At 70.9% G+C, this 55,444-nt stretch carries 56 protein-coding genes (2 of these 56 only partly in view); 24 read left to right on the top strand and 32 right to left on the bottom strand.

Annotation, left to right across the window (positions count from 1 at the left end; all coding sequences use genetic code 11):
- The 8 genes from rfbB to MWM08_RS04065 all read left to right on the top strand — a co-directional run.
- A protein-coding gene (gene rfbB / locus MWM08_RS04100) for a dTDP-glucose 4,6-dehydratase (RefSeq protein ID WP_244458203.1) crosses the window boundary here: on the top strand, window positions 1–134 show its end. The gene continues 928 nt to the left of window position 1, outside the view; the window shows 134 of its 1,062 coding nt (coding positions 929–1,062); its start codon lies beyond the left edge, outside the window; it ends in the stop codon at window positions 132–134.
- Entirely contained in the window at window positions 131–1,012 is an 882-nt protein-coding gene (gene rfbA / locus MWM08_RS04095) for a glucose-1-phosphate thymidylyltransferase RfbA (RefSeq protein ID WP_244458202.1), read from the top strand. Before rfbB ends, rfbA begins: the two co-directional genes overlap by 4 nt.
- A complete protein-coding gene (gene rfbC, locus MWM08_RS04090) occupies window positions 1,009–1,569 on the top strand; it encodes a dTDP-4-dehydrorhamnose 3,5-epimerase (protein WP_244458201.1) in 561 nt (186 codons plus the stop codon). The genes rfbA and rfbC overlap by 4 nt, the downstream gene beginning before the upstream one ends.
- Before the next feature lie 103 nt (window positions 1,570–1,672).
- Window positions 1,673–3,586 carry a hypothetical protein gene (locus tag MWM08_RS04085; protein WP_244458200.1) on the top strand — a complete coding sequence of 638 codons (1,914 nt, stop codon included), beginning with the start codon at window positions 1,673–1,675 and terminating at the stop codon, window positions 3,584–3,586.
- 33 nt (window positions 3,587–3,619) lie between these two features.
- Window positions 3,620–4,507: a dTDP-4-dehydrorhamnose reductase gene (gene rfbD, locus MWM08_RS04080; protein ID WP_244458199.1), complete on the top strand. Its 888-nt coding sequence runs from the start codon at window positions 3,620–3,622 to the stop codon at window positions 4,505–4,507.
- Window positions 4,504–5,256, top strand: coding sequence for an SGNH/GDSL hydrolase family protein (locus tag MWM08_RS04075; RefSeq protein WP_244458198.1), 753 nt, complete (start codon window positions 4,504–4,506; stop codon window positions 5,254–5,256). Before rfbD ends, MWM08_RS04075 begins: the two co-directional genes overlap by 4 nt.
- Before the next feature lie 284 nt (window positions 5,257–5,540).
- Window positions 5,541–6,926, top strand: a complete 1,386-nt coding sequence (locus MWM08_RS04070) for a leucyl aminopeptidase family protein (protein WP_244458197.1) — start codon at window positions 5,541–5,543, stop codon at window positions 6,924–6,926.
- Between the two features lie 83 nt (window positions 6,927–7,009).
- A complete protein-coding gene (locus MWM08_RS04065; protein WP_244458196.1) occupies window positions 7,010–7,405 on the top strand; it encodes a MarR family winged helix-turn-helix transcriptional regulator in 396 nt (131 codons plus the stop codon).
- Window positions 7,406–7,518: 113 nt separating this feature from the next.
- On the opposite strand, the gene MWM08_RS04060 is transcribed toward MWM08_RS04065, so the two are convergent.
- From MWM08_RS04060 to MWM08_RS04025, 8 genes are all read right to left on the bottom strand, one after another.
- Complete coding sequence (locus MWM08_RS04060; protein WP_244458195.1) at window positions 7,519–8,451, bottom strand: 2-hydroxyacid dehydrogenase; 933 nt, start codon at window positions 8,449–8,451, stop codon at window positions 7,519–7,521.
- Between the two features lie 2 nt (window positions 8,452–8,453).
- Window positions 8,454–8,924 carry a hypothetical protein gene (locus tag MWM08_RS04055; protein WP_244458194.1) on the bottom strand — a complete coding sequence of 157 codons (471 nt, stop codon included), beginning with the start codon at window positions 8,922–8,924 and terminating at the stop codon, window positions 8,454–8,456.
- Window positions 8,925–9,223: 299 nt separating this feature from the next.
- Entirely contained in the window at window positions 9,224–10,831 is a 1,608-nt protein-coding gene (locus tag MWM08_RS04050; protein ID WP_244458193.1) for an ABC transporter ATP-binding protein, read from the bottom strand.
- The gene (locus MWM08_RS04045; protein ID WP_244458192.1) at window positions 10,828–11,871 is read right to left on the bottom strand and encodes an ABC transporter permease; all 1,044 of its coding nucleotides are present in this window, start codon (window positions 11,869–11,871) and stop codon (window positions 10,828–10,830) included. The genes MWM08_RS04050 and MWM08_RS04045 overlap by 4 nt, the downstream gene beginning before the upstream one ends.
- 250 nt (window positions 11,872–12,121) lie before the next feature.
- Window positions 12,122–13,231 carry a microcin C ABC transporter permease YejB gene (locus tag MWM08_RS04040; protein ID WP_244458191.1) on the bottom strand — a complete coding sequence of 370 codons (1,110 nt, stop codon included), beginning with the start codon at window positions 13,229–13,231 and terminating at the stop codon, window positions 12,122–12,124.
- 7 nt (window positions 13,232–13,238) lie between these two features.
- Window positions 13,239–15,098 carry an extracellular solute-binding protein gene (locus MWM08_RS04035; RefSeq protein ID WP_244458190.1) on the bottom strand — a complete coding sequence of 620 codons (1,860 nt, stop codon included), beginning with the start codon at window positions 15,096–15,098 and terminating at the stop codon, window positions 13,239–13,241.
- Between the two features lie 46 nt (window positions 15,099–15,144).
- Window positions 15,145–15,927 (bottom strand): histidinol-phosphatase, encoded by a 783-nt coding sequence (hisN, locus tag MWM08_RS04030; protein ID WP_244458189.1) that lies wholly within the window; start codon window positions 15,925–15,927, stop codon window positions 15,145–15,147.
- A 347-nt stretch (window positions 15,928–16,274) separates the two neighbouring features.
- Window positions 16,275–16,811: a c-type cytochrome gene (locus tag MWM08_RS04025; protein ID WP_244458188.1), complete on the bottom strand. Its 537-nt coding sequence runs from the start codon at window positions 16,809–16,811 to the stop codon at window positions 16,275–16,277.
- A gap of 136 nt (window positions 16,812–16,947) precedes the next feature.
- Between MWM08_RS04025 and MWM08_RS04020 the strand changes: the two genes are divergently transcribed.
- The 3 genes from MWM08_RS04020 (at window position 16,948) to MWM08_RS04010 (ending at window position 19,423) form a co-directional block, all read left to right on the top strand.
- Window positions 16,948–17,691, top strand: coding sequence for a 3-deoxy-manno-octulosonate cytidylyltransferase (locus MWM08_RS04020; RefSeq protein WP_244458187.1), 744 nt, complete (start codon window positions 16,948–16,950; stop codon window positions 17,689–17,691).
- A 190-nt stretch (window positions 17,692–17,881) separates the two neighbouring features.
- Window positions 17,882–18,739 (top strand): prephenate dehydratase, encoded by an 858-nt coding sequence (locus MWM08_RS04015; protein ID WP_244458186.1) that lies wholly within the window; start codon window positions 17,882–17,884, stop codon window positions 18,737–18,739.
- A 36-nt stretch (window positions 18,740–18,775) separates the two neighbouring features.
- Window positions 18,776–19,423, top strand: a complete 648-nt coding sequence (locus tag MWM08_RS04010; RefSeq protein WP_244458185.1) for an imm11 family protein — start codon at window positions 18,776–18,778, stop codon at window positions 19,421–19,423.
- A gap of 67 nt (window positions 19,424–19,490) precedes the next feature.
- Here MWM08_RS04010 and MWM08_RS04005 read toward each other — a convergent pair whose 3' ends face one another.
- Together MWM08_RS04005 and MWM08_RS04000 are read right to left on the bottom strand one after the other, a co-directional pair.
- On the bottom strand, window positions 19,491–20,954 hold the full coding sequence (locus MWM08_RS04005) for an MFS transporter (protein WP_244458184.1): 1,464 nt from the start codon (window positions 20,952–20,954) through the stop codon (window positions 19,491–19,493).
- Window positions 20,955–21,228: 274 nt separating this feature from the next.
- A complete protein-coding gene (locus tag MWM08_RS04000; RefSeq protein ID WP_244458183.1) occupies window positions 21,229–22,185 on the bottom strand; it encodes an acetyl-CoA carboxylase carboxyltransferase subunit alpha in 957 nt (318 codons plus the stop codon).
- Window positions 22,186–22,314: 129 nt separating this feature from the next.
- On the opposite strand from MWM08_RS04000, the gene MWM08_RS03995 reads away from it, so the two are divergent.
- The gene (locus MWM08_RS03995) at window positions 22,315–22,923 is read left to right on the top strand and encodes a hypothetical protein (RefSeq protein WP_244458182.1); all 609 of its coding nucleotides are present in this window, start codon (window positions 22,315–22,317) and stop codon (window positions 22,921–22,923) included.
- Window positions 22,924–22,945: 22 nt separating this feature from the next.
- Here MWM08_RS03995 and MWM08_RS03990 read toward each other — a convergent pair whose 3' ends face one another.
- Complete coding sequence (locus MWM08_RS03990; protein ID WP_244460056.1) at window positions 22,946–23,809, bottom strand: tyrosine recombinase; 864 nt, start codon at window positions 23,807–23,809, stop codon at window positions 22,946–22,948.
- A gap of 29 nt (window positions 23,810–23,838) precedes the next feature.
- Entirely contained in the window at window positions 23,839–23,988 is a 150-nt protein-coding gene (locus MWM08_RS03985) for a hypothetical protein (protein WP_244458181.1), read from the bottom strand.
- Between the two features lie 54 nt (window positions 23,989–24,042).
- Between MWM08_RS03985 and aroB the strand changes: the two genes are divergently transcribed.
- Window positions 24,043–25,749, top strand: coding sequence for a 3-dehydroquinate synthase (aroB, locus tag MWM08_RS03980; RefSeq protein ID WP_244458180.1), 1,707 nt, complete (start codon window positions 24,043–24,045; stop codon window positions 25,747–25,749).
- 89 nt (window positions 25,750–25,838) lie between these two features.
- Complete coding sequence (locus tag MWM08_RS03975; RefSeq protein WP_244458179.1) at window positions 25,839–26,405, top strand: DUF2889 domain-containing protein; 567 nt, start codon at window positions 25,839–25,841, stop codon at window positions 26,403–26,405.
- A gap of 144 nt (window positions 26,406–26,549) precedes the next feature.
- Here the strand turns inward: MWM08_RS03975 and MWM08_RS03970 are convergent, their stop codons facing one another.
- The 3 genes from MWM08_RS03970 to MWM08_RS03960 all read right to left on the bottom strand — a co-directional run bounded on the left by MWM08_RS03970 (window position 26,550) and on the right by MWM08_RS03960 (window position 29,809).
- The gene (locus MWM08_RS03970) at window positions 26,550–27,548 is read right to left on the bottom strand and encodes a bifunctional GNAT family N-acetyltransferase/(deoxy)nucleoside triphosphate pyrophosphohydrolase (RefSeq protein WP_244458178.1); all 999 of its coding nucleotides are present in this window, start codon (window positions 27,546–27,548) and stop codon (window positions 26,550–26,552) included.
- 34 nt (window positions 27,549–27,582) lie between these two features.
- On the bottom strand, window positions 27,583–28,506 hold the full coding sequence (locus MWM08_RS03965; RefSeq protein WP_244458177.1) for a class I SAM-dependent methyltransferase: 924 nt from the start codon (window positions 28,504–28,506) through the stop codon (window positions 27,583–27,585).
- Between the two features lie 130 nt (window positions 28,507–28,636).
- On the bottom strand, window positions 28,637–29,809 hold the full coding sequence (locus MWM08_RS03960) for a glycosyltransferase family 2 protein (RefSeq protein WP_244458176.1): 1,173 nt from the start codon (window positions 29,807–29,809) through the stop codon (window positions 28,637–28,639).
- A 218-nt stretch (window positions 29,810–30,027) separates the two neighbouring features.
- Between MWM08_RS03960 and MWM08_RS03955 the strand changes: the two genes are divergently transcribed.
- Both MWM08_RS03955 and MWM08_RS03950 read left to right on the top strand, forming a co-directional pair.
- A complete protein-coding gene (locus MWM08_RS03955) occupies window positions 30,028–31,038 on the top strand; it encodes a Bug family tripartite tricarboxylate transporter substrate binding protein (protein WP_244458175.1) in 1,011 nt (336 codons plus the stop codon).
- Between the two features lie 57 nt (window positions 31,039–31,095).
- Entirely contained in the window at window positions 31,096–31,491 is a 396-nt protein-coding gene (locus MWM08_RS03950) for a RidA family protein (RefSeq protein WP_244458174.1), read from the top strand.
- 47 nt (window positions 31,492–31,538) lie between these two features.
- Here the strand turns inward: MWM08_RS03950 and argJ are convergent, their stop codons facing one another.
- Both argJ and MWM08_RS03940 read right to left on the bottom strand, forming a co-directional pair.
- Complete coding sequence (gene argJ, locus MWM08_RS03945) at window positions 31,539–32,777, bottom strand: bifunctional glutamate N-acetyltransferase/amino-acid acetyltransferase ArgJ (RefSeq protein WP_244458173.1); 1,239 nt, start codon at window positions 32,775–32,777, stop codon at window positions 31,539–31,541.
- Between the two features lie 114 nt (window positions 32,778–32,891).
- Window positions 32,892–33,833: a peptidylprolyl isomerase gene (locus MWM08_RS03940; RefSeq protein WP_244458172.1), complete on the bottom strand. Its 942-nt coding sequence runs from the start codon at window positions 33,831–33,833 to the stop codon at window positions 32,892–32,894.
- A gap of 234 nt (window positions 33,834–34,067) precedes the next feature.
- On the opposite strand from MWM08_RS03940, the gene secA reads away from it, so the two are divergent.
- The 3 genes from secA to MWM08_RS03925 are packed head-to-tail and all read left to right on the top strand — an operon-like array spanning window position 34,068 to window position 37,880.
- On the top strand, window positions 34,068–36,812 hold the full coding sequence (secA, locus tag MWM08_RS03935; protein WP_244458171.1) for a preprotein translocase subunit SecA: 2,745 nt from the start codon (window positions 34,068–34,070) through the stop codon (window positions 36,810–36,812).
- Between the two features lie 40 nt (window positions 36,813–36,852).
- Complete coding sequence (locus tag MWM08_RS03930) at window positions 36,853–37,365, top strand: mismatch-specific DNA-glycosylase (RefSeq protein WP_244458170.1); 513 nt, start codon at window positions 36,853–36,855, stop codon at window positions 37,363–37,365.
- Window positions 37,366–37,382: 17 nt separating this feature from the next.
- Window positions 37,383–37,880, top strand: coding sequence for a hypothetical protein (locus MWM08_RS03925; RefSeq protein ID WP_244458169.1), 498 nt, complete (start codon window positions 37,383–37,385; stop codon window positions 37,878–37,880).
- Between the two features lie 14 nt (window positions 37,881–37,894).
- Here MWM08_RS03925 and MWM08_RS03920 read toward each other — a convergent pair whose 3' ends face one another.
- The 7 genes from MWM08_RS03920 to MWM08_RS03890 form a co-directional block, all read right to left on the bottom strand.
- The gene (locus MWM08_RS03920) at window positions 37,895–38,350 is read right to left on the bottom strand and encodes a helix-turn-helix domain-containing protein (RefSeq protein ID WP_244458168.1); all 456 of its coding nucleotides are present in this window, start codon (window positions 38,348–38,350) and stop codon (window positions 37,895–37,897) included.
- 139 nt (window positions 38,351–38,489) lie between these two features.
- On the bottom strand, window positions 38,490–40,052 hold the full coding sequence (gene lnt / locus MWM08_RS03915; protein ID WP_244458167.1) for an apolipoprotein N-acyltransferase: 1,563 nt from the start codon (window positions 40,050–40,052) through the stop codon (window positions 38,490–38,492).
- Between the two features lie 290 nt (window positions 40,053–40,342).
- Entirely contained in the window at window positions 40,343–41,242 is a 900-nt protein-coding gene (locus tag MWM08_RS03910; protein ID WP_244458166.1) for a hemolysin family protein, read from the bottom strand.
- Window positions 41,243–41,420: 178 nt separating this feature from the next.
- On the bottom strand, window positions 41,421–41,870 hold the full coding sequence (gene ybeY, locus MWM08_RS03905; protein ID WP_244458165.1) for an rRNA maturation RNase YbeY: 450 nt from the start codon (window positions 41,868–41,870) through the stop codon (window positions 41,421–41,423).
- 55 nt (window positions 41,871–41,925) lie between these two features.
- Complete coding sequence (locus MWM08_RS03900; protein ID WP_244458164.1) at window positions 41,926–42,975, bottom strand: PhoH family protein; 1,050 nt, start codon at window positions 42,973–42,975, stop codon at window positions 41,926–41,928.
- Window positions 42,972–44,348, bottom strand: a complete 1,377-nt coding sequence (gene miaB, locus MWM08_RS03895; RefSeq protein WP_244458163.1) for a tRNA (N6-isopentenyl adenosine(37)-C2)-methylthiotransferase MiaB — start codon at window positions 44,346–44,348, stop codon at window positions 42,972–42,974. Before miaB ends, MWM08_RS03900 begins: the two co-directional genes overlap by 4 nt.
- Window positions 44,349–44,544: 196 nt before the next feature.
- Window positions 44,545–45,597 (bottom strand): lysophospholipid acyltransferase family protein, encoded by a 1,053-nt coding sequence (locus tag MWM08_RS03890; RefSeq protein WP_244458162.1) that lies wholly within the window; start codon window positions 45,595–45,597, stop codon window positions 44,545–44,547.
- A gap of 35 nt (window positions 45,598–45,632) precedes the next feature.
- On the opposite strand from MWM08_RS03890, the gene MWM08_RS03885 reads away from it, so the two are divergent.
- Complete coding sequence (locus MWM08_RS03885) at window positions 45,633–46,598, top strand: Bug family tripartite tricarboxylate transporter substrate binding protein (RefSeq protein ID WP_244458161.1); 966 nt, start codon at window positions 45,633–45,635, stop codon at window positions 46,596–46,598.
- Between the two features lie 260 nt (window positions 46,599–46,858).
- Here MWM08_RS03885 and MWM08_RS03880 read toward each other — a convergent pair whose 3' ends face one another.
- The gene (locus tag MWM08_RS03880) at window positions 46,859–47,893 is read right to left on the bottom strand and encodes an NAD/NADP-dependent octopine/nopaline dehydrogenase family protein (RefSeq protein ID WP_244458160.1); all 1,035 of its coding nucleotides are present in this window, start codon (window positions 47,891–47,893) and stop codon (window positions 46,859–46,861) included.
- 299 nt (window positions 47,894–48,192) lie between these two features.
- Between MWM08_RS03880 and MWM08_RS03875 the strand changes: the two genes are divergently transcribed.
- On the top strand, window positions 48,193–49,167 hold the full coding sequence (locus MWM08_RS03875) for a Bug family tripartite tricarboxylate transporter substrate binding protein (protein ID WP_244458159.1): 975 nt from the start codon (window positions 48,193–48,195) through the stop codon (window positions 49,165–49,167).
- Between the two features lie 36 nt (window positions 49,168–49,203).
- Entirely contained in the window at window positions 49,204–49,590 is a 387-nt protein-coding gene (locus MWM08_RS03870; RefSeq protein WP_244458158.1) for a hypothetical protein, read from the top strand.
- Here MWM08_RS03870 and MWM08_RS03865 read toward each other — a convergent pair.
- The 4 genes from MWM08_RS03865 to MWM08_RS03850 form a co-directional block, all read right to left on the bottom strand.
- A complete protein-coding gene (locus MWM08_RS03865; protein ID WP_244458157.1) occupies window positions 49,557–50,204 on the bottom strand; it encodes a glutathione S-transferase family protein in 648 nt (215 codons plus the stop codon). The two genes, MWM08_RS03870 and MWM08_RS03865, sit on opposite strands and share 34 nt — an antisense overlap.
- Before the next feature lie 5 nt (window positions 50,205–50,209).
- Window positions 50,210–51,016, bottom strand: coding sequence for a GNAT family N-acetyltransferase (locus MWM08_RS03860; protein WP_244458156.1), 807 nt, complete (start codon window positions 51,014–51,016; stop codon window positions 50,210–50,212).
- A complete protein-coding gene (locus MWM08_RS03855) occupies window positions 51,013–51,507 on the bottom strand; it encodes a Fur family transcriptional regulator (RefSeq protein WP_244458155.1) in 495 nt (164 codons plus the stop codon). The genes MWM08_RS03860 and MWM08_RS03855 overlap by 4 nt, the downstream gene beginning before the upstream one ends.
- A 115-nt stretch (window positions 51,508–51,622) precedes the next feature.
- On the bottom strand, window positions 51,623–52,051 hold the full coding sequence (locus MWM08_RS03850; protein ID WP_244458154.1) for a Ros/MucR family transcriptional regulator: 429 nt from the start codon (window positions 52,049–52,051) through the stop codon (window positions 51,623–51,625).
- Window positions 52,052–52,216: 165 nt separating this feature from the next.
- On the opposite strand from MWM08_RS03850, the gene MWM08_RS03845 reads away from it, so the two are divergent.
- Window positions 52,217–52,405 carry a sulfurtransferase TusA family protein gene (locus MWM08_RS03845; RefSeq protein ID WP_244460055.1) on the top strand — a complete coding sequence of 63 codons (189 nt, stop codon included), beginning with the start codon at window positions 52,217–52,219 and terminating at the stop codon, window positions 52,403–52,405.
- Here the strand turns inward: MWM08_RS03845 and rimI are convergent.
- Both rimI and tsaB read right to left on the bottom strand, forming a co-directional pair.
- Window positions 52,374–52,790: a ribosomal protein S18-alanine N-acetyltransferase gene (rimI, locus tag MWM08_RS03840; RefSeq protein WP_255751430.1), complete on the bottom strand. Its 417-nt coding sequence runs from the start codon at window positions 52,788–52,790 to the stop codon at window positions 52,374–52,376. The genes MWM08_RS03845 and rimI overlap by 32 nt on opposite strands.
- A 53-nt stretch (window positions 52,791–52,843) precedes the next feature.
- Window positions 52,844–53,515 carry a tRNA (adenosine(37)-N6)-threonylcarbamoyltransferase complex dimerization subunit type 1 TsaB gene (gene tsaB, locus MWM08_RS03835; RefSeq protein ID WP_244458153.1) on the bottom strand — a complete coding sequence of 224 codons (672 nt, stop codon included), beginning with the start codon at window positions 53,513–53,515 and terminating at the stop codon, window positions 52,844–52,846.
- 113 nt (window positions 53,516–53,628) lie between these two features.
- Between tsaB and MWM08_RS03830 the strand changes: the two genes are divergently transcribed.
- Window positions 53,629–54,597, top strand: coding sequence for a tripartite tricarboxylate transporter substrate binding protein (locus MWM08_RS03830; RefSeq protein ID WP_244458152.1), 969 nt, complete (start codon window positions 53,629–53,631; stop codon window positions 54,595–54,597).
- A gap of 132 nt (window positions 54,598–54,729) precedes the next feature.
- On the opposite strand, the gene MWM08_RS03825 is transcribed toward MWM08_RS03830, so the two are convergent.
- A protein-coding gene (locus tag MWM08_RS03825) for an amidase (protein ID WP_244458151.1) crosses the window boundary here: on the bottom strand, window positions 54,730–55,444 show its final stretch. The gene runs 740 nt beyond the window's last position; only the last 715 of its 1,455 coding nucleotides appear in the window; its start codon lies beyond the right edge, outside the window; the stop codon is at window positions 54,730–54,732.

Raw genomic sequence — 55,444 nt, 5'->3', positions numbered from 1 at the left:
GTTGGCGCGCGAAGCATGATTTCGAAAGCGGGCTCGAGCAGACCATCGCCTGGTACCTGGCGAACGAGGCCTGGTGGCGGCCGATCCGCGAGAAACGATACGCGGGGCAGCGGCTCGGGGGCGTGGCGGCATGAAGGGCATTCTTCTGGCGGGCGGCTCGGGCACGCGCCTGCATCCCATGACCCTGGCGGCCTCGAAGCAGCTGCTGCCGGTGTATGACAAGCCGATGGTGTACTACCCGCTGGGCACGCTGATGCTCGCAGGGGTGCGCGACATCCTGCTGATCTCGACGCCGACCGACCTGCCGAGCTTCCAGCGCCTGCTGGGCGACGGGTCACAGTTCGGCGTCTCGATCGCCTATGCCGAACAGCCGAAGCCCGAGGGCATCGCCCAGGCCTTCCAGATCGGTGCGGACTGGATCGGCGGGCAGCCCTGCGCGCTGGCACTGGGCGACAACATCATCTACGGCCACGGCCTGTCCGAGCAGCTGCAATCCGCCGCCGCGCGCGCGCAGGCCGGCGAATCGACAGTATTCGGCTACCGCGTGGCCGACCCCGAGCGTTACGGCGTGGCGGAATTCGACGCGACGGGCCGTGTGCTGAGCATCGAGGAAAAGCCTGCGAAGCCGAAATCCGACTGGGCGGTGATCGGGCTGTATTTCTACGATGCGCGCGTCACGCAGCTCGCCCGCGACCTGGCGCCCTCGGCGCGCGGGGAGCTCGAGATCACCGACCTCAACAAGGTTTATCTCGGCCTCGATGCGCTGCGCGCCGAACAGATGGGCCGCGGCTGCGCGTGGCTCGATGCCGGCACGCCGGGATCGCTGCTGCAGGCGGCGCTGTTCGTGCAGACCGTGCAGGACCGCCAGGGCCTGCAGGTGGGCTGCCCGGAGGAGATCGCCTTCCGCATGGGCTTCATCGACGCCGCCGGCCTGACCGCGCGCGCGGATGCGCTCGGCAAGACCGCCTATGGCGCCTATCTGCGCGACCTGGCGGCGGGGCGGCACGCATGAAGGTCGAACGCCTGGCGATTCCCGATGTACTGCTGATCGAACCCGTCCGGCACGGCGATGCGCGCGGCTTCTTCAGCGAGGTCTGGTCGCGCCGCGCCTTCGCCGCGCATGGCATCGACCCCGACTTCGTGCAGGACAACCACGCCTATTCGGCCGAACCCTTCGTGCTGCGCGGGCTGCATTTCCAGCGCCCGCCATCCGCGCAGGGCAAGCTGGTGCGCGTGGCGCGCGGCGCGATCCTCGATGTCGCGGTCGATATCCGGCAGGGCTCGCCGACCTACGGCCAGCACGTCGCGGCGGAACTGAGCGCGGCGAACTGGCGGCAGATGTGGGTGCCGCGCGGCTTCGCGCATGGCTACTGCACGCTCGAGCCCGATACCGAGGTGCTGTACAAGACCGACGCGCCCTATGACCGAGCGGCGGATGGCGGCATCGCGTGGGACGACCCCGCCCTCGGCATCGCCTGGCCGGCCGGGACGCCGGTACTGTCGGACAAGGACCGGACCGCGCCGCGCCTGGCGGAGATCGCGCCGCCCTTCCCCGCGGGGTCCTGGTGATGCGCCGGGTGCTGGTCACCGGCCGCGGCGGGAAGCCTGCCATGGAGATCCGAGCGGCGCCGCCGGCTGAACTCCCTGCATGCAGGAAGAAATGACGCCGGCCATGACCCAATCGGCCAAGGATGAAGTCAGTACAGATGTGGCGTCCAATTCGTTCGAGGCCCTGGCGGAGTTGATCCGCAGCGACCCCGCGAATTCAGCGAAATTTCAACGTGCGGTATCTCAAATCTCCAACACGTTCGGCAAAACGGTTGCCGTCGATTGGGCGTGCAAGACACAGCTCGACTCCACCATGCCGCTACCGACAATTCTGGATTTTGTTGCAGACGAAATGGGCGAAGACGCCCCTCGATCATTATTCAAAGACATTTTGAATAACGCATCCAACGGCTTGCTTCTGCCGATAGCACGATTCTGGAGGTTTTTGTGCGAAGGGAACCACGAATATCAGCAGTCTCGCGAAAGAATTTCCTCTGATATTCGTAATTTCGTGCCGATTTATTTCAGATTCGTAATTCCTCCCACGCAGGCGATTAATCTACTCAAGCCCGGCAAGATTGTCGGACAGGATGCCGAGCGAATTCAGATCTCCAGGATGCACGACTATCTGCAGTCCGAACTGAAGCCGGACCCCGAATGGGCACGCGTGATCGCGCAATCCCGGCTGCCGAGCACCGAAGCCAGGCGCCGCGTCGAACAGACCGAGGGTGAATGTGGATGGGTCGACCGCGCCCTGGAACTGGGCCGGCTGTCGATGATGGATCCGCTGAGCGGAGAGGTCCTCAACGCGAGCGACGGCATCATCGCATATGGCCGCTGCCTTTACCGGTTCGATGGCGTGGAGCCGTTCTTCATGGTGACCGGTGGTCCATGGAACGCGCCGCAAGGCCTCTATCTTTCGCGCAGTCGCATCGTTCTGACGTTCGGCGGTGAATGGACAGGACGCCTGCGGGGCAAGGAGCTTGCAAACGTTCTTGCGGCATATCTTCGCGCCCGTGCGGTGCGCGCCGCAGCGCCCATCGGGGAGAGAACAAAGTTTACGCTCTACATGCCCCCGACAAACAATTTCGCGCATCATCACTGGAATTTCCAGACGGGACTTGAACGTGCGATCCGACTCCGTAGGGTCGATGCGCTTGCCGCCGTGAGGTATTCCGGCACGGAGTTCTTTGGGTCCGTGCAGGACCTGTTTCCGGAACTTCACGACGTAAGGATCGAGCGCCCCCGGCGCGAGAATGTCGTGGATCCCGCCGAGACACCGTCTGGCGGGCTGCCACTACCGTCGGCAGGCTTCTACATTCCGCGCAGCCTGACCGATCGCATCGTCAGTTACATGCGCGGACGGCCAAGGCCGCGCATGGACGTGACTGAACCTCGCGACATTCCGCGCCCGGCAGGCGCTCCCCTCCTTTGGCTCGCGCTTCGCGTTCGCGGCCGCGCATGGGTCGAGCAGGAGGCCGGCTTCATCGAGATCATCAATCGCATCGGCGAGGCGCACTCCGACGCCATGTTCCTGCTCGACGGGTTCTCGTTTCCGGTCGGGGAGGATTCAAGCTCACAGGACTGGACGGAAGCCGTCGCGTTACTGCACGGGCTTGCCGAGAGAATCCGCACGGCCAGCCACTACCCTGATCGGGTCCTCAACCTGGTCGGAAACACGATGCGCGAAAGCGTGCTCTGGGCAGCCGAGGTCAGCCTCTATCTCGCGCCCTATGGCACCACGCAGCACAAGGTTGGCTGGTTCAGTTCGGCGCCCGGGCTCGTCTATGCACCTCCGGTGTTTACGGAACGCCAGTTGCTTCAGAGCCCGGGGTTCGCTGCAGCCGAGATCTCGACGCTCCCCCGAATCGTTTTCGGAACGCCCGCGGTCGCAACGGCTTCGGTGGGGCCCGCACGCGTAAGGAAGCCCAGCAATGCAGACGTGTCCCTTGACCCGCAGTTCGTCGCAGAGACCCTGGCTCAGATGCTGGAAGACAGCCTCGCATCCCGCGATCGGCTGCGCGTTGCGCATGTTTGAAATCCAGCCGCCCTTGCCTGCGGGGTCCCGGTGATGCGCCGGGTGCTGGTCACCGGCCGCGGCGGGCAGCTTGCCACCGGCCTGGCCGAAGCCCTGCCCGCCCAGGGCTTCGAGCCCTTCCTGTTCGGCCAGCCCGAATTCGAATTCGAGCAGCCCGCGACCATCGCGGCCGCCTTTGCCGCGGCGCAGCCCGACGCCGTGGTGAACTGCGCCGCCTGGACGGCCGTGGATGCGGCCGAGGACAACGAGGCAGGCGCCTTCGTGGCGAATGCCGTCGGCCCGGCGCTGGTGGCGCGCCACTGCGCCGCGCTCGGCATCCCGCTGGTGCAGGTCTCGACCGACTATGTCTTCGACGGGCGCAAGGGCGCGCCCTATGTCGAGACCGACGCACCGAACCCCCTCGGCGCCTATGGACGGACCAAGCTGGCAGGGGAATGGGCGGCGCTGGCGGAGAACCCGCAGACCATCGTGCTGCGCACCGCCTGGGTGTTCTCGGCGGTGGGGAACAACTTCCTGCGCACCATGCTGCGCGTTGGGGCGGAACGCCCGGTGCTGCGCGTGGTGGCCGACCAGCACGGCAGCCCGACGGCAGCGCCCGACCTGGCGGATGCCATCGCCGCCGTGCTGGCCCGGCTGCGGGGGACCGGCTGGCAGGCCGGCTACCGCGGCGTGTTCCATGCGGTGGCGGGCGGCACCACCACCTGGCATGCCTTCGCCGAGGCGATCTTCGCCGCCGCCGCGCCGCTGGGCGGCCCGCGGCCCGAGGTGCAGGCGATCGGCACCCAGGACTACCCGACCCGCGCGGTGCGGCCGGCGGATGGCCGGCTCGACACCACGCGGCTGGCGCAGACCTTTGGCGTGGCGCTGCCGCGCTGGGAACAGGGGCTCGACCGGGTGGCCAGGGCCGCCTTGGCATCGTGACCGGCTGGCGGGCCTGGCTGGCAGCGCTGCTGGTCGGCTTGCTGCCGGCCTGCGCACGCGCGGACGAGGCACCGGCCTGCCCGCCGGCGCCCGTTGTGCCGATCGCGGCACCGCGCCTCGCTGCCGCCATCGCGGGCGGGGAGGAGGTGCGGATCGTCGCCCTCGGCTCGTCCTCCACTGCCGGGGCGGGGGCGAGCCTCCCGTGGCGGGCCTATCCGGGGCGGCTCGAGGCGCGGCTCCGCGCGGCGCTACCGGGCACTGCCGTGACCGTGATGAACCGCGGTGCCGGCGGGGAGGACGCGGCGCATATGCTGGGCCGGCTGGAACGCGATGCGGTGGCCGAACGCCCGCAACTGGTCATTTGGCAGGTCGGCGCCAACGCCGCGCTACGCAGCATGGACCGCGATTCCTTCCGCAGCTTCCTGCGCCAGGGACTGCTGCGGTTGCGCGTGGCGGGCATCGACGTGGTGCTGATGGACAACCAGCGCGCGCCGCGCATCGCGGCCCGGCCCGGCCACCGGGACTACGACACGATGCTGGCCGAGGCCGCCGCCGGCGTGCCCGGCGTGGTGCTGTTCTCCCGCGGCGCTCTGATGGATGCCTGGGCCGCGAATGGCGTGCCGAACGAGGCATTCTTGATCTCGGACAATCTGCACCACAACGACCGCGGCTATGCCTGCATCGCTGAGGCGATCTCCGCCGCCCTGATGGCCGGCTTGCCCCCCGGAACGCCAGCGCAGCGCCGCTGAGACGGCCGGCGGCCTCGGATGCATCGGCGCGCAAGGGTTGTGCGGCCTCGCCGGCGCACGGCGAGCGGTCGTGCATCGCCGGCAGGGGCAACACTCATCGAGGTGAAGTTTTCGTTAGGGGAAGGAACCGGTCGCGCTGCAATGTCGCACGCCTTGCATTATGTGCATAACCCTTCTGCGGAATGGAAACCTTGGAATCCGTTGGTCATCCGGAGCAAAATAGTGCTTGAGATTTTCATGAAATCGATGCTGACGCATCCGTTACCACCAAGGAATGCTGTGCGATGCTGGAGGGCCTGACGGCCAGGGCAATGGGGGCGCTGCCGCTGTACGCCGTTCGGGCGGACGGGCTGACTGCCTTCCTTGGCGACCTGCCGGCAGCGGTGGCGTCCTTCCTGCGCGCTTCGGGCTTCGCCGCCAAGGCCGGCGACTTCGCGCTGCTGCCCGGTGCCGACGGCCTGGCCGGCGCGGTGGTCGGGCTGGGACAGGAGGATACGCCGTGGGCCTTCGGTACGCTCGCGCGCGGTCTGCCGCCCGGCACCGCCTGGCGCCTGGCTCCCGGGCCGCAGGACCCCGCGCAGGCGACGCTGGGCTGGGCGCTCGGCGCCTATCGCCCGCACCGCCACAAGGCGGCGGGGCCCTCGCCCGCCGTGCTCGAGATCTCGCCTGATGCCGGGCCCGCACTGGTCACCGCGGAAGCGATCTGTGCCGCGCGGGACCTGATCAACGCGCCGGCTGCCGACCTCGGCCCGGCGGAACTTGCCGCCGCCGCCGCCGCGCTCGCCGCGCGCCATGGCGGCAATTGCGAGATCGTGCTGGGCGACAGCCTGGACCAGGGATTTCCCGCGGTCGCCGCGGTCGGGCAGGGGAGCCCCCGCGCGCCGCGCGTGGCGGTGCTGCGCTGGAGCGGTTCGGACTCCGGCCCGCTGATCGCGCTGTGCGGCAAGGGCGTGTGCTTCGATACCGGCGGGCTCGACCTGAAATCCGCCGGCGGCATGCTGCGCATGAAGAAGGACATGGGCGGCGCCGCCGTGGTGCTGGCCGCCGCCGAGATGATCATGCGCACCAACCTGCCGGTGCGCCTGCTGGTCCTGATCGGCGCGGTGGAGAACGCCATCTCCGGCACCGCCATGCGGCCGATGGACGTGCTGCGCACCCGCCGCGGCCTCAAGGTCGAGGTCGGCAACACTGACGCCGAGGGCCGCCTGGTGCTGGCCGACCTGCTGACCTTCGCGGCGGAACAATCCCCCGCCATGATCATCGACTGCGCGACCCTGACGGGGGCCGCGCGCGTCGCCCTCGGCCCGGACCTGCCGGCGCTGTTCTGCAACGACGACGCGCTGGCGGGCCGGCTGCTGGCGGCCGGGCAAGCGGTGGACGACCCGATGTGGCGGCTGCCGCTGCATGACGGCTACGATTCCTGGCTCGACAGCCCCTTCGCCGACCTGTCGAACGTGTCGCAGAAGCCGATGGCCGGGGCGGTCACGGCGGCGCTGTTCCTGCGCCGCTTCGTCCCCGCCGGCGTGCCCTGGGCGCATCTCGACCTATATGCATGGAACGATCGCACCCGTCCGGGACGGCCGGAAGGTGGCGAAGCCCAATGCGCCCGGGCACTCCATGCCTTGGTTGCCGAATGCGCTGAAGCGCAGGCAACGCGGCCAACGACCTGATCTTCAACCCCTCACAGGCCGCACGCGGGCGAACCGACGACGGCGGCCGAGCCGCCCAAGCGTTCCACCAAGGACAGACCAAAATGACCAACCACGGCAACCCGGACCAACAGATCGGCATTCTCCGCGAGACCATCGTCGCCCTCGTGCGCAGCGATGGGCCGGACCTCTCGGCGCGGCAGCTCGCGGTGCTGCTGACCGTCTATCTCGGCGAGGGCCCGCACACCGTGCGCGGCCTGGCGCATGACCTGAACGTGTCCAAGCCGGCGATCACGCGCGCACTGGACCGGCTGGGCGAACTCGACCTCGCGCGCCGCAAGGTGGACCCGGCGGACCGCCGGTCGGTGCTGGTGCAGCGCACCCCCAAGGGCACGACCTTCCTGCGCGACCTGCGCGGCGTGATGACCGAGGCCGTGAAGGCGACCGGCGAGGTGCGCCTGCTGCCGGCCCAGACCGAGCCGACGCTGCGCGCAGTGTAGTGCGGCCGGGGCGGCCCTGGTGCCGCCCCCGCCCGCCTGCATGCCTTTGGTTTCACGCACAGCCGCCACGCCAGACCGGCGCGCGGAAATCTCCGGCGAAGCCGCCGGCCGGATCAATACCCGGCCGCGAAATCCACCAGGTTGATCAGCGGACGGCCGGCGCGGGCACGGTGGATATTCTCCACCACCTGCGGCGCGGCCGAGGACGGGATGGTGATACTGGCCGCATGCGGCGTCAGGATCACCTTCGGATGGGTCCAGAAGGGGCTGTCCGCCGGCAGGGGCTCGGGTTCGAAGACATCGAGCGCCGCGCCTGCCAAGTGCCCGCTGTCGAGCGCGGCCAGCAGGTCTGCCGCGACTTGGTGGCCGCCCCGCGCGGCGTTCAGCAGGTAGCCGCCGGGCTTCATCGCACCCAGCAGCCGGGCGTCGATCAGGCCACGCGTCTCTGGCGTCAGCGGCAGCAGGCAGACCAGGATGTCGGTCCTGGCCGCCATGGCCATCAGGCCATCGGCGCCGTGGAAGGTCTCCACGCCCGGCACCTGCTTCGGGCGGCGCGACCAGCCCATCACGGGAAAGCCGAGCGCGGTCAGCGCGCGCGCCGAATCCGCGCCCAGTTCCCCCAAGCCCAGGATGCCGATGCGCCGCGCGCTGGTCTCGGGCGCAGGCAGTTCGTGCCACACCTTTCGGGCCTGCTGATCGCGATAGTCCAGGTCCTGGCGGTGGAAGCGCAGCACATTCAGCAGCACCCATTCGGTCATGCCCTGCGTCAGGCGCGTGTCGAGCAGCCGCGCCACCGGTACGCCGGGCGGCGGTCCCGGTGGGCGGAACAGGTGGTCCACGCCGGCCCCCATGGACACGATCACCCGCAGGTTCGGGTAGCGGCGCAGTTCCATCATGTCGTGCGCGGTCCAGACCACCGCGGCCTCGATGTCCTCGGGCGCGCCGGCCTCCGGAAACAGGCGGATCTCGAGCGACGGGTCGACCGCGAGCAGCGCCGCCTTCCAGTCCTGCATGGTGTGCGCCTTGGTCGAGAGCAGGACGGCCATGGTCAGGTCTGCGCCTTCAGTTCGGTGTCGAGGGCGGTGACGAAGTCCCGCCAGGAATTGCGACCGGTGGCCGCACGCTCGGTGCCATCGGGCAGCTTCGCATACAGGCTGAGCACGCCCTTTGCCCAGAGCGCGTCGAAATGCCCGGGCGACTGCAGGGCGAAGGCGGCGGTGCGGTCGAACACGCCATCCTTCACGCGCGGCATGACCCGGTACATCCACCACCAGCAGCCCACGCCAAGCACGATGGTGCCGGCCCAGGCGCCGCCCTGTTCGACGCCGAGTGCGACCAGCGGCGCGCCGCCCCATTTGAGTGCGGCGAAGGAGACCGCCAGGATCAGGCCGGCGGGCCAGACATTCTCCCAGGACTGGTACACCGGGGAGCCGGGCGAGTTCATCTTGCGGATGTGCACTCCGAGCTTCACGCGCCCCGAGTCGAGCAGGGTGCGGAGGGTGTCGATCTCAGAGGACATTTTTTTGCGCCCTCAGAGGGCGGGCGCCGGGCATCCGCCCGGCTTGCCTTCGCGCCGCGCACGGGTGCGCGGGGGCCGACGGGCGGGTTGGGCGAGGTCGCGCCGTGCGCTCCCGGATCGCGCCGTTGCGCAATCCGGTCTTTTTTCTGTCCTTGCGCACCGGGCGGCCGCATCGGCGGCCTTGGCTTGCGCGCCATTCACGCGTGCGACCGGCGCGATGCGAGGGTTGGGCGCGGTCGCGCCCTGCGCCCGCGGATCGCTGCGTGATCCGAGTGATGCGCGGGCGGCGGTGGCGCGGATCACGTGCGCAGGCCCGGAGCGGCCTCGGTGCGAAGGTCGAATGCGGCGGCCATCAGAGCGCGCGTGTAGGCTTCCCGCGGGGCTTCGACAACCCGCGCGGCCGCGCCTTCCTCGACCACCTGGCCATCCTTGAGCACGATGATCCGGTGCGCCATGGCACGCACCACGCGCAGGTCGTGCGAGATGAACAGGTAGGCTAGGCGATGCTTCGCCTGCAGCGCGCGCAGGAGGTCCACCACCTGCGCCTGCACGCTGACATCGAGCGCGCTGGTCGGTTCGTCCAGCACCAGGAAACGCGGCTTCAGCACCAGCGCGCGGGCGATGGCGATCCGCTGGCGCTGGCCGCCGGAGAATTCATGCGGGTAGCGCTCCGCCATGGCGGGATCGAGGCCCACTTCCTCCAGCGCCGTCGCCACCGCGGCGTTGCGCTGCGTGGCGGTCAGGCCCGGCTCGTGCACGGCCAGGCCCTCGCCCACGATCTCCGCCACGCTCATGCGGGGCGACAACGCGCCGTAGGGATCCTGGAAGACGATCTGCATGCGCCGGCGCAGCGGGCGCAGCGCGGCGCGCGTGAGGCCCTGGATGGAGGTGCCCTCGAAGCGGATCGCACCCTCGCTCGTCTCGAGCCGCAGCATCGCCAGGCCAAGCGTCGTCTTGCCCGATCCGGATTCGCCGACCAGGCCGACCGTCTCGCCCTCATGCACCGCGAGGCTCACGCCATCCACCGCGCGGACTTCCGCGACCACGCGGCGCATCACGCCGCGGCGGATCGGGAAGCGGACCTTGATGGCCTCCCCGCGCATGATCTCGGGCGCGGCTTCGGCGATCGGCGCCGGCGCGCCGCGCGGTTCGGTCGCGAGCAGCATGCGCGTGTAGTCATGCGCCGGTGCCGTGAAGACGCGACTGACGGCGCCCTGTTCGACGGCGCGCCCGTCCTTCATCACCACCACCGCATCGGCGTGCTTTTTCACGATGTTGAGGTCGTGGGTGATCAGCAGCAGCGCCATGCCCAGGTCGCGCTTCAACTGTTCCAGCAATTCGAGGATCTGCGCCTGGATCGTGACATCCAGCGCGGTGGTCGGTTCGTCCGCGATCAGCAGCTTGGGGTCGTTGGCCAGCGCCGCGGCGATCATCACGCGCTGGCGCTGCCCGCCGGAGAGCTGGTGCGGATAGGCGCCGAGCCGGTCCTCGGCCTTGGGGAAGCCGGCGCGGCGCAACAGGTCCACCACGCGCGCGCGCAGCGCTTCGCCGGACAGCGGCTGGTGCAGCGTGATCGCCTCGGCAACCTGGCGGCCCACCGTGTGCAGCGGGTTCAACGATGTCATGGGTTCTTGGAACACCATGCCCGCCACGCCGCCGCGCAGCCGGCGCAGATCGCGTTCGGGCGCACCCAGCACATCCGTGCCATCGAGCACGATGCGCCCTTCGGGATTGCTGCCCGCGCCCGGCAGCAGGCCGAGGCAGGACAGCGCCGTGACCGACTTGCCGGACCCGCTTTCGCCCACCAGCGCAATGGACTGCCCGGGCTCGACCGCGAAGGACACGTCCTCGACCACGCGCTTCGTGCCGAAGGCGACCGAGAGGTTCTTCACGCGCAGCAGCGTCATCGCCCGCCCCCCGGCAGCTTGCGCGGGTCGAAGGCGTCGCGCACCGCCTCGCCCACGAAGGTCAGCAGCGTCAGCATGGTGCCGAGCACGAAGAAGCCGGTCAGCGCCAGCCACGGCGCGTTGAGGTTGTCCTTGCCCTGGTTCACCAGTTCACCCAACGAGGGCGAACCCGGCGGCAGCCCGAAGCCGAGGAAATCGAGCGAGACGAGCACGGTCACCGACCCCGCCAGGATGAACGGCAGGAAGGTGAGCGTCGCGACCATCGCGTTCGGCAGGATGTGCCGCACCATGATCGATGCATGCGACACACCGAGCGCATTGGCCGCACGCACGTAGTCCAGGTTGCGTCCACGAAGGAATTCCGCGCGCACCACGCCCGTGAGGCCCATCCAGGAGAACAGCAGCAGGAAGGTCAGCAGCACCCAGAAACTGGGTTCGATCACGCTGGCCAGGATGATGAGCAGATACAGCTGCGGCATGCCCGACCACAATTCGATGAATCGCTGGAAATACAAATCCACCGCGCCACCGAAATACCCCTGCACCGCACCCGCCGCGATACCGATGATCGAACTCACGATCGTCAATGTGAAGCCGAACAGCACCGAGATGCGGAAGCCGTAGATCACGCGCGCCACGACGTCGCGCCCCTTGTCATCCGTGCCGAGCCAGTTCCGTGCGGAAGGCGGCGCAGGCAGCGGATGATCCAGGTCGCGCACGATGGAATAATAGCTGAAGCGCACCGGCGGCCAGATCGCCCAGCCGCCCGCCGCTTCGAAGTCCTTCAGGAAGTCGCGGTCCTGCCAATAGTCGCTGCCGGTGGGCAGCCCGTCCGGCACCAAATCCGTCTCGGCATAGTCCACCACCACCGGAAAGAACCACTGGTCGTTCACGCGCGCCACCAGCGGCCGGTCATTGGCAATGAACTCGGCAAACAAGGTCAGGACGAAGATCACCGCAAAGATGATCGTCGACCAATACCCACGCCGATTGGCCCGGAAATTCGCGATCCGCCGGCGCGTGATGGGGGTGAGGGTCATGGCGCGGCGAGGTCCGCAGGGAGGGCTCTGCCCTCCCCGCACCCGACCCGCCAAGGGCCAAAAGGCTCCTCGACCCCTCGACTTGATCGGGGGATTTGGGGAGGGGCAAGGCGCACCAGCGGCGCAGGCGGCACCGACGATGCCCCTCCCCAAATCCCCCGATTCAAACCCGCGATCCAAGGGGCCGTTGCCCCTTGGTGGGGGGTGCAGGGGGGCACAGCCCCCTTGCGGGCGCGCCACACCACGACCCTCATCGCCGCGCCTCGAAGTCGATGCGCGGGTCCACCAGGGTGTAGGTGAAGTCGCTGATGATCTGCAGCACCAGGCCGAGCAGGGTGAAGATGTACAGGGTGCCGAACATGATCGGGTAGTCGCGTCGCGTTGCCGCCTGGAAGCCGAGGTAGCCGAGGCCGTCGAGCGAGAAGACGATCTCGATCAGCAGCGCGCCGGTGAACAGCATGCCGATGAAGGCTGCGGGGAAGCCGGCGATGATGATGAGCATCGCGTTGCGAAAGACGTGGCCGTAGAGCACGCGGCCTTCGCTGGCACCCTTGGCGCGCGCGGTCACCACGTATTGCTTGCCGATCTCGTCCAGGAAGGAGTTCTTGGTGAGCATAGTCAGCCCGGCGAAGCCGCCGATCACCAGGGCGACGATCGGCAGTGTCATGTGCCAGGCGTAGTCGATGGCGCGCTGCCAGAACGGCCAGTCGGCCGACCCGGAGGATGCGAGCCCGCGCAGCGGGAAGATCTGCAGGAAGGACCCGCCGGCGAACAGCACGACCAGCAGCACCGCGAACAGGAAGCCCGGGATGGCGTAGCCCACCAGCACGATGCCGGATGTCGCGACGTCGAAGCGCGAGCCGTCGCGCACCGCCTTGCGGATGCCGAGCGGGATCGAAATCAGGTAGATGATCAGCGTCGACCAGATGCCCAGCGAAATCGACACCGGCATCTTCTCGAGGATGAGGTCGATCACCGGCCGGTCCTGGAACAGCGACCTTCCGAAATCGAAGGTGAGGTAGCCGGTCAGCATCTCCCAGAAGCGGACATGGGCGGGCTTGTCGAAGCCGAAGGCGCGTTCGATCTCGGCGACGATCGCGGGGTCGAGGCCGCGCGCGCCGCGATAGGTGCCGGCCGGTCCGTCGCTGCCGCCCGCGCCGCCCGTGCTGGGTGCGCGGACATCGCCGCCGCCCTCGCCGGTGATGCGCCCGAGGGTCGACTGTCCTTCGCCGCGCAGTTCGGCGAGCATCTGTTCGACCGGCCCGCCGGGGGCGAACTGCACGACGGCGAAATTGATGATCAGGATGCCGAGCAGCGTCGGCACCACCAGCATCAGCCGGCGGAGGAGGTAGGCGCCCACGGGTACGCTACCCGCGCCGCGCTTCGGCCAGCGCGCGCTCCCGCGCCGGATCGATCCACCAGGCCTGCGGGAAGCCGAGGCCATAGCGCGGGTTGCGCTCCGGCCGGCCGAACTTGTCCCAGAAGGCGATTCGGAACACGCGCGAATGCCAGTGTGGCACCACGAAATTGTGGTGCAGCAGCACGCGATCCAGCGCGCGGGTGCGCGCGACAAGTTCGTCGTAGTTCGGTGCGGCGATGACCAGTTCGACCAGCTCGTCGATCGCCGGGTCGGCAATGCCGGCGACGTTCTGGGAACCGTTCTCGCGCGCCTTGGCCGTGGTCCAGTAGTCGCGTTGCTCGTTGCCCGGGGAGAAGCCCTGGCCCATCGAATCGACCGTCATGTCGTAGTCGAAGGCGTCGATGCGCACTTGGTACTGCGCGGGGTCCACGGTGCGCACGCGCGCCGAGATGCCGATGCGCTCCAGCCACTGGACATAGGGCAGTGCGACACGTTCGAAGGTGGCACCCTGCAGCAGGATTTCGAATTCGAAGCGCTGGCCGGCCGCATTCACCAGGCGGCGGTCGCGCACCGACCAGCCGGCTTCGCGCAGCAGCGCCAGCGCACGGCGCGCGCCCTCCCGATTGTTGCCGGTGCCGTCGGTGACGGGCAGCTTGTATTCCTCGGTGAAGACCGCCTCGGGGATGCGGCCGCGAAAGCCCTCCAGGATCGCGCGCTCGCGGCCTTCGGGCAGGCCGCGCGCAGCGAAGTCGGAATTCGAGAAATACGACGAGGTGCGCGCATAGGCGCTGAAGAACAGGTTGGTGTTCATCCATTCATAGTCGAACACCTCGATCAGGGCGCGGCGCACGCGCGCATCCTGGAACAGCGGGCGGCGCAGGTTCACCGCGAAGCACTGCATCCCGGTCGGGATCTCGTGCGGGATTTCCTGGCGCTGCACCAGGTTGCGCCGGGCGGCGGGGAAGTCGTAGCCGGTGGCCCAGTCGCGCGCGACGTTCTCGGTGCGGAAATCGGCCTGACCGGCCTTGAAGGCCTCGAAGGCCACGGTGGTGTCGCGGAAGTATTCGTAGCGCAGCGTGTCGAAGTTGTTCAGGCCGCGGCGCACGCCCAGGTCGCGCGCCCAGTAATCCTCGACGCGGCGATACACCGTGCTGCGGTTGGGTTCGAAGCGTTCCAGACGATAGGGGCCGGACCCGAGCGGCACATCGAGCGAGGGTCGGGCGAAGTCGCGCCCTTCCCACCAGTGCTTCGGCAGCACGGGCAGGTCGCCCAGGATCTGCGCGAGTTCGCGGTTCTCGGCATCCTTGAAGCGGAAGGTCACGCGGCGCGGGCTCTCGGCCACCACCTCGGTCACGTCGGCCCAATAGGCGCGGAAGAAGGGGCGGCCCTGGGTGCGCAGCGCGTTGAAGGTGAAGACCACGTCGTCGGCCGTGACAGGGCGGCCATCGTGCCAGCGGGCGGTTGCGCGCAGTTCGAAGCTGACGCCGCGGCGGTCGGCGGGCAGTTCCACCGTCTCGGCCAGGTGGCCGTATTCGGCGGTGGCCTCGTCCGGGTTGCCGGCCATGAGCGTGTCGTAGATCAGCCCGATCCCCGGGTCCGGCGTGCCGCGCAGGATATAGGGGTTGAAACTGTCGAAGGAGCCGAGGCGGGAGAGCACCACCTCCCCGCCCTTCGGCGCGGCGGGGTTGGCCCAGGGCCAATGCGGGAAATCCGCCGGCAGCGACGGTGGTGCCAGCAGCGACAGCGCGTGCGTGCGCACCACCTCGCCGGGTTTGTCGCCGCCGGCGGGCACTACGGCGCGCGCGCCGCGGGGCAGCGGAAAGGTGAGGCCAAGGGCGCCGAGCGCCAGCAGGTCGCGACGGTTCATGTTCGCAGGATGGGGGTTCGCCCCCTGCGCGGCAACGTCCCTGCGCCTACCGATCGGTAAGGAGGCGTACGGCGTCGGCCAGCAGGGCCGGGTCGCCAACCGCCAGCACCCGGCCGTCGGAGGCCGCGGTCAGCGCCTCGCCCCGCCAGCCGGTGACGCGACCGCCGGCGCCTTCGATGACCGGGACCAGTGCCGCCCAGTCCCAGATCTTCATGGTCGCATCAACCACGATGTCGACCAGGCCGATCGCGAGCAGGCCATAGGCGTAGCAGTCGCCACCCCAGGTCACCCGCCTGGCCGCACCGCGCAGGCGCTCGAAGCCGGGGCGCAGCGTGTCGTCGAACATGTCCGGGCTGGTGCAGGAGAGTTCCGCCTGGCCGACCGCCGCGCAGGGCCGGCAGGCGGGCGTGCCGCCCATGGGCGCGCGGAAGCGCGTGCGGCGGCCGGCCACGCCGACCCAGCGTTCGCCGGTGACGGGCTGGTCGATGATGCCAAGCACGGGCACGCCCCGGTGCAGCAGGCCGATCAGGCAGCCGAAGAGGGGCCGGCCGGTCACGAAGGCGCGGGTGCCGTCGATCGGGTCCAACACCCAGACCCATTCGGCATCGGGGTGGTGTTCGCCGTGTTCCTCGCCGATCACGCCGTGGTCGGGGAAGCGGGTGGCGATCAGGGCGCGGATGGCTGACTCGGCGTCGCGGTCGGCCTTGGTGACGGGGCTGGCATCGCCTTTCGCCTCGACCAGCAGGGCGGAGCGGAACAGCGGGCGGATGACCGCGCCGGCGGCGTCGGCGAAGTCCTCCGCGGCGGCGATGATGTCGTCGGGTACCATGCGCTATTCCCCTGAACCGTCACCCTGAAGAGGATCGCGGCCCACGCGATCCGGGAGCGCGAGGCGCGACCGCGCCCCGAACATCAGCGCGCCGGTGCGTGGCGCGAGAGCCCGGCCGGCGGATGCCAGCGCATCACGCCGAACGCGTGCCTCCGGCATGTCATGCCGACCGCGTGCCTCCGGTACGACACACCTGAAGCCCCATCAGTGCGGATCGAGGCCCTGCCTCGATCCGGGAGCGCACCGCGCGACCGCGCCCAAACCATCAGCCGCCGTCGGAGCACCCGTGCGAAGTGCGAAGGCCAGCGGCCCGGACGGGCGGCGCCCGCCGTCTAAGAGCAAAAGAATCAGGGCGCCGGCGCGTTCGGCGAGATCGACCGCAGGTAGGCGATCAGGTCCGCGCGCTGCTGCGTGTTGGTCAGCCCCGCATAGGACATGCGGTTGCCCGCGGCATAGGCGCGCGGGTTGTGGATCCAGGCGTTCAGTTCCTCGTAGGTCCAGGGCTTGTCGGCCATGCCGCGCAGCGCCGCCGAGTAGTTGAAGCCATCCGCATGGGCATGCTTGGCGCCGACGATGCCATACAGGTTCGGCCCGACGCCGTTGCGCCCGCCCTCGTTGAAGGAATGGCAGGCGGCGCATTGGCGCTGCGCGACCTGCTGTCCGTTTTGCACATTGGCGGCGGCCAGCAGCGGCGTGATCGGGTCCAGCGCCGGGGCGGCGGGAGCGGCGGCGGCCGGCGCGGCGGCTTCGCCACCGATGCTGATGGCGGCATGGTGCGGGCGCTTGGGGTGCACGAGCAGGCTGCCGATCACCCCGGCCACGCCGAATGTCACGCCCGCGGTCAGCACCGCCGCGATGATCTTGTTGCCTTCGAGGTTCGCCATGCCCGTTGCAGCCCCTGAACACCTTGCCCGCCGCGCGTTTGCGCCGCAGGACCGCCTTGCCTAAAACGCGGCGGACCATAGTGCCCGGCCTGCCGCCAGACAACCACCTGACACCTTCATTCCCGGAGCCGCACGCTTGCGCCCCATCGTCGTGATTCCCGCCCGCATGGCCGCCACCAGGCTACCGGGCAAGCCGCTGGCCGAGATCGCCGGGCGGCCGATGATCGCCCATGTGCTGGACCGGGCGCGGGAGGCCGGGATCGGCCCGCTGGCGGTCGCCGCGGGGGAACCGGAGATCGTCGCGGCAGCCGAGGCCGCCGGTGCGCAGGCGGTGCTGGTGGCCGACGACGTGCCCTCGGGTACCGACCGCGTGCAGCGGGCGATGGCGGTGCTGGACCCCGAGGGCCGCTACGACGTGGTGGTGAACCTGCAGGGGGATTTCCCGACCATCGCGCCGGAGACGCTGCGCGCCGTGCTGGAACCGCTGGCCGACCCGTCCGTGGATATCGGCACGCTGGTCTGCCCGATCGCGGATGAGGAGGAGGCGAACACGCCGTCCTTCGTGAAGGCCGCCTGTGCGTTCGAGGGCGACAAGCGCGTCGCGCCGGCGCTGTATTTTTCCCGCCTGCCGATCCCCTGGGGGGATGGGCCGCGCTGGCACCATATCGGCGTCTATGCGTATCGGCGCGCGGCGCTGGACCGGTTCGTGAGCCTGCCGGCGAGCCCGCTGGAGCTGCGCGAGAAGCTCGAGCAGCTGCGCGCGCTGGAAGCGGGCATGCGGATTTCGGCGGCGCGGGTGGACCACGGCCCCTTCGGCGTCGATACGCCGCACGACCTTGAACGCGCCCGGAGTCTCTTGGCGTCGCGCGGTCACGATTGAGCGCGCCCTTCAGACGGCGGGCGGCGATGTTTTGCGCGCCTCAATCGCCGGCGCCGGCCTCCGCCCGCTCGGCTTGCGCGCCGTGGAGTGGCGTACCGGGCACGGCTGACAGTTTGGGCGCGGTCGCGCCCTTGCGTTCCCGGACCGAGGCAGGGCCTCAGTCCGCAATCCTTGATGTCCAGGTGATTCCATGACTGCCAAGACCATCGCCTTCCAGGGCATGCCCGGGGCGTATTCGGACCTCGCTTGCCGCGCCGCCTATCCGGGCTGGACCACCCTGCCCTGCGCGTCCTTCGAGGCGGCGATGGCCGCGCTGCGCGAGGGGCGCTGCGACCTGGCCATGCTGCCCTGCGAGAATTCGCTCGCGGGCCGCGTGCCGGACATCCACCGGCTGCTGCCGGAAAGCGGACTGTACGTGATCGGCGAGCATTTCCAGCGGGTCGAGCACTGCCTGCTCGCCCCCAAGGGCGCGACGCTCGCGACCCTAAAGCGCGCGCACAGCCATCCGGTCGCACTCGGGCAGATCCTGCGGCTGCTGAAGGACCGCAACCTGGCGCCGGTGATCGAGGCCGATACCGCCGGCGCGGCGCAACTGATCGCGCAACGCGGCAACATCGAGGACGCGGCGGTCGCGTCAGAACTCGCGGCCGAGATCTACGGGCTGGAAATCCTGCTGCGCAACGTGGAGGACGAGGCGCACAACACGACGCGCTTCTACGTGATGTCGCGCGATCGCGTGTATCCGCCGTTGGAGGCACCCGACACCGTCACCACCTTCGTCTTCCGCGTCCGGTCGGTGCCGGCCGCGCTCTACAAGGCGCTGGGCGGCTTCGCGACGAATGGCGTGAACATGACGAAGCTGGAATCCTACATGGTGGGCGGGCGGTTCTCGGCCACGCAGTTCCTGTGCGACGTGGACGGCCACCCGGACAGCCCGGCGCTGCGCCGCGCCTTCGAGGAGCTGGAATTCTTCACCAAGGAATTCCGCATCCTGGGGGCGTATCCGGCACACGCGTACAGGCTGGAGCAGGCGGCGGCGGGGGATTGAGGGGCGCTCGAAGCGTCTAGCCGAGGGGCGGTGACGATGGCGGCGCTGATCTTCCGGTCCGTGGCGGATGGCAGGGTTCCCTATTGCCTCGGTCTCCCGCGCGACGTGCCGGATGCCCACCGCGTGCTCGTTGAGCGCGACGAGCTTCGGGAGATGCGCTTCAGCTACGGCGGCATGCCCTTCCTGCCCGATGAGGTGCGGAGCGAATTCTACCTCCATTCGGCGCACAAGGCGCTGACCGACACCTTCTCGGTCTGCGCCTGCTGGGGCTGCTCGGCAGCGTTCCGCGCCGAGGTCGAACGGCTGGAGCCCGGCGTGCACCAGTTCTTCCCGATCCGCATCACCCGCCCCCGCTCGAAGAAGCCGATCCTGCGCCGCGACGGGCAGGAGGTCGGGCCGGACGACGTCTTCCTGTTCAATTGCCTGCAGCTGGTGGACGCGGTGCTGCCGGAACTCTCGTCAGGTCCGGGCTTGATGCCACCGCACCCGAGCGGCCTGCTCGGCTTCAGCGTCCGGACCGATGACATTTGCGTCTCGCGCTCCGCGATCGCGGGTCGGCACATCTGGCACGGCGACTTTCACAATCGCAGCGGGGCGTATTTCTTTGTCTCGGACGAGTTGCTTGCCGGCTTCCGCCGCGCGGGCTTGAAGGGGTTCGAGGTGCGGCCTGTGCGGGAGGCGTAGATCGCGCATCCTGATCGCGCGTCGCTTTCTCGACCCTCCTGACCGCCGCAACGCGCCCAAAGCGCCGTCAAAACCGCCTGAGCGGCACCCGCCACGCCAGCACCGCCCCCACCGCCGTCAGCACCGCCGCCGTCGCGAACAGCCCGCGGAACGCCTCCGCCAATTCGCCGCGCAACGCCGCGGCCGCCTCAGGCCCGAGGGCCGCCAGATACCCCGGCCCCTCCGCCACCAGCCGCTGGAACGCCGCGCCGGAGCCCGTCGCACTCACCGCCATGAACACCACCGCGGCCACCACCGCCGTGCCCGTCGCAGCCCCGATGTTGCGCGAGAACGCCACCCCGGCCGAGGCCGCGCCCAGCCTCTCCCGCCCCGCCGCCGCCTGCGCCACCACCTGCACCACCGGATAGGACGTGCCCGAGCAGAACGCCGCCGCCGCCAGCAGCGGCAGGAAGGCCGGCAATGGCAGTTCCGCCGCCACCAGCGCCAGCACCGCCCACAACACCACGCCGACCGGCAGGAACAGCGACGGCCAGCGCATCGCATACCCCGTCCGCGCCACCATCCGCCCGGCGAAGAAGGCGCCCGAGGCACCCCCGATCGACATCGCCACCAGCATCAGCCCCGATGGTCCCGGCGCCATGCCGCGCACCGTCTGCAGCCACACCGGCAGGAAGGAGATCATGCCCACCTGCGCCCCCACCACGCAGGCGGACAGCAGGTAGGCCCGCCAGATCGACGCCTCCCCGAACATCGCGAGCGGCAGCAGCGGGTCGGCCGCCGCGCGCTCGATCCGCAGCAGCGCGATCGTGGCCCCCACCGCCAGCACCGCCAGCGCCACCGCCGCCGGCATCATCGCGGGGTCGAGCCGTCGCGCCCGGTCCAGCGCCACCAGCGCGCAGCCCACCGCCACCACAAAGACGAACAGCCCCGCCCAGTCGAAGCGCAGCGGCGCGTCTCGCCTCGCCGGCGGCACCGCGACCAGGCGCCGTGCGAGCACCGCACAAGCCACCGCCACCGGCAGCAGCACCAGGAAGACCGACCGCCAGCCCAGGTATTGCGTGGCATAGCCGCCGATCACCGGGCCCGTTGCCGAGGCAAAGGCAAACGACCCCGCGATCCAGGCCTGGTAGCGCCCGCGCTCGCGCGGTGGCACCGCCTCGCCGATCAGCGCCTGCGCCAGGGTCAGCAGCGCGCCACCGCCGAAGCCCTGCACGATGCGCGCGCTGATCAGCGCGCCCAGGTTCGGCGCCAGCGCGCAGCCCAGGCAGCCCGCCGCAAAGATCGCCAGCGCCACGAACAGCAGCCGCTTGCGCCCGAAAACGTCGCCCAACTGCCCGAAGACCGGCGCCGCACAGGTCGCCGCCACTAGGTAGGCGACCAGGATCCAGGAAACGCGCTCGATCCCGCCCATGTCGGCGGCGATGGCCGGCAGCGCGGTCGCGACGATGGTCTGGTCCACCGCCGACAGAAAAATGGTCAGCGCGATGCCGGGGAAGGCGCGCTTGAAGCGCGCATGCGCGTCCTGGCTCACGGCGTCGCCACGCCTCGGGACCGGCGGGAGCAACACGGCCCCATCACCGCCGCAGGTCCCCCCTTCGCGGTGCTGCGCGGCCGCTGCCCGCCCCCGTCCGGCATGCGCGCGGGTTCGCCATGCCCCGTGCCGACCTGCCCACGCGGCAGCGGTGCGGGCGGCGAACGGCGAAGATGCGCTGCGTCTGGCGCCCGGGCGGGCTGGTCACCGGCATTCCGATCCCTGTCTGCGCGCCTCGGGCCACGAGCTTGCCACGCCGCGCAGCACGCGGGGCTCAGATGACCCCGCTTCGCCCCATTTCGAGGAATTTCTCGCGTCGGCGCGCGCGCAGCGTGGCGCCATCCAGCTCGACCAGCGGTTCCAGCAGTTCCGAAATGCGTTCGCCCAGCGCCGCAATGGTGCCGATGGCGTCGCGATGCGCCCCGCCCAGCGGTTCGGGCACCACCGCATCCACCAGGTTCAGCTTGCGCAGGTCGTCGGCGGTCAACTTCAGCGCCTCGGCCGCCGTCGCCGCCTGAGCCGAATCGCGCCACAGGATGGAGGCGCAGCCTTCGGGGCTGATCACCGAATAGATCGCGTGCTCCAGCATCACGATGCGGTCGGCGGCGGCCAGCGCGATGGCCCCGCCCGACCCACCCTCCCCGATGATGGTCGCGATGAACGGGACAGGGGCCTCGAGCCCGGCTTCGATCGACCGGGCGATCGCCTCGGCCTGGCCGCGCGCCTCGGCCTCGATGCCCGGGAAGGCGCCGGCGGTATCGACGAAGGACAGGATCGGCAGGCCAAAGCGGCCGGCCAGTTCCATCAGGCGCTTCGCCTTGCGGTAGCCCTCGGGCCGGGCCATGCCGAAATTGTGCTTCACGCGGCTGTCGGTGTCGTGGCCGCGCTCGGTGCCCAGCACCATGACCGCGCGGCCGCGGAAGCGGCCCATGCCGCCGACCACGGCCAGGTCGTCGGCATAGGCGCGGTCGCCGGCGAGCGGCGTGAAGTCCTCGATCAGCGCGTCGATGTAGTCGGTGGCGTGCGGGCGGTCGGGGTGGCGCGCCACCTGTGCCTTCTGCCAGGGCGTGAGCTTGGCGTAGGTGGTCTTGAGCAGCGACTGCGCCTTGTCCCGCAGCTTGCCGACCTCGTCGGCAACGTCGATCCCGCCGGCGTCGGTGGTCCGACGCAGCTCCTCGATCTTGCCCTCCAGCTCGGCGATCGGCTTCTCGAAGTCCAGGAAGTGGCGCATGGCGGCGGGGGGTTAGCGGAATTCCGGGCCGGGCGCGAGACCCCTGGTTGTGGTGGACGGATCGAATCGGTCCCGCCAAGTTCCTCGGCGCCCGTGCAAGCACGACGCTAACCTGCCGCTCCGCAGGAGATGGATTTGCCAGCGCCTCCCGACCGCACCGTCGCCGAACCACCGCTCCAGAGCTTGCTCTGCCGAGCCAGGCTGACCAGGCGGACGATCGCTGCGCTGTCGGTCCTTGCGTTTCCGCTGCCCACACGATCTGCAGTTTTTTCCCATGGGTCGCAGCCGACGGATAGCGCCGCTCGATCGTGGTGGCTGGCGAATTCCGGTCGCCAGCCTGTCAATCCGGACGAGACGGCCTTCGTTTGGCAGGCGGTTCTTGAGATCCTTGGCTTCACCGGCCTGCCTTCGTCCGATGCCATTCCGGAGCGGGTGCAGACCGCATGGTGGTCACCTGACGACGACGCATCCGCCGCGGCGATTATCCTGATCCAGGACCGGGCAGCCGCCGATGATCTGTTCCGTGTCACGGTCGACGTCATGCCGTCGCGCCGCCTGAGGCGGGACATGCTTCGCGTGCGCATCGACCGCATGACGGCAGGCACCCCGGTCCCGGGGGCAACGGCGCATGCTTCGGCAACCGGTTTGGAGCGCAGGATCCTCGATCGGGCCTTTGCGTTGCGAAGCAATGCGCGGCAGGCCGACCCTGCTCGTTGGCCACGTTGGCCGGGCGAATAAGCGGCATCGCGGGACCGGAGGTTCATCGGGCCAGCGGATGGTGCTGCTCCACCAGCGCCTTCAGCCGGTCCTCCAGCACCTTCGTGTAGATCTGCACCGTCGCGATATCGGCATGGCCCAGCAGCACCTGCAGGCTGCGCAGATCCGCCCCGCGCGCCAGCAGATGCGTCGCGAAGGAATGCCGCAGCACATGCGGGCTGACCCGGGCGGGGTCGAGCCCGGCCGCCAGCGCCACCTCCTTGAGCAGCAGGCCGAGCGACTGCCGCGTCAGATGCCCCGATGCGGCGCGGGAGGGAAACAGCCAACGGGCCGCGCGCGGGCCGGCGCGTTCGGCGGCCTCGGTGCGCGCCGCCAGGGCCAGGGTCCGCGCGCGGGCCGAGATCGGCACCAGGCGCTCCTTGCCGCCCTTGCCGCGTACCGCGACCAGGCCTTCCTCGGCCCGCAGCGCGCCGGCAGGCAGGGCGACCAGTTCGCTCGCGCGCAGGCCGGAACAATAGAGCAGTTCGACCACCGCGGCGGCGACCGGGCCGCGCCGGCCTGGCAGCGCGGCCGCGGCATCGATCAGCGATTCGACCTCGGCCTCGCTTAGCGCGCGCGGGAGGCTGGCGGGCAGGCGCGGGCTTTCCAGCAATTCGGTTGGGTCGTCCGGGCGGATGCTCTCGGCCGCCAGGAAACGGTGGAACTGCCGGATGGCGGACAGGCGGCGCGCCTGTGTGCGCGCGGCGAATCCGGCCGCGGCCAGGCTCTCGACCCAGGCGCGCAGCGTGTCGGCATCGGCCGCATGCACCGCGGTGCCGCGCGCGGCGGCGAAGGCGGTGAAATCGGCCAGGTCCGCGGCATAGGCAGCCAGGGTGTTGCGTGCCGCGCCGCGCTCGGCGGCCAGCATTTCCAGGAAGGCCTCGACGTGGCGGGAGGTCACCGCCCCGTGCTGAAGCGGTCGTTCGGCAGGGCGCGCTCGACCGCCTGCGGCGCCACGGCCGGGGGGAAGGCGCCCAGCGCCAACAGCCCGACCGCCACGGCGCCGAGCACCAGCAGCAGGATCAACATGAACGGGCTGCGGGACATCAGGCGCGGCGGCTCCCTCACCGGATTTGCCGTTGTGTGCTAGCCTCCGCCCCCGTGTCGCGCAACTCCGCCCTCGATCTTCCCGACGAAGACCGCCTCGATCCCCACCCCGACCCGGCCCCGCAGCCGGCGGCGGCGCGCGCGGTCGTGCTGGTCGGCATGCCGGGTGCGGGCAAGACCGCCATCGGGCGGCGCCTGGCCGCGCGGCTCGGCCTGCCCTTCCGCGATGCCGATACCGAGATCGAATCGGCCGCCGGCATGCCGATCACGGAAATCTTCGCCCGCTATGGCGAACCGCATTTCCGCGACGGGGAACGGCGCGTCATCACCAGGCTGCTGGCCGGCCCGCCGGTGGTGCTGGCGACCGGCGGCGGCGCCTTCGCCGACCACGCGACGCGCGCGGCCATCAAGCAGTCCGGCGCCGCCACCATCTGGCTGCGTTGCGCCCTGCCCACCCTGCTGCGCCGCGTGGCGGGGCGCGAACATCGCCCGATGTTCCTCAATGCCGACCCGGTCGAGGTGCTGACGCGCCTGATGGCCGCGCGCCACCCCCTGTACGCCGAGGCCGACGTGACCGTGACCTGCACCGACGAAAGCCCGGAGGCGACGACGCGCCGCGTGCAGGATGCGCTGGCCGATGCCGTCCCGCCGACGCGCCTGGCCGTGGGCCTCGGCGAACGCGGCTACGACGTGCTGGTCGGCCCGGGGCTGCTCGGGCGCGCCGGCGGGTTGGTCGCAGGCCTGCTGCCCTCGCGCAAGGTCGTGGTGATCACCGATTCGGCAGTGGGTCCACTGCACCTGCCCGCGCTGCGCGACGGGCTCGAGGCCGCGGGCCTGTCGGTGCTGACCGAGATCGCCGTGCCACCCGGCGAGGGATCGAAGGATCTTGCGCGGTTGTCGGACGTGCTCGAGGCCATGCTCCTGGCCGGGCTCGACCGCCGCACGGCCGTGGTGGCGCTGGGCGGCGGCGTGGTGGGCGACCTGGCCGGCTTCGCGGCCGCCATCGCCATGCGGGGCGTGCCGTTCGTGCAGGTGCCGACCACGCTGCTGGCCCAGGTGGACAGTTCCGTGGGCGGCAAGACCGGGGTGAACCTGAAGGCCGGCAAGAACCTGGCCGGCGCCTTCCACCAGCCGCGCATCGTGCTGGCCGATACCGACACGCTGGCCACGCTCCCGCCACGGGAATTGCGCGCCGGCTATGCCGAGGTGGCCAAGCACGGCCTGCTGCAGGGCCCGTTGTGGGACTGGTGCGAGGCGCATGGCGCGGCGGTGGTGGCGGGCGACACCGCCGCGCTGACCCATGCCGTGGTCGAATCCTGCCGGCTCAAGGCGGATGTGGTGGCCGCCGACGAACGGGAGGAGAGCGCCGAGGGCGGGCGCGCGCTGCTCAACCTCGGCCACACCTTCGGCCATGCGATCGAGGCCGAGGCCGGCTTCGACGGATCGGTCCTGCACGGAGAGGCGGTGGCGGTGGGCCTCGGCCTGGCGGCCGCGCTGTCGGCGCGGCTCGGGCATTGCAGCCAGGAATGGCCCTCGCGCGTGGTGGCGCACCTGGCGGACTGCGGGCTGCCGGCGCGCCTGGCCGACCTGCCGGGGCGCTTCACGGTCGATGCGCTGCTCGGGCGCATGGCAAAGGACAAGAAGAACCGCGACGGGACGATGCGCTTCGTGCTGATGCGCGGGGCCGGGGAGTGCTTCACCAGCGCGGATGTCCCGCGCGCCGCGGTGGAAGGACTGCTGCGCGACGAGGGCGCCGGCTGACCGGCGCCCGCGCGCCCCTGCCACGCCAACACTGGTCTTCGCGCGGCGCCTGCGATACCGGTCATGCTGCACCGCACGCCAGGACCGTCATGCCGCTGTCCGACCCCGCCGCCCGCGAACCCATGCACCGCCGCCAGATCGACATGCACGGCTATCGCCGCGCCGACGGGCTGTTCGACATCGAGGCGCATCTGCTCGACACCAAATCCTATGGCTTCGACAACGAGGAACGCGGCTTCCTGCCGGCCGGCACGCCGCTGCACGGGATGTGGATCCGCCTCACGATCGACGATGACCTGCTGATCCATCACTGCGAGGCGGCGTCCGACCACACGCCCTATGCCATCTGCCCGCAGGCTGCGCCGAATTTCGCGGCGCTGGCGGGGCTGAAGATCGGCCCGGGCTTCAATCGCGCGGTGCAGGAACGCGTGGGCGGCGTGCTGGGGTGCACGCATCTGCGCGAGGTGCTGGCCCAGATGGCGACGGTTGCCTACCAGACGCTGTACCCGGTGCGCCGCGCCAAGGAACAGGCGCGCGAGGAAGCCACCGGCGTGCGGGAGAAGCCGCGCATCATCGGCACCTGCCTGGCCTACAAGCCGGACAGCCCGGTGGTGAAGCTGCGCTGGCCTTGGCTGGCGGAGCAGACGGCCGAATAAGCGCACGCCACCTGTCGGATCGCGCAGCGATCCGGGAGCGCATGGCGCGACCGCGCCCGGGCTTGGGCCGTCAGCAGCTTTCCGCGCATCCGTGCGTGGCACGAAAGCCAAGCCGGCGAAGGCCGGCGCCCGGCGCTTGAGGGCCTACAAGAAATCTCGGAGCAAAGCGACGAGCGGCACATCCGCCGGCGGCATCGCATACTCCGCCAGCTTCTGCGGGCGCACCCAAGCCAGCGCCTGGCCCTCCAGCGGCGTCACCGCACCCTGCCAGCGCCGGCAGAGGAACAGCGGCATCAGCAGGTGGAAGCGCTCGTAGCCATGCGAGGCGAAGGCGAAGGGTGCGAGGCACGCCTCGGTCACGTCGATACCGAGTTCTTCCTTCAGTTCGCGGATCAGCGCGGCTTCCGGCGTCTCGCCCGGGTGCACCTTGCCGCCGGGGAATTCCCACAGGCCGGCCATCGGCTTGCCCTCGGGCCGGCGGGCCAGCAGCACGCGATTGTCTGGGTCGATCAGGCCCACGGCGGCGACCAGCAGGATGGGCTTGCCGCCCGGCGCCGGTTCGGGGCTCGGCACCGCGGCGGCGGGTGCGGGGGCCAGGTCGGCTCGCCCGGCCTCGAAGATCCGCACCGGCATCGCCCCCCCGCGCGAGAGGAAATCCTGCGCGCCGGTGCCGGTCTCGCGGAAGCCGATGCGCGCCAGCACCGTGGCCGATCGCGCATTGTCCACCAGCGCGCTCGCGGTGATGCGGTCGATGTCGAGATTGGCCAGCGCCCAGCGCGCCAGCCGCCCGGCGGCCTCGGGCGCGATGCCCTGGCCCCAGTGGCGCCGGCCGACCCAGTAGCCGAGTTCGGCGGAACGATCCTCGCGGTCGCGCGTCAGGCCACAGCATCCCACCAGCACGTCGTCCTCGCGCCGCGCGATCGCGAGGTGATACGCCTCGTTCGCCGCGATGCGCTCAGCGGTCGAGGCGATCCATTCATCGGCCAGGTCGCGCGGATAGGGGAAGGGCACGCGCGCCAGCGTCTTGGCAACTTCCCAGTCGTTCACCAGGCGGTGCAGTTCGGCGGCATCCCCGGCGCGCAGCGGGCGCAGCAGGAAGCGCGCGGTCTCGAGCGGCGCGAAGGTCACGGCGGAATCGGGCATGGGTGTGCCAGAAACGGCGCCCGCGCGCGCCGCGTCAAGGCTTCCGCGCGACCAGCAGCACGAACATGGGCGCAGCGTTGCGGGGCAGCGGCAGCAGCGCCGCCGCGATGCGCCCGAGCAGCGCCGCGACCGCCAGCGACGCATACCAGGACCGCCGCGCCGCGAACCACGGCCCCTCCGGACGTGCCCTGATCGGCGCCAGGCGCCCCATCCAGTGGATCAGCGGCTGCGCCTGCACGGGCGGCAGCAGGCGCGTCTCCTCGACCACCAGGCCAAGCCGCCCGGCCAGCGCGCGCATCGCCGATTCGCTCCACCAGGACAGGTGATGCGGGGGCGCGTTGAACACGAAGTCCGGGATCGCCGTCATGGCCGAGGGCCAGACCGGCGCACCCAGGATCAGCAGCCCGCCGGGCTTCACGCAGCGCGCCATGTCGGCGGCCAGGCACAACGGGTCGGCCACATGCTCGATGACCTGGAAGGCGACGGCGGCGTCGTAGGCGGCGGGGTGTGCCTCCGCGTGATCGGCGAGGCTTTCGGCCCTCACATCCGTGGCGCGGTCGGCATAGGCGCCGGGGTTGGGGTCGAGCCCCACATAGCACGCGCCCGGCACCAGCCGCGCGAAGGCACCCGCCCCCGCGCCGACTTCCAGCACCGCATCCCCGGCGCGGATGCGCGCCGCGGCATCCGGGTATTCCGCGCGGTCGCGCCCCGCCGCGCGCACCCGCCCCCCGGCATCGAGGCGCCGGTACAGCGCTTCATAGAAGGCGCCGTCGCCTTCCTGCGCCGGGGCAAAGAACACAAGGCCGCAGGGGCTGCGGTAGATGCCAGTGCGCACGGGCGGCGGTGGCGTCGGATCGACCTTGAAGGTCCGGCGCCACAGCCCGCGAAGCAGGGTGGCAGAGACCTCCTGGACCAGCGTGGCGGGCTCGCCGGTGATGGGGCAGGTGCCGGGTGTCACGGCGGGCAAGCCGGCGGCCGAGACTCGCCGCAGCGCTCGGCGCGCCCAGGGCCCGCCGGCGCCACGTTCCGCGCCGGCGCGCCGCAGGCCCATCGCCGGGGCCGGGCATCCCGCACGGACCGCGCCTGCGTCATGCCGCATCACCCGGGACGCGGCGGCGCAGCACGCGCACCTCCTCGGGCCCCAGCACCTCGTAGTCGATGTGGCGCCAGCGGATCACGCGCGTGCGCGCGCTGGTCCAGAACAGTGCGACCACGGCCGGCGCGGTGAGCGGCGCGAGCGCGCCCAGCGCCACCTGCGCCGCGCGCGCCGCGACGCCTTCGCGAATGCCGACCGCGCGCGTCACGCGGTCGTGCAGCACAGCGCGCGCCACACCCACCGCGCCGACCGCCGCGACGAAGCCCAGCGCCAGCCCATCGCCCACGACACCGAGCACAGCGAGCGGCACGACCAGCGCCTCGCCATGCAGCGCTACACCGAGCCACACCCACAGCGACGGCACATAGACGTGCACGATCTGCAACTGCCGTGTCTTGAAGGCGATGGCCTCGCGATCCCCGCCCTCGGGCGGGGTGGGCAGCAGCACCGCGCGGCGCGTCAGCACCCGCAGCCCGAGCGCGCGCGCACGTCGGCTGATCGCACCATCGGTCGAGAAGGTCCGCGCGAGCGCAGTGGCCAGGTCCATCCGCGCCAGCGCATCGCGCGCGATCGCGACCGACCCGCCCCAGACCAGCCCCGAGGCGAGAAACCGCGGCCCCAAGGCCAGCGACCGATCGAGCCAGGCCACCACATGCCGCGCCGGCCCCGCGCCATCCAGCGCATGCCAGCGATACCCCGTCACGACATCCGCGGCACCGTTCAGCGCCGGCGTCGCCAGCCAGGACAGCCAATGCTCCTGCGGCAGGATATCGGCATCGAGCAGCACCAGCGCATCGTCATCCACGTCCACGCGCGCCAGCGCGGCGATCATGTTCGTCGCCTTCTGGCTGCGCGTGTCGTCGAGGCCGGCGACGACGACCTCGACCGGGAAGGGCAGCAGGTGTTCCAGTTCGCGCACCTGCGCCAGCGCCGGGTCGCTCTCGGTCTCCACTGCCACCAGCATGCGGCGCGGCTGCAGCGTCTGGCGCGCGAGTGCCGCGAACAAGGGCGGCAGGCCATCGGTGCGGCCGGTCACGGCCAGCAGCAGCGTGACCCGGCCGGGCACTTCCACCGCCGGCGCCCGGAAGAAGCGCAGGAACCAGATGACGCCGGCAAGCCAGGCACAGGTCGCCAGCAACGCGATCGTGCCCAGGAGCAGCGTCACGCGCCCTTGCCCGCCGACCCGGCCAACGCCATGCCCAACCCCCTGCTCGGCCAGGCCACGCCCGGCATCGCGGCCAGGGTAACCGCGCGGTGGCACGACGGCGACCCGTCCCGCCGCCGATCGCGGAACCGCGCCATGTCGTCGCGCATGTTGCCCGATTGACAGCGCCCGACCGCGTGCCTTGAGTGTGCGATGCAACATTCAAGGCAGGCGACGGCATGATGCGGGCTACGGGCGACGTTACGCCGCTGTTTACCCGGCTGCAGCGCCGCGGGCTCCTGGCCGGTGTCGCGGGTGCCGCGGTCGCGGGGGGTGCCCGGGCGCAGGGTCGCGGCGACGTGGTCAAGATGATCGTGCCCTATGGTGCCGGCAACATCACAGACCAGGTCGCACGGGTCTTCCTCGACCTGCATGGCGTGCGCACGGGCCAGTCCTTCGTCGTCGAGAACCAGCCGGCGGCCGGCGGCACGCTCGGTGCCTTCAACATCGCCCAGAGCGTCGCCGATGGCTCGGTGATGGGCATGATCGCGGCCGCCGCGCTGACCATTGCGCCGCACGCCAACAAGCAGGCCGTGCGCTACGATCCCGTCAACGATTTCGCGCCGGTCGGCGGCGCCTACCTTTCCAGCACCTACCTTGCGGTGAACGCCACCTTGCCGGTGCGCACGCTGGCGGAGCTCGTGGCCTATGCGAAGGCGCGGCCGGCGGACAACCCGATCTTCTACTGTTCGCCCGGCAACGCCACGGTGCCGCACCTGAACATCGAGACGATCTGCCGCGCCTTCGGCTTCACGATGCAGCACGTGCCCTACCGGACCAGCGCCGCGGCGAATACCGACCTGCTGGCGAACCGCGTGCAGGTGACCATGGATTCGGCCTCGATCACCGTGCCGCACATGCAGACGGGGCGGTTGCGGCCGCTGGCGTATAGCGGCCCGACGCGCAGCACCGAATTCCCCGACGTGCCCACCGTCCGCGAAGCGGCGCCGGACGCGCAGATGCTCAATGCCTGGGCCGGCTTCTTCTTCCCCCGGCGCACGCCCGCGGCGATCGTCGCGCGGGCCGCCGAGGCCTTCCACGCAACCGCGGCCGACCCCGCCTTCGCGGAGAAATTGCCGCTGGGTGCCACACCGCTGGTGCTGACGCCGGCCGGGCTGACCGACCGCATCCGGTCGGAGAACGAGCGGCTCGGCCGGCTGATCGCGGCCCTGGGCCTCCCGCAGGACTGACGCAGCGTCGGGCCTGGCGGCCCGGGTAGCGCGACGCAACCGAAGACTGGATATTCCATGGACAGGCAGATCATCACCTCCCCGCGCGTGACGCCGATGCGTTCGGGGGTGAACCACGCGGTGAAGGCGGGCGGCTTCGTCTTCGTCACCGGCGTGACGCCCTTCCGCGGCGCCGAGCGCATGGCGGCCACGATCGACAAGGGGGACCTGGTCGCGCAGGTGCGCCAGGTCATGACGAACATGCAAGCGATCCTGGAGGAAGCCGGCACGTCGCTGGAGAAGGCGGTGAAGATGAACGTCGCGCTGACCGACATGGGCCGCTACGCGGAGTTCGACGCGACCTTCAAGACCTTCTTCAAGGACGGCAACTACCCGGCGCGGCAGACCACGGAATCGGTGCGACTGGCGCATCCGGACTTCCTGGTGTCGATCGACTGCATCGCGGTGGCGTAGCGGTTCACCGGATCGCGGCGCGGCCGCGATCCGGGCAGCGGGCCATTCTAGCTGCGATACGACCCGTTGATGTCGATGTACCCATGCGTCAGGTCACAGGTCCACACGGTGGCGCGGCCCTTGCCGAGCCCTATATCGACGGTGATCTCGACCTCGCGGCCCTTCATGTGTGCCACCACTGGCGTCTCGTCGTAGCCATCCACCACGCCGCCGTCGCGCGCCATCCAGGTGCCGCCCACGGCGATCGACAGCTTGTCGCGATCGGCGGGTTCGCCAGCCTTGCCCACGGCCATGACGATGCGGCCCCAGTTCGCGTCCTCGCCGGCGATGGCGGTCTTCACCAGCGGCGCGTTGGCGATCGACATGGCGATGCGATGGGCGGAGCGCGCTGTCACCGCGCCGGTCACGTCGATGCGGATGAGTTTCTGCGCGCCCTCGCCATCGCGCGCGACCATGAGGGCGAGGTCCATCAGCACCTCGTTCAGCGCGCGGGCGAAGTCCTTCAGGACGGAACCGCCCTCGGTCGGCACGCGCGGGTGCTTCGCCACGCCGGTTGCGAACAGCATGACGGTGTCGGAGGTCGAGGTGTCGGAATCGACCGTGATGCAGTTGAACGACTTGTCGCAGCCCTTCTTGAGCAGCGCCTGCAGCGCGGCGGCCGGGATCTTCGCGTCGGTCGCGAGGAAAGAGAGCATCGTCGCCATGTCGGGCGCGATCATCCCCGACCCCTTGGCGATGCCGGCGATGGTGACGGTGGTGTCGCCGATCTTCGCCGTGCGCGTGGCGGCCTTGGGGAAGGTGTCGGTGGTCATGATGGCGCGCGCGGCGTGGGCGAAGCCGGCCTCGGCCACCGCGCCGAACACCTTGGGCAGGGCGCCGACGAGCTTCTCGGTGGGCAGGCGTTCGCCGATCACGCCGGTCGAGGCCAGGAACACCTCCTTCGGCTTGCAGCCGAGGATGCGCGCGGCCTCGGCGGCGGTGCGCTCGCAGGTCTCGCGCCCGGCCTTGCCGGTGAAGACGTTGGAATTGCCGGACGTGACCACCAAGCCACGCGCCTTGCCGCCCTTGAGGGCGGCGCGCGACCATTCGACCGGCGCGCCGGGGCAACGGTTCTTGGTGAAGACGCCCGCCGCCGTGGTGCCGGCCGGGAAGGCCATGGCCATCACGTCCTCGCGCGCGCGGTAGCGGATCTCGGCCATGCCGGTGGCGACCTGCACGCCAGGCACGGGCGGCATCTCGGGCATCGGCAGCGCGAGGGGGGAGACGGGAAGGGCCTGTCCGGCCATGGCGTTTCCTCGTTCGTCTTGGTCGTTGATCAGCGCCGCTGCGGCGCGCCGCCGCGGCAGTCCTGGACGGATGAGCGGGTGGCGCGGCAGGCCGGCGCAGGCATGGTCAGCCGCTCAGCGCCGTTGCGGTGCGGGCGCGGCGGGTCGCGCCGGCGCCGCCGGCGCGGGCGGTTCGGCCGTATCGATCGCCCGCGGCGCGGTGCCATCGAGGTTGAAGCGCTCGATCCGCGCCTCGGCCCGGGCGCGCTCGACCGCACCCTGCACTTCAGCCTCCATGAGTTGCTGGCGCAGCGCCTGCGACACCTCCTCGAAGGGCGGGGGGGCCGCGGTGCGGCGTTCCTCGACCTTGATGACATGCCAGCCGAAGGGCGAACGGACCGGGTTCTCGCTGACCTGGCCAGGCTGCAGCTGGAAGGCGGCCTCGGCGAATTCGGGCACCATGTCGGCGCGGCGGAAGAAGCCGAGGTCCCCGCCTTCGCGCGCGCCCGGGCCGGTGGACCGGCGCTGCGCGACCGCCATGAAGTCCGCACCGCCGCGAATTTCCGCCAGAGCGGCGCGGGCCTCCGATTCGGTGGGCACCAGGATGTGGCGGGCGCGGACTTCCTCCTCGGCGGGGCGGCCGGCGATCTCGCGGTCGTAGCGGGCGCGCACGGCGGCATCGTCGACTCGGGCGGCGATCTCGCGGCTCAGCCAGGCCTGCTGGAGTTCCTGTTCCTCGGCGCGGCGGATGCGCGCGCGGACCTCCGCATCCTGGTCGAGCCGCGCGCGGCGGGCGGCGGCGGTCACCGCGCGCCCGGCGATCATCTGGTCGAGCAGCAGCGGGTAGAGCATCTGCGTGGGTGCGCCGCGCAGTTCCTCCGGCAGGTCACGCACCGCCGAGGCCAGGTCGGACAGCAGGATGGGTTCGCCATCGACGCGCGCCACCACCGGGTCCCCCGGCGGGGTCGCGGGGGCGGGTTGCGGCGCGGGCTGGCCGAAGGCGGGCGCGATGGACAGGGCGACCGCCAGGGCGAGCCCCGCGCGAAGGGGGTGGGCAAGGCGGGGGCGAAGCGTCATGGGCTCTCGGGTCCGGGGAAGCGCGGAAGATGGCGGAAGCGTCACGGCGCCACAAGGCGGGGAAGGCCCGGCGGCGTTGACCCGGGGGGTGGCGGCGCCTATCTCTGCCGGGGCCGCGCCGCGACCCGCCTGGACCCGCCCGGTCCGGCCGTGCGCGGCGCGAGACGAGTCCGCGCCCCTCCCGTGGGGCGATGCTCGACCGGGCCGCCCGCCCGACGGAGACCGACACCCGCGATGTTCGCCCGCCTTGCCGCTGCCATTTTCGGTACGTCCAACGACCGCGCGCTGAAGCGCTACCAGGCGCGCGTGCCCGCCATCAACGCGCTCGAACCCCGCATGCAGGCGCTGTCGGACGAAGCGCTGGCCAACCAGACCGTGCTGTTCCGCGAACGCCTGGCGAAGGGCGAGAGCCTGGACGACATCCTGCCTGAGGCCTTCGCCACCGTGCGCGAAGCGGCGCGGCGCGTGCTCGGCCTGCGGCACTTCGACGTGCAGATGATCGGCGGCATGGTGCTGCACGAGGGCAAGATCGCCGAGATGAAGACCGGCGAGGGCAAGACCCTGGTCGCGACACTGCCGGTGTATCTGAACGCCCTGCCCGCCAAGGGCGTGCATGTGGTCACGGTGAACGACTACCTCGCCACCCGCGACGCGGAATGGATGGGGAAGATCTATACCTTCCTGGGCCTGACGGTCGGCACCATCGTGCACGGCCTGACGGATGATGAACGCCGCGCGTCCTACGCCTGCGACATCACCTACGGCACCAACAACGAATACGGCTTCGATTACCTGCGCGACAACATGAAGTACCGCCTGGAGGACATGGTCCAGCGGGATTTCGCCTACGGCATCGTGGACGAGGTCGACTCCATCCTGGTCGATGAGGCGCGCACGCCGCTGATCATCAGCGGGCCGACCGATGATTCGTCGGATCTTTATCGCACCGTGAACGAGGTGGTGAAGGACCTCGTCAAGGACGAGACCACCTTCGAGAAGGACGAGAAGCAGCGCACCGTCACGCTGACCGAGGCCGGCAGCGAGCGGGTCGAGCAGATGCTGAAGGATGCGGGGCTGGTCACCGAAGGCGACCTGTACGACATCGTCAACGTCTCCGTCGTGCACCACCTGAACCAGAGCCTTCGCGCGCACACGCTGTTCAAGCGCGATGTCGAATACGTCGTGCGCGACGATAAGATCGTCATCATCGACGAATTCACAGGCCGCATGATGGAAGGCCGGCGCTATTCGGACGGGCTGCACCAGGCGCTGGAAGCCAAGGAATACGTGACCGTCCAGCCTGAAAACCAGACGCTGGCTTCCATCACCTTCCAGAACTATTTCCGGCTGTATCCGAAGCTCGCGGGCATGACCGGCACGGCCTCGACCGAAGCGGACGAATTCGCCGAGATCTATAAGCTCGAGGTGGTCGAGATCCCGACCAACGTGCCGGTGGCACGCGAGGATTCCGACGACGAGGTGTATCGCTCGGCGGCCGAGAAGTACGAGGCGGTGGCCGTGCTGATCGCCGAGGCGCGCGAGCGCGGCCAGCCGGTGCTGGTCGGCACCACCAGCATCGAGAAGTCCGAACTCATCTCCTCGCTGCTGAAGAAGAAGAACGTCCCGCACCAGGTGCTGAACGCCCGCTACCACGAGCAGGAGGCCGGCATCGTCGCGCAGGCCGGCCGCCCGGGCGCCGTGACCATCGCGACCAACATGGCCGGCCGCGGCACCGACATCCAGCTGGGCGGCAACTACGAGATGCTGGCGCGCCACGAGGCCGGCACGAATGAGGGCGAGGCCTACGAGGCCGCGGTCATCAAGCACAAGGCCGAGGTCGAGGCGGTGCGCCCGGCGGTTAAGGCCGCCGGCGGGCTGTTCGTGATCGGCACGGAACGCCATGAATCGCGGCGCATCGACAACCAGCTGCGCGGCCGCTCGGGCCGGCAGGGCGATCCCGGCGCGTCGCGCTTCTTCCTGTCGCTGGAAGACGACCTGATGCGCATCTTCGGCTCCGACCGCATGGGAGGGATGCTGCAGAAGCTCGGCCTCAAGGACGGCGAGGCGATCGTCCATCCCTGGATCAACAAGGCGCTCGAGAAGGCGCAGAAGAAGGTCGAGGCGCGCAACTTCGACATGCGCAAGAACCTTCTCAAATACGACGACGTCATGAACGACCAGCGCAAGGAAGTGTATTCACAGCGCCGCGCCTTCATGATGGCCGACGAGGTGTCGGAGACGGTGCAGGAGATGCGCCGCGAGACCATCGGCGACCTGGTCGCCCGCTGCATCCCCGAGAACGCCTATCCGGAACAGTGGGACCTCGAGACGCTGCAGCGCCAGGTGCAGGACGTGCTGAACCTCGATGTCCCGGTCGCCGACTGGGCGAAGGAGGAAGGCATCGACGACGACGCGGTGCGTGACCGCCTCGAGGAAGCCGCCGATCGCGCCTACGCCGCGCGCGCCGCCAATGTCGGCCCCGAGATCATGCGCCAGGTCGAGAAGTCGCTGCTGCTGCAGGTGTTCGACCAGGTGTGGAAGGAACACCTGCTGGCGTTGGATCACCTGCGCCAGGGCATCGGGCTGCGCGCCTATGGCCAGCGCGACCCGCTGAACGAATACAAGTCCGAGGCCTTCGCGCTGTTCAACGGCATGCTGTCGGACCTGCGCGAGCGCGTGACGTCGCTGCTGCTGCGGATCGAACTGCGCCCGGATGCGCCGCCGCCTTCACCGGAGGGAATCGGCTTCCTGGACATGCGCCACCCGGACCCGGCCATGGCGGCCGCGGAGCTCGAAATGGCGAATAGCGGCGGCACCACCTACGAGGCGGTGCCGATGGCGATCGGGACCGCCGCGCCGCGCCCGATCGCGGAGGGGGTGGACCCGAACGACCCCGCCACCTGGCACCGCACCCCGCGCAACGCGCCCTGCCCCTGCGGGTCGGGCAAGAAGTACAAGGTCTGCCACGGGCGGGCGTGACCCCGCGCCGCCCGTTGCCCGGCCGCGAACGCGCCTGACGATGCCGGCGGCGATCCTCCCGGACCTGCTGCGACCCGGGCTGCGCCTGGTGTTCTGCGGCACCGCCGCGGGGGCGGCTTCGGCCGCGCGCGGGGCCTACTACGCCGGGCGAGGCAACCGCTTCTGGCCGATCCTGGCCGCGGCGGGCCTGACACCACGGCGCCTGGCACCCGAGGAATTCGCCGTGCTCGACAGGTGGGGCATCGGCCTGACCGATATCGCCAAGCATGTCTCGGGCAACGATGCGGACCTGCCGCGCGGCGCGCTCGACGCGACGGACCTCAGGCGGCGCCTGCGCGTGGCGAAGCCCGCGATGATCGCGTTCAATGGAAAGGCGGCGGCGGCAGCGGCGCTCGGTCGACCGTCGCGCGGGATCGCCTTTGGGCCGCAGGCGTCAGCGCCGGAGCTGCCGCCCGCCTGGGTATTGCCGTCGACCTCGGGGGCTGCCGGCGGCTCCTGGGATGCGGCGCACTGGATGGCGCTCGGCCGATGGTTCCACGAGGGAGAGACATGATGCGTCGTGCGACGGGCATGCGACGCACAGCCGGCCTGGCGCGACCGCGCTGGATCGTTGCGGCGGTCCTTGTGGTCGCGGCGGCCGCGCCGTCCGCCGCCCATGCGCATTGGGAATTCACGCGCTGGGGCATGACCGAGCGCCAGGTTGCCGCCGCCGTGCGCAATGCCGGCACCGTCCGCACGCTGCCACCAGCGGAACGACGACCGGTGCCTGGCGCGCGCATGGAATACCGTGCCGCAGGCGAATTTCGTGCCGGTACGCTGCGACTGACGGTCGCCTTCGCCTTCGATGCGCGCAATGGCGGGCTGGTCTGCGTCTCCGCGCGCGGCGAGGCGACCCAGGCCGAGGCGCTGCGCGCCCGGCTCGAGAGAGAGTTCGGGCCACCGCAGGAACGCGGGCGAGATCCGGTGAGCGGGACGGTGACGCTGGGCTGGACGCGGCCCGACGAGATCGATCTCCAGATCACGCCAGGGCAGCCGGTGGTGCTGCTACAGTGCGCGCGCGGGGTCTGACCCGCGCGGCCGTGTCACTCGGTCGGCGAAAGCGTCTTGATGAGGTCGAAAACGCGCTTGCGCACCGACGGGTCGGTGATGCGGTAGTAGGCGCGCACCAGTTCCAGCGTCTCGCGCCGGTGCAGCGTGTCGTCCTCGAAGCCGTCCTGGCCCTCGGCGAAGCCGAAGGCGGCGCCGCGGGAACGGTTGGCGGCATTGCCCCCCAGTTCCGGCGCCATGTCGTCGAAAAAGAAGCCGATCGGCACATCCAGCACGCGCGCCAGGTCAAACAGACGGCTGGCGCCGATGCGATTCACGCCGCGTTCATATTTCTGGATCTGCTGGAAGGTCAGCCCGAGCGCCTCGCCCAGTTTCTCCTGGCTCATGCCCAGGAGGGTTCGGCGCAGGCGAACGCGCGTCCCGACATGCACGTCGATCGGGCTGGCCCGATGCTCGCGCTCGACGCGCTCCACGGTCTCGTCACTCGCCATCCGGACCTCCGCACCCCGCATCTGTATACGCGCCCTTCGCCAACAGGTAAGTCAGGCATTAACGCCCATTCAGTGTCGCAGGAATAGGCGGGGCTTCATCTTTCGTCAACTCTTTTTCTTATTCTCGGAAATTGAGACATCACAATGCCGTTAGCCGCTCCGCACCTCGCCCCGCGCGCGGCGTCCGCCGTCCCAGCCACCACCCAAGGGCGAGAACACCGAACGCAAAAGTGATCGGCGTCACAAGACCGAGCCGCGCGAAGGGCGTCGCTTCACGCGCCGCGGGCAAAAGCGCCTGCAACACGCCGGTTTCGCCCAGTTCCGTCCGCGCAACCTCCCGCCCGCGTGCATCAAAGACTGCCGAGACACCCGTCTGCGCCGCCCGCGCCAGCGGCAGCCCTTCCTCGACCGCGCGCAGCCGCGCCGCCGCCAGGTGCTGCCAGGGACCGGCCGAAATGCCGAACCACGCGTCGTTCGTGACGTTGACCAGCCAGGCCGGACGTTCCGCTGGCACAACCTGCGCGGGAAAAATCACCTCGTAGCAGATCAGCCCCCCGAAGGGCGGCACCCAGCCCGCGCGCACCGTCCGCAGCGATTCGCCGGGCGTGAAGTCCATGCCCCCCTGCACGAGCCGGATCGGCAGCAGCCCCGACAGCGGCATGTACTCGCCGAAAGGCACCAGGTGGACCTTGTCCGCCACGCCGCGCACCGCGCCCGCGGGGTCGATCGCCACAAGGGAATTGAACACGCGCCGCGCCCGGCCGTCGGAGCCGCGCTCCGCCCGCACCGTGCCGGTCAGCAGCATGGCGCGCTGCGGCAGGGCGCCCGCCACCAACTGGCGTACCTCCGGGTCGTCGGCCAGCAGGAAGGGCACCGCGGTCTCAGGCCAGATGACGACCAGGCCGTGGTCCTCGGGCAGGTCGCGCAGCGCGGCCAGCGCCGCCTCCCGCGTACCCTCGATGTAGCGGCGCAGGATGGGGATTCGGCTTTCCTCGCGCCATTTCACCTCCTGCGCCACATTGCCCTGAACGATCAGGATGCCGACGGGTTGAGGCGCAGGTTCAGCCGGCCACAGGCGCAACACCCCGAACAGGGCGAAGCCGGCCACCACCGCCGCGCCGCCCGCCATCGCGCGCCAGCCCAGCAACGGCGTCGCCGCCACCAGCACCGTCGCCAGCGACAGTCCATGCACGCCGACCCAGGCCGCCCCTTGCACCGGCAATGCGCCGAAGGCCCAGACCGTGCCCAGAAGGTTCCACGGGAAACCCGTGAAGACCCACCCCCGCAGCAGCTCGAACAGGACAAAGCCACCCGCGAAGACCAGCACGCGCGGCCATCCCGCCCGCACCCGCACCGCGAGCGCAGTGGGCGCCGCCACGAACACCGCCAGCGGCAGCGCCAGCGCCGGCACCGCAATGGGCACCAGCCACCAGAAGCGATCCACCTCGGTCAGGATCGCATGCGTGATCCAGTACAGCCCGGCGGCAAAGAACCCCCACCCCCAGGCAAACCCCACCCAGAAGGCGAGCCGCCACCCGCCGGCCCCGGCCATCACCAACAACCCCGGCACCGCCACCAACAACACCGGCACCAGATGCACCGGCGGCAAGGCAAGCGCCGCCAAGGCCCCCAACCCCACCGCCGTGACCCACATCCGCCACCCCCGGCGTGCGGCGAGGTGACCCAGGAAACGATCCCACATGCGGCAGCGTCCTAGCAGGGGCGGGGCGGGGCCGCGAAGGCGTGGGGTGAACCGGGAGGGCTCTGCCCTCCCGGACCCTCCCGCCGGGGGCATACGTGCCCCCGGACCCGCGGTGAGTGAAGGGCTGGTTGGGAGGAGGGGCTCGACGGCGGCACTGACGCGACGGGCGCGCTATGCCCCTCCTCCCAATCAGCCCTTTGACACAGGGTCTGGGAGGCGGTTGCCTCCCAGCGGGGGGTCCGGGGGGCTGGCCCCCCGGTCACCCTGCGCCACCCGGCCACGCCCAGCCCCTACTCGGCAGCCGCGCGCGTGGGGTTCGTTCCGGGTGGTCGCACCCGCAGCCGGCGGATGCGGCGGGGGTCGGCTTCGAGGATGCGGAATTCGAGGCCGGAGGGGTGTGAGACGAGTTCGCCCTTGGCTGGGACCCGGCCCGCCAGGGTGAAGACCAGGCCGCCGACGGTGTCGATGTCGGCGGCGCGTTCCTCGTCGGTCAGGATCTGGCCCAGTTTGGCTTCGAAGGCTTCGACCGGCATGCGGGCGTCGAGTTCGATCGTCCCGTCCGGCCGTTCCATCATTTGTGGCGTGGCGTCCTCGTCGTGTTCGTCGGAGATGTCGCCGACGATGGTCTCCACCAGGTCCTCAATAGTGACCAGCCCGTCGATGCCGCCGTACTCGTCAACCACCAGCGCCATGTGGGTGCGCTGCTGGCGCATCTGCAGCAGCAGGTCGAGCACGGGGATGGACGGCACCACGAACAGCGGCTTGCGTTCGATCGACTTCAGGCTGAACGGGCCCGGTTTCCCGACCGCGGCGAATACATCCTTGATGTGCACCATGCCGGCGATGTCATCGAGGCTTTCGCGATAGACCGGGTAGCGCGAGTGCCCGTCGCGCTGGATCAGCGCGATCGCCTGTTCGAGGCTGTAGTCCTCGGGCATGGCCATGATGTCGGCGCGCGGCACCATGACGTCGTAGGCGGTCGTGCCGCGCAGGCGCAGCACGTTGGACAGCAGGGCGCGTTCGTGGGTGTCGAGGTCGTTGGCGTCGGGTTCGTGGCCGTCGGCCTCGCGCTTGTCCTCGCTGCCGCCGATCAGTTCGCCGACGCGGTCGCGGACGGATTCCGCCTCCTTGCGGCGCAGCATGCCCTGGAGCTTCCAGAACAGCCCGGGGCGCGACGAGACGTCGCTCATTGTTCTGCGCCCTCAAGCGCCGGGCGCCGGCATTCGCCGGCGTGGCTTGCGCGCCGTGCAACGGTGCGACGGGCGCCGCGGATGGTTTGGGCGCGGTCACGCCGTGCGCTCCCGGATCGCGTCAGGCCGCGATCCGATTCCTGTGACGATGGCCGGCCCGCCGGGTGGTCCGGGTCCCTCATGACACGCCCCGCCACGGATTGGGCAGGCCTAGGCGGCGCATCACGCGGGCCTCGGCGCGTTCCATGCGGCGGGCCTCGCCGGCCTCGATGTGGTCGTGGCCGGCCAGGTGCAGCGCGCCATGCGCGACCAGGTGGGCCAGGTGGGCTGCGGCGTTGCGGCCGGCCTCGCGCGCCTCGCGCCGCACAACGCCCAGCGCCAGCGCCACGTCGCCCAGTTGCCCAGGCGCACCGGCCGGGAAGGACAGCACGTTGGTCGGCTTCGCCTTGGATCTGTGGGTGCCGTTCAGGCGCTTTACCGAGGCGTCGTCGGCCAGCAGCACGGTGATGGCACCGGCGGCGCCCGCTTCGCGCAGCGCAGCCCGAACGGCCCGGCGCGCCAGCGCCTCGGGCCGTTTCACGGCGGCGCGCCAGCCTGGCGCCGCCAGGATCACCGAGATGTCGTCCATCTCCTGCGATCCGTTCCGAAGCCCGGCCCCGCCAATGTGGCGGGAGCCGGGACGGCTACTTCCCGGTTCCATACCTCTCCTTCTTCGCCCGATTCTGGTCGTCGGCCCGCCCATAGGCGGCGACGATCCGGGCCACGAGCGGGTGCCTTACCACATCCCGCTCGGCAAATCTCGCGACTCCGATGCCGTCCACCCCGTCCAGGATGCGCAGCGCCTCCGACAGCCCCGAGGGCTGGCCATTCGGCAGGTCCACCTGGGTCGGGTCGCCGGTGATGACCATGCGCGACCCCTCCCCCATGCGGGTCAGGAACATCTTGATCTGGGCGGGCGTGGTGTTCTGAGCCTCATCGAGGATGCAGTAGGCGTGCGCCAGCGTCCGGCCGCGCATGAAGGCGAGGGGGGCAATCTCGATCTCCCCGGCGTCGATCCGGCGCTTCACCTGTTCGCCCGGCAGCATGTCGTGCAGCGCGTCGTACAGCGGGCGCAGGTAGGGATCGACCTTCTCCTTCATGTCGCCCGGCAGGAAGCCGAGGCGTTCGCCGGCCTCGACAGCGGGGCGGGAGAGCACGATGCGGTCGACCCGCCCGGTCTGCAGCAGCGCAACACCCTGCGCGACCGCCAGATAGGTCTTGCCGGTGCCGGCCGGGCCGATCCCGAACACCATTTCGCGGCGCGCCAGCATGTCGATATAGGCGGCCTGGGCCGGGGACCGCGGGGCTATGGCACCCTTGCGGGTGCGGATGGCCGGCAGGTCGGCCAGCGGCAGGCGGGGTTCACCCAGTTCCGCTCCGCCTTCGGCCAGTCGCAGGGCGGCCTCGACCTCGGCGGTGCCGACATGCTGGCCCTGTTCGAGCCGTTTCCACAGCGCCAGCAGCGCCGCCTCCGCCATTTCCGTCCGGTCCGCCCCGCCGGAGATCGCGATGCGATTCCCCCGCGAAGCCAGGCGCACGCCGAGCACCTGCTCGATCCGCGCCAAATGCCGGTCGTGTTCCCCGTGCAGGGCCGCCAGCAGGATGTTGTCGTCGAATTGCAGTGTGACCGATCTCTGTTCGATCTGGCCGCGGGGGTCGGAGGCGCGGAGGGCGAGGCTGTGGGTGGCGGTCAAGCGGCTGGTCTCTCCCTGGTTGTCGCGTGGCTGGGCGTACCGATAACGCCCGAAAGGGAATTGGGATGCCCGGCGGTGATCGCCACCCGCACCACCTGGCCGGTCAGGCTGGCGGGGCCGTCGAAATGCACCGGGTTCAGCCAGGGCGTGCGCCCGGCCATCTGGCCCGGATGGCGGCCGGGGCCGGTGACGAGCACCTCGGCCAGCATCCCGGCGCGGGATCGGTTGAAGGCGGCCTGTTGGTCGCGCAGCAGCGCCTGGATCTCGGCGAGGCGCGCATCCTTGGTGGCTTCGTCGACCTGCCCGGCCATGGTCGCGGCCGGGGTGCCGGGGCGGGCCGAATACTTGAACGAGAAGGCCTGCGCGAAGCCCACGTCGCGGATCAGCGCCACGGTGGCGCCATGGTCGGCGTCGGTCTCGCCCGGATGGCCGGCGATGATGTCGGTGGACAAGGCAAGGTCCGGCCGCGCGGCGCGCAGGCGTTCGACCAACCGGCGGTAGTCATCCGCCGTGTGGCCGCGGTTCATCGCCTTCAGGATGCGGTCGGACCCGGACTGCACCGGCAGATGCAGGAAGGGCATCAGCGCCGGTGTGTCGCCATGCGCCGCGATCAGATCCGCATCCATGTCGCGCGGATGCGACGTCGTGTAGCGGATGCGCGCCAGTCGCGGGATTTCTGCCAGTTGCCGCACCAGCCGGCCGAGCGTCCACGGGCGGCCATCCGGCCCCTCGCCATGCCAGGCGTTCACATTCTGGCCGAGCAAGGTCAGTTCGCGCGCGCCCAGCGAGACCAGCCGTTCGGCTTCCGCCACGATCTTCGCCACCGGGCGCGAGTATTCCGACCCGCGCGTATAGGGCACGACGCAGAAGGAACAGAACTTGTCGCAGCCCTCCTGCACGGTCAGGAAGGCCGTGACACCCTGCGGTGCCGCCGTCTCGGGCAGGTGGTCGAACTTGTCCTCGGCGGGGAAGTCGGTCTCGATCACGGCCCCCGCAGCGCGGGAGGCACGCGCCACCATCTCCGGCAACCGATGGTAGGATTGCGGGCCGAGCACGATGTCCACCCAGGGCGCACGGGCGGTGATCTCGGCCCCCTCGGCCTGGGCGACGCAGCCGGCCACCGCGATGACCATGTCGCCGCCGCGTTCCCGCTTGGCCTCGCGCAGGCGGCCGAGGTCGGAGAACACCTTCTCGGTCGCCTTCTCGCGGATGTGGCAGGTGTTGAGGATGACCATGTCGGCCTCCTCCACCTGCTCCGTGGGCGCATAGCCGAGCGGCGCCAGCACATCCGCCATGCGGGTGCTGTCGTACACGTTCATCTGGCAGCCCCAGGTGCGGATCAGCAGGCGCTTCCGGGGGGTGGCGTCGGTCATCGGGGGTCAGGCTCCGCTCGCCCCGCCGCGCTGGGTGCGGCAGGGATCGGCGGGGGACATGCGCACCAGGGCGGTGCGGGTCAAGCGACCGTTGGCCCGAAGCGGATCATGGGAGCAAGCGTGGCGGGCCGCGTCGCGTCGGGTCAAGCGCTGTCTCGATCGGCGCGGGCGGACGGTGCCGGCACGCCGCGCGGCATCAGGCGGCCGGCCCGCGCAGCCGCAGTGGCGCCACCGGCCGGTTCTGCCGCAGCATCGCGGCACCCTCGGCCACCACCTCGCTGGCCGCCGCGGTCAGCGCCTTACGGTCGGGGAAGGCGGCCGGGTCGGCCGGTTCGTGCAGCAGCACCGTGGCGCGCGCGCCGGACCGCCGGGCGATGCGCCAGAAATGCGTCGCGATGTCCATGTCGCCGTACCAGGCGAAGAAGGGCCGGTCGCGCCGGCAGGCGGGCAGGCCACCCAGGCGGTCATAGACCAGCGAGACCGGCTGCACCTGCTTCGCATCGGCCGCCACCGCCAGGAAGGAGGACCGGAAGGGCAGCACTCGCGTGCCGTCATTCGACGTGCCCTCGGGGAACAGGATGATGCTGTCGCCCGATTGCAGGCGCTGGCCGATGTCCCCTGCCTCCTTGCCGGTGCCGCTGCGCGTGCGGCTGACGAAAACCGTGCGGCCGAGCCGCGCGACGGTGGCGACCAGCGGCCAAGTCCCGACTTCGGCCTTGGACACGAAGGATGCTTCGAGCACCCCGCCCAGCACCAGGATGTCGAGCCAGGAGGAATGGTTCGACACGTACAGCACCGAAGGCGAGGCCGAGGGCGCGCCGACCACCTGGACCCGGAGCCCGATCAGCCGGCACAGCACGGCGTGGTAGGTGCGGCCGAACCGCTTGGCGCCGGCGGGCGAGGCGCGCAGGAGCACCGCCTGCACCGGGATGCACAACAGCGTCCAGACCGCCGCGCTGGCCATGCGGCGGATGGCGCGGATGCGCCCGCCGATCGGCCGCGGTTCCATCACGTCGCCCCAGGCGTCGCCGCGCATCCAGGGGCTGAAGCGCAGCGGGTTGCGGCGCAGAAGCCGTCGCGGCTTCAGCGCTTCCTCGGGCGAGCGGGCGACGGCTTCCATGCAGCGCAGGTAGCGCGCGGACCGTGGCGGGGCAATGAAGGCTTCGCGGCAGGCGCGTGAAGGCTGGCGACGGCCGGCACCGCAGCCGCCCGCCGGCGCGCCGATGGCACCGGCGCCGCGGCGTGCCATGAATGCGCCGTCCCACCGCCCGAGGAAACACCGCCATGCCCCTGCCCCGCCGCGCGCTGCTGGCCAGCCTGGCGCTGCCCGCCCCCGCCCTGGCGCAGTCGGCCTGGTCGCCGGACCGCCCGGCCCGCCTCGTGGTGCCCTTCGCACCAGGCGGATCGCAGGACGTGCTGGGCCGCCTGTTCGCCCAGGCAGTGCAGGCCGCGACCGGCCAGCAGCTGGTGGTCGAGAATCGGGCTGGCGCCGGCGGCATCCTGGGCGGCGAGGCGGTGGCGCGCGGCCCCGCCGACGGGCTTTCACTGCTGCTCGCGACTGCGGGTCAGACCACCATCCCGAAGGCGATCGGCCGGCGCATGCCCTACGATCCCGGCACCGACCTGGCACCCGTGATGCAACTGCTCGACAGCCCGGTCGCGCTGCTCGCCGGGCCGGGCGTGCCGGCCTCCGACGCGGCGGGGCTGATGGCTTTCGCGCGCGCCGCGCCGGCGCCGCTGCCCTATGCCTCGACCGGGACCGGCACCAACACGCACCTGATCATGGAGGACCTCAAGGCGCGCGAGCGGCTCAATGTCGAGCACGTGCCCTATCGCGGCGCAGCGGCGGCCTTCAACGACCTGCTGGCGGGGCGGATCGCGCTGATGTTCGTCTCGGTGCCCTCGGTGCTGGGCTTCCAGGGTGGGGCGCTGCGCGTGGTCGCGACCACCGGCGACCGGCGCTTCCCGAGCCTGCCCGATATGCCGACCCTGGCCGAGGCCTCGGTGCCGGGATTCACCGCCAGCATCTGGACCGGGCTGTCGCTGCGCGCCGGCACGCCGCCGGCGGCCATCGCGTTCTGGCACGAGGCCTTCACGCGCGCGATCCAGGACGTATCGCTGCGCAACCGGCTCGAGGGACTTGGCGCCACGCCGGCGCCGACCGATCCCGAGGCCTTCGGCGCCATGATGCGCGACGACCTGGCGCGCTGGACGCGGGTGGTGGCGCCGCTGGCGATCAGCCTGGACTGACCGGCTGCGGTGACGTCTTCGACCGACGGCATCGGGCTGGGGTCACGTTGGTCGTGTCTCGCTGAAGGCACCCGGTCGAGGGTCGCGCCGCGGGAACGCGGTCGGCGTGTCACGCCACCCCCGCGCCTTCCGCATGGCGCGCGAAGCTCGGGTTTGTGAGGATTTCGCCGGGTCACCGGCGGTGCGCATCGCGTCGCGCGGCACAGCTCCCCGCCCGATACCGCTGGAGCGGCAGCGCACCCGACAGGCCGCGCGGCCGTTCAGCCTGCGCGCAGCAAGGCGGGCAGGTTTGCGAGATCGAGCCCCTCGAGCAGCGGGTTCTCCCGCAGGCCGCGCCCCCACAGCGTCTCGATCACCGTGACCGCGGCCTCGGTCACCGGCATGGGCTGGCCATTCGCGGCGGCCAGCGCCAGGTAGAAGGCGAGGCCATAGGGCACGTCCTCGGTCACGTAGCGCGTGTCCATCTCGGTCGGGCCGGCGATCACGCCGCGGCCGGCCTCGATGGCGCGGGTCATCTCGTGCAGCGGGCCGCGCGGCACGCCGTTGGTGCGGTGCAGGGCCTCGACGAGGCTGGGCGGGCTGTGGCCGAAGCGCGCGGCCAGCGCGTCGCGCTCGGCGCAGAGCGCCTCCATCAGGCGGCACACCGCTTCCGTCATCAGCCCGTACTGGCCCCAGGTCTCGCGCTGTTCGATGCGCGTGACGTTCGCCAGCGCCAGCGCGGCATGGGCGATCGGGTTGGTGTTGATGAAGGCGGCCGCCAGCGCATCGGGCACCACCGGCCAGCGGTTGCCGAACAGGGCTTCGGCCAGCGCGGCCATCTGCGGCGCGGCCGCCCCCGGCAGCGCGCCCATCTCGGACCAGGCGCGGATGGCGGCGATGCGCACGCGGTCGGGCGCGGTGCGCCGGCCGGTGATGGGCGTGGTCGCCATCGCGCCCACCGGCGCGCCCGGCCCGCGAAGCCGCGCGAAGGCCAGCGGCGCGAGCGAGGCCGCCGGCGCGATCAGCAAGGGCATGTCGCGCGGAATGGCGGCGGCAATACGCGCGAGCAGCCCGGCCAGTGCATAGGCCGGCACCGTCAGCAGCGCGACATCGGCGCCGGCGAAGGCTTCCTCGAGCGTGGCGGCGACGCGGACGGGGAAGGTGCCGGTCAGTTCGCCCTCGGCGTGCAGCGTGCCCGCCAGGCCGCCGGTGCCGGCGCCCGAAGGCGACCACAGCGCCGCGTCATGGCCGCGGCTCGCGGCCAGGGCGGCGCAGCCGGGGCCAATCGCCCCCGCACCCAGGATCGCCACGCGCATCCGCATCCTCCCGACTTGAGGCGCCGACGCTGGCGCGCCAACGGCGCGACGGCAAGGGCGCGAGGCGGTCGGCCCGAGCGCGGCCCGCACAGCGTCGCGGCAGGGCATTGGCAATGCCGAGGCGCGGCGCGGTGCCTCCGGCCGCTGCGCGACACGAACGCAATGGCCAACCTGTCGGTCGCGGCACCTTCCCGATGCGAGAGCCAGGGGGCTGCCGTTGGGTCACGGGGCGCGCGCGGGCCTGTGCCGCCCGATCGGAAATCACGCTAGGCTCGGTCCGTTCCAGCAGGACCCACGCCATGATGAATCGCCGCACCGTGCTCGCCGCCCCCCTCGCCCTTGCGCCGGCTGCCGCGCGCGCGCAGGCGCCGGCCTGGCCGGACAAGCCGGTGCGCCTGATCGTGCCCACGCTGGGCGGGGCAGGCACCGCCGACACCGTCGCGCGCATCCTGAGCCAGGAACTGGACAAGCGCCTGCCGCAGCGCGTGGTGGTCGAGAACCGCGCCGGCGCCAACGGCAATGTCGGCGCCGCGCTGGCCGCGCGCAGCGCGCCGGACGGCTACACCTTCCTGTGGGGATGGGCGGGCACGCTGGCGACCAACCCCGCGCTGTACCGTGACCTGCCCTTCGACCCGACGCGCGACTTCGACCCGGTGGTGCTGGTGGGCAACGTGCCGAACATCCTGGTGGTGAACCGCGCTCTCGGGCCGCGCACGCTGGCGGAATTCACCGCCTATGCACGGGCCAATCCGGGGAAGATCAATTTCGGCTCCACCGGCAACGGGTCGTCGATGCACCTGGCCGGCGAGCTGTATCGCCAGATGACGCAGACCGACATGCAGCACGTGCCCTATTCCGGCCCCGCGCCGGCGGTGACCGACCTGCTGTCGAACCGCATCCAGGCGATGTTCAACCTGGTGACCGGCGCGCTGCCGCAGATCCGTGGCGGAGAGGTGGTGCCGCTTGCGATCCTGGACGATGCGCGGTCTCCGCAACTGCCCGACGTGCCGACCATGGCGGAACTCGGCATGGCCGGGCTGACCTTCGGCACCTGGTTCATGGTGATGGCGCCCAAGGGCACGCCGGGACCGGTCATCGACCGGCTGAACACGTTGGTGAACGAGGTGATCGCCGACCCCGAGGGCAAGCAGCGTCTGGAAGGCGCGGGGCTGGTGCTGCTGGGCGGCACGCGGGCGCGCGCGGCGGAGTTCCTGGCGGTGGAGATCCGCCGCCATGCCGAGATCGTGCGCGCGAGCGGCGCCAGGATCGACTGAACCGCCGCAACATCGGCGGGCATGGTGCGGGACGGCGTGTCGGACGCCCGCCTGTCGCCCCTCGCGGGGTCCCTGCCGGTCACGCTGTCCGTCCCGCGGGGCGGGTTCTTCGCCTTCGTGGGCGTGGAGGTGGCGGAGATGCCGCCGCTCACAACGGTGGCGCTGCGCGTCGGCCTGGCTGCGGCGATGCTGCGGGTGGCGCTGCGAGTGCTGTCGGTGCCGCCGCCGCGGGACCTATCGCTCGTCACCGTCCTGGTGCCAGTCAGCGCGAGCGGCTCGGGACGCTGGTGCGCGGCGAAACGCTGCTGGCGCGGCTCCTGGCCGGGATGGCGCCGATCGCGGCGGGGCTGGCGGCAATCGATGGCCGGCATGAGCGCCTGGCGCGCTGATCAGAAGTCGAGGCGCCCGAACAATTCCGCATAGGGGATCATGACGCCGGCCCGATAGGCGGGGCGTTCCTGCAGGCGCGCGTACCAGGCTTCCACGCGCGGCGCCGGCGCGCGTGGAATATCGAGCGTGAACCACCGGTACAGCGCGGTGCCGGCCGGGATGTCCGCCAGGCCCGGCGCATCGCCGCCGAGGAAGGCGCGCCCCGCCAGTTCGCCGTCCAGCACCGCCAGCCGCGCATCGGTCCGCGCGATGGCGGCCGACACCGCCGCCATGTCGCGTGCCGGCGCGGGCGTCCGGTAGTAGCCCCAGAACACACCATTCAGCAGGTCCGGCTGCAGGCCGGTGGCAGCCCAGTCGATCCAGCGATCGGCCAGCGAGCGGAGGCGCGGATCGCCGTCCCAGAAGCGGGGGGCACCATAGCGCGCGGCGATGTAGCGCAGGATCGCGTGCGATTCCCACACCACATGGCCGTCATCGTCGACCACCGGGACCTTGCGATGCGGGTTCATCGCGCCGAAGGCGGGCGTATCCAGCCCGCCATGCGCGCCGCCGGCCTCGATGTGGCGATGCGGCAGGTCGATCTCGCGCAGCAGCCACATGATCTTCTGCACGTTGAACGAACTGCGCCGGCCCCACAGCGTCAGCATGGCGGTCAGTCGCGCCCGCCGACCTTGCGTTCGTAGTGCCGGTAATACTTGTCGGTGATCTGGTCGGTCTTCACGAGCACAGCGACATCGGTGGTGTTGAACTGATGGTCCAGCACCGCCCCGTCGCCCACGAAGCCGCCCAGGCGCAGGTATCCCTTCACCAGCGGCGGCAGGTCGACCAGCGTGCGCTTCACGTCGATGCCCGCAGGATCGCGGCGCATCATGTCCACGTAGCGGTCCGGCAGGGCGCGCGGACGGATGTCCTCGGGCGCCATGTGGTTCGCGGCGAGGTAGGTGAGCTGGTCGGCCAGGGCATCGAGGTCGGTGCCCGGCAACGACGCGCAGCCGAACAGGATGCCGATGCGGTGCTTGAACACGTAGGCGGCAATGCCGCCCCACAGAAGTTGCAGCGTGCCGCGCGTGCGATATGCGGCATCCACGCAGGACCGGCCGCATTCCACCAGCGGACCGTCGAAGGCCGTGATGCGCGAGATGTCGTATTCCGCGGCCGAGTACCAGCGCCCGAGCTTCGCCGCCGCCGGGCGGCGGATCAGGCGATAGGTGCCGACGACCGATTCCGCGCCCTCGCCGCGATCGTGGTCCACCACCAGCAGGTGGTCGGCCACCGCGTCGAAATCGTCGCGGTCGCGGTGCGTGGCGGCGGTCGCGGCATCCGCATGCGCGCCCATCTCGGTGTAGAAGACGCGGTAGCGCAGCGCCTGCACGGCATCGATCTCGTCGGCACTGACCGCGAGCCGCACACCGAGATTGCCCGACCGAAGTTCCCCGAAGCCGGGGTCGTCCTCGGTCATGTGTCGCCCCCGGCGCGGCGGCGCGGGGTGGTGCGCGGCGCCTCGGTCGGCTTGCGGCCGAACAGTTCCAGGCGCTGGCCGACCAGGTCGAAGCCGAGCCGCTGCGCGAGGCGCTGCGCGAGGGCGTCGAATTCCTTGTCGGCGAATTCGATGACGCGGCCGCTGTCCACGTCGATCAGGTGATGATGATGGCCGCGGTCGGCCAGGTCGTAGCGCGCGCGCCCGCCGCCGAAGTCGCGCTTCTCGAGGATGCCGTTCTCCTCGAGCAGCCGTACGGTGCGGTAGACGGTCGCGATCGAGACCTTGCTGTCGAGTGCCAGCGCGCGGCGATAGACATCCTCGACATCGGGGTGGTCTTCCGCCTCGCTCAGCACGCGCGCGATCAGCCGCCGCTGCCCGGTCATCTTGAGGCCGCGCTCGATGCACAGCCGTTCGATGCGGGACGGTGGTGCCTCGGTCGGCGGCAGGCGCGGTCGGGTCCGGCTCTCCATCAGGGTATCGGCATCCGCGGCAGGGGGGCGCCAGGGGCGGCGCGGGCCGGGACCATAGTCCCGCCCGGGCCGCCGGGCCAATCCTGCCGTCGCGCGAGGGTCAGCCGCGCGAGGGTCAGCCCCCCTTGGCCTTGCCGCGCGAACGCGGCGTGGTGCCGAGCCCGATCTTCTTCGCCAGCGAGGAACGATGCTTCGCGTAGTCCGGCGCCACCATGGGATAGTCGGCCGGCAAGCCCCAGCGTTCGCGGTACTGTTCCGGCGAGAGGTTGTACGAAGTCTTGAGATGCCGCTTCAGCATCTTGAGCTTCTTCCCATCCTCGAGGCAGATCAGGTAGCCCGGCGTGATGGACTTCTTGATCGGCACCGCCGGCTGCGGCCGTTCGGGTTCCGGTGGCGGCGCGCTGCCGACGCCCGACAGGGTACGAAACACTTCCTGGATCAGATTCGGCAATTCGGACGCCGGGACCGGGTTGTGCGAGACATGCGCCGATACGATCTGCGCGGTCAGGCCGAGAAGTTCACTGCTGGGATTGGATTCGGCCACGAAGGGGCCTCCTTGTTCGGGCGCTTGGCGACTCGTTTTTACAGCCGAGTCGGTATTATCGCAATGCTGCAAAGGATAAATTTCTTGACATCATTACGTATTGCACCGGCAAGCGAAGAAGTGTCGCCCGCTTCCGCGCTCGATATCACCAATGAGACTTGCCCGATGACCTTTGTTCGGGTCCGGCTCGCCCTGGATCGACTGCCGCCGGGCGCCATCCTCGACGTCCTGCTGAAGGGGGATGAACCGCTGCGCAACGTGCCGCGCACCGCCGCGGAACAAGGCCACCAAGTGGTCTCGCAGGCGGAGTTGCCCGGCGGCGTCACGCGCCTGGTGCTGCGCCGCAAGGGCTGAGCGCCAGGCGCAAAACCAGCGCGTCCGACCCATCCGGATAGTAGCGCCGCCGCCGCCCGGCCTCGGTGGCGCCCAGGCGCGCATAGAGCCGTCGTGCCGCGGCATTCTGCTCCGATACTTCGAGGAACATGTCGCTGGCACCGCGCTGTGCCGCCGCAGTCATCAACGCGCGCATCAGCGCGGCACCCGCCCCGCCGCGCCGCGCGGCCGGATGTACCGCGAGCGTCAGCACCTCGGCCTCCTGCGCCGCCACGCGGCCCATGGCGAACCCGACCGGATCCCCGCCGCGCGTCGCCAACAGCGTGAAATGCCCGGGCAGCGCGGCCAGCAGGCCGATCGCCGAGGCACCCCAGCGGTCGGCGGGGGAGAAGGCCTCGGCATGCAGGGCCGCGAGCAGCGCCGCTGCCTCGGGCCCAGCCGGCGTGATTTCGGGCGGGGTCAGGCAGGCACCGCGCCGGCGGGGGCGGTCACCGCTGGCGGCTCCGCGTAGAGCGGTGCGGCGGGGCGCGGCGCGAGTCCGGCCCGCAGCCGCGCCGCCGCCAGCCGCGCGAGGTGCGTGGCGTCGGGCAGGCCCTCATGCGCGTGCGCATCATTGCCGCGGGCGCGCAGTGCCGTGGCCACCGCCTCGGCGGCATCGCCCAGCACCAGCACGGGGCTGTCGGCGGGCGGCAGCGAATCCAGTGCGACGACCAGCGGCGCCGATGGCACATCCGCGCCGGGTGCGAAGACTTCCAGCACCACCCGCCCGCGCCGGTTGTCGACCGCCGCCCAGGCGGCACGACCGGCGCGCAGACCTGCGGGCAGCGCGGCCAACAGCGCCTCCCCGGTGGTGATGCCGGCCAAGGGCCGGCCGGCGCCCTGCGCGATGCCGGCGGCCAGCGCGATGGCGGCGCGCAGGCCGGTGAAGCCGCCTGGCCCGATGCCGACCACGACGGCGTCGAGCGCGGCCGCATCCAGGCCCGCGCGCGTGAGAACGTCCTGCACCATCGGCGGCAGCAGCGCGGGCTGGCCGCGCGGCGCATCGGCCGCCGCGGCGGCCAGCACCACGCCATCCGCCAGCACGGCGGCCGAACAGCGCGCGAGCGCGCCTTCGATGGCGAGGATCTTCATGCGGCCGGCTTTACGGCACTTCGCCCCCCGGCGGAATGGACGCTTCCCCGCCCGCGCGCCCGGCGTCAGGATGATGCCGCCGGGCCGCCAGAGCCCGCAGGGAAGGAAACGCCATGACCATCACCCGCCGCGCCCTTGGCGCCGCCGCCCTTGCCGCCCCCGCCTTGTCCATCGCGCGCGGCGCCTCGGCGCAGGCCGCTTTCCCGAGCCGCGCCGTGCGGATCGTGGTGCCCTATACGCCCGGCGGCGTCTCCGACATCACGGCGCGGCTGATCGCCGACCCCCTGTCCGCCACCTGGGGCCAGCCCGTGCCGGTCGAGAACCGCGCCGGCGCGGATGGCGTGATCGGCACCGAGGTGGTCGCGCGTGCGCCGGCGGATGGCTACACGCTCGGCCTGGTGTCGGTCGGGCATCCGGTGAATGCCGCCTTCTATCGCCTGCCCTTCGACACCATGCGCGACTTCACCTTCGTCACGCAGACCACCGCCACGCCGCTGGTGCTCTGTGCGCCGCGCGCCTTCGCGCCGAATACGCCGGCCGAGCTGGTGGACCATGCGAAGCGCAACCCGGGCGTGACCTTCGCGGGCACCGGCGGGGTGGTGCGCCTGGCTCCAGTGCTGTTCGCGCAGCGCACCGGCATCCAGCTGGAATACGTGCCCTATCGCGGCAGCACGCAGGCGCATCCGGACCTGATCGCCAACCGCGTGAACATCATGTTCGACACCGTCCCGGCCGCGCTGCCGCACATCCAGTCGGGCGCGCTGAAGGCGCTGGCCACCACGGGGGCGCGCCGCAGCCCGCAGCTGCCCGACGTGCCCACCATGGCCGAGGCGCTGCTGCCGGGCTTCGAGGCCGCCACCTGGGGCATGATCATCGCGCCAGCCAACCTGCCGCCGGCAGTGCTGGCGAAGCTGAACACCGACATTCGCGCCGCCCTGCGCACCCAGACCGTGATCGACCGGCACAACACGCTGGGGGCGGAAATCGTGTCGAACGACCCGGACACCATGCGCGCCTTCGTGCAGGCGGAGATGGAGAAGTGGGTGGCGGCGGCGCGGGCCGCGGGAATCCAGCCGCAGTAGAGGCAGCGGCGCGGCCACCGCGCGACGGTCCGGCACGCGGCGGCGGCGCAGTGCGACCGCTTCCGTCGTTTGCGCCCCACGGTCCGCCCCGCTGGCCGATCGCCGGCCGGGCGCGTGTGGTTGTGCGGCGCGTCACTCGTAGGGCGGCACCACGCCCGGGCGCGGGTCGATCGGCAGCATCCGGTCCAGACCACTGAGCCGTTCGAACAGCACCGCCACCTGCAGCGCACGCGCATCCTGCCGCGGGGGTGCCACCACCTGCAGGCCAACCGGCCGCCCGTGCCGGTCGAAGCCGCAGGGCACCGCCACCGCGGGGCAGCTCGCCAGCGTCGCGAAGGCATTGATCAGCGACCCGCCCATGTAGTTGTCGAGCACCTTTCCCGCGATCTTCTCCGGCGCGCGCAGGTTCACATCGAAGGCGGGTGTCGATGCCCCCGGCGTCACCAGCACGTCGCAGCGCGCGAATACGTCGCGCATCGCCCGGTAGAAGCGCGCCCGCTCGTGCTCCGCCCAGGCGAGGCGCGAGGGTGTCTCGGCCAGCCCGCGTTCGGTCTGCCAGACGATGTCCGGCTTGAGCAGGTGACGCTTCGTCGCGAGAAGTTCCTCGCGGTCCACCACGAAGTGCTGGCTGCGCAGCACCAGGAAGGCCTCGTTCAGCGCGCCGAGGTCGGGGTGGATCTCCTCCACGGCGATGCCGAGGCTCTCGAAGCGGCGCACTTCGCGCGCACAGATCTCGCGCATCTCGCGATCCATCGGCAGGGCGCCGCCGAAATCGGCGGTGAAGGCGATGCGCAGCGGCGCCTCGCGCTCCGCCGCTGCGACGGCGTCGGCGTAGGACCGCGACGGT

Source organism: Roseomonas fluvialis, assembly GCF_022846615.1.
Classification (GTDB): Bacteria; Pseudomonadota; Alphaproteobacteria; order Acetobacterales; family Acetobacteraceae; genus Neoroseomonas; species Neoroseomonas fluvialis.
The sequence above is the reverse complement of the archived record's forward strand: the minus strand, read 5'-3'. Positions and strand labels throughout refer to the sequence as shown.

Bases quoted from the DNA above. Each gene is read 5' to 3' on its own strand.
- rfbA (WP_244458202.1), top strand. From the start codon at position 131: ATGAAGGGCATTCTTCTGGCGGGCGGCTCGGGCACGCGCCTGCATCCC.
- rfbC (WP_244458201.1), top strand. From the start codon at position 1,009: ATGAAGGTCGAACGCCTGGCGATTCCCGATGTACTGCTGATCGAACCC.
- MWM08_RS04085 (WP_244458200.1), top strand. From the start codon at position 1,673: ATGACCCAATCGGCCAAGGATGAAGTCAGTACAGATGTGGCGTCCAAT.
- rfbD (WP_244458199.1), top strand. From the start codon at position 3,620: ATGCGCCGGGTGCTGGTCACCGGCCGCGGCGGGCAGCTTGCCACCGGC.
- MWM08_RS04070 (WP_244458197.1), top strand. From the start codon at position 5,541: ATGCTGGAGGGCCTGACGGCCAGGGCAATGGGGGCGCTGCCGCTGTAC.
- MWM08_RS04065 (WP_244458196.1), top strand. From the start codon at position 7,010: ATGACCAACCACGGCAACCCGGACCAACAGATCGGCATTCTCCGCGAG.
- MWM08_RS04060 (WP_244458195.1), bottom strand. From the start codon at position 8,451: ATGGCCGTCCTGCTCTCGACCAAGGCGCACACCATGCAGGACTGGAAG.
- MWM08_RS04055 (WP_244458194.1), bottom strand. From the start codon at position 8,924: ATGTCCTCTGAGATCGACACCCTCCGCACCCTGCTCGACTCGGGGCGC.
- MWM08_RS04050 (WP_244458193.1), bottom strand. From the start codon at position 10,831: ATGACGCTGCTGCGCGTGAAGAACCTCTCGGTCGCCTTCGGCACGAAG.
- MWM08_RS04045 (WP_244458192.1), bottom strand. From the start codon at position 11,871: ATGACCCTCACCCCCATCACGCGCCGGCGGATCGCGAATTTCCGGGCC.
- MWM08_RS04035 (WP_244458190.1), bottom strand. From the start codon at position 15,098: ATGAACCGTCGCGACCTGCTGGCGCTCGGCGCCCTTGGCCTCACCTTT.
- hisN (WP_244458189.1), bottom strand. From the start codon at position 15,927: ATGGTACCCGACGACATCATCGCCGCCGCGGAGGACTTCGCCGACGCC.
- MWM08_RS04025 (WP_244458188.1), bottom strand. From the start codon at position 16,811: ATGGCGAACCTCGAAGGCAACAAGATCATCGCGGCGGTGCTGACCGCG.
- MWM08_RS04015 (WP_244458186.1), top strand. From the start codon at position 17,882: ATGACTGCCAAGACCATCGCCTTCCAGGGCATGCCCGGGGCGTATTCG.
- MWM08_RS04010 (WP_244458185.1), top strand. From the start codon at position 18,776: ATGGCGGCGCTGATCTTCCGGTCCGTGGCGGATGGCAGGGTTCCCTAT.
- MWM08_RS04000 (WP_244458183.1), bottom strand. From the start codon at position 22,185: ATGCGCCACTTCCTGGACTTCGAGAAGCCGATCGCCGAGCTGGAGGGC.
- MWM08_RS03995 (WP_244458182.1), top strand. From the start codon at position 22,315: ATGGATTTGCCAGCGCCTCCCGACCGCACCGTCGCCGAACCACCGCTC.
- MWM08_RS03990 (WP_244460056.1), bottom strand. From the start codon at position 23,809: ATGCTGGCCGCCGAGCGCGGCGCGGCACGCAACACCCTGGCTGCCTAT.
- MWM08_RS03985 (WP_244458181.1), bottom strand. From the start codon at position 23,988: ATGTCCCGCAGCCCGTTCATGTTGATCCTGCTGCTGGTGCTCGGCGCC.
- MWM08_RS03975 (WP_244458179.1), top strand. From the start codon at position 25,839: ATGCCGCTGTCCGACCCCGCCGCCCGCGAACCCATGCACCGCCGCCAG.
- MWM08_RS03970 (WP_244458178.1), bottom strand. From the start codon at position 27,548: ATGCCCGATTCCGCCGTGACCTTCGCGCCGCTCGAGACCGCGCGCTTC.
- MWM08_RS03955 (WP_244458175.1), top strand. From the start codon at position 30,028: ATGATGCGGGCTACGGGCGACGTTACGCCGCTGTTTACCCGGCTGCAG.
- MWM08_RS03950 (WP_244458174.1), top strand. From the start codon at position 31,096: ATGGACAGGCAGATCATCACCTCCCCGCGCGTGACGCCGATGCGTTCG.
- argJ (WP_244458173.1), bottom strand. From the start codon at position 32,777: ATGGCCGGACAGGCCCTTCCCGTCTCCCCCCTCGCGCTGCCGATGCCC.
- MWM08_RS03940 (WP_244458172.1), bottom strand. From the start codon at position 33,833: ATGACGCTTCGCCCCCGCCTTGCCCACCCCCTTCGCGCGGGGCTCGCC.
- secA (WP_244458171.1), top strand. From the start codon at position 34,068: ATGTTCGCCCGCCTTGCCGCTGCCATTTTCGGTACGTCCAACGACCGC.
- MWM08_RS03930 (WP_244458170.1), top strand. From the start codon at position 36,853: ATGCCGGCGGCGATCCTCCCGGACCTGCTGCGACCCGGGCTGCGCCTG.
- MWM08_RS03925 (WP_244458169.1), top strand. From the start codon at position 37,383: ATGCGACGCACAGCCGGCCTGGCGCGACCGCGCTGGATCGTTGCGGCG.
- MWM08_RS03920 (WP_244458168.1), bottom strand. From the start codon at position 38,350: ATGGCGAGTGACGAGACCGTGGAGCGCGTCGAGCGCGAGCATCGGGCC.
- lnt (WP_244458167.1), bottom strand. From the start codon at position 40,052: ATGTGGGATCGTTTCCTGGGTCACCTCGCCGCACGCCGGGGGTGGCGG.
- MWM08_RS03910 (WP_244458166.1), bottom strand. From the start codon at position 41,242: ATGAGCGACGTCTCGTCGCGCCCCGGGCTGTTCTGGAAGCTCCAGGGC.
- ybeY (WP_244458165.1), bottom strand. From the start codon at position 41,870: ATGGACGACATCTCGGTGATCCTGGCGGCGCCAGGCTGGCGCGCCGCC.
- miaB (WP_244458163.1), bottom strand. From the start codon at position 44,348: ATGACCGACGCCACCCCCCGGAAGCGCCTGCTGATCCGCACCTGGGGC.
- MWM08_RS03890 (WP_244458162.1), bottom strand. From the start codon at position 45,597: ATGGCACGCCGCGGCGCCGGTGCCATCGGCGCGCCGGCGGGCGGCTGC.
- MWM08_RS03885 (WP_244458161.1), top strand. From the start codon at position 45,633: ATGCCCCTGCCCCGCCGCGCGCTGCTGGCCAGCCTGGCGCTGCCCGCC.
- MWM08_RS03880 (WP_244458160.1), bottom strand. From the start codon at position 47,893: ATGCGCGTGGCGATCCTGGGTGCGGGGGCGATTGGCCCCGGCTGCGCC.
- MWM08_RS03875 (WP_244458159.1), top strand. From the start codon at position 48,193: ATGATGAATCGCCGCACCGTGCTCGCCGCCCCCCTCGCCCTTGCGCCG.
- MWM08_RS03865 (WP_244458157.1), bottom strand. From the start codon at position 50,204: ATGCTGACGCTGTGGGGCCGGCGCAGTTCGTTCAACGTGCAGAAGATC.
- MWM08_RS03860 (WP_244458156.1), bottom strand. From the start codon at position 51,016: ATGACCGAGGACGACCCCGGCTTCGGGGAACTTCGGTCGGGCAATCTC.
- MWM08_RS03855 (WP_244458155.1), bottom strand. From the start codon at position 51,507: ATGGAGAGCCGGACCCGACCGCGCCTGCCGCCGACCGAGGCACCACCG.
- MWM08_RS03845 (WP_244460055.1), top strand. From the start codon at position 52,217: ATGACCTTTGTTCGGGTCCGGCTCGCCCTGGATCGACTGCCGCCGGGC.
- tsaB (WP_244458153.1), bottom strand. From the start codon at position 53,515: ATGAAGATCCTCGCCATCGAAGGCGCGCTCGCGCGCTGTTCGGCCGCC.
- MWM08_RS03830 (WP_244458152.1), top strand. From the start codon at position 53,629: ATGACCATCACCCGCCGCGCCCTTGGCGCCGCCGCCCTTGCCGCCCCC.